Raw genomic sequence first — 55533 nt, forward strand, 5'->3', positions numbered from 1 at the left:
CGCCACCAGGAGCGCTTCTTCGACGGCGGGGTCGAGCAGCTGCGCCCGCTGACCCAGCGCGGCGTGGCCGAAAGGGTCAGGCTCCACGAATCGACGGTGAGCCGGGTCACCGCCGGCAAGTTCCTCTCCTGCAGCCGGGGCAGCTTCGAGCTGCGCTTTTTCTTCGGCGCGGCACTGCATTCGCTCTCGGGCGGCGACGCCTTCGCCGCGGCCGCGGTGCAGAACCGCATCCGCCAGATCATCGTCGCCGAGGACAGGGTCCGCACCGTGTCCGACGATCGGATCGTGGCCATCCTGAACGGCGAGGGGATTGATATTGCGCGCCGCACCGTTGCGAAATACCGTGAAGGGATGGGCATACCCTCCTCCGTGCAACGTCGGCGCCGGCAGGCATCTCTTGGCGGAATCTAAACGGTTCCGCGCTAGGAGGTCCCGCCAGCCGCGGCGTTGACATCGAAGCGGGGCGCGTCCATAGGGTCCGCCCGCGGGCGGATCTGTCCCAATGCGACAACACAGGGGCACGACATGCGCATTCAGGTCAGCGGGAAACAGATCGGCATCGGCGACGCATTGCGCAGCCATGTCGAGGATCGTCTTCACGACGCGGTCGGCAAGTATTTCGACCGTCCGGTCGAGGCGGTCGTGACCTTCTCGCGCGATCGGCACGAATTCTGCTCCGACGCTTCGGTGCACCTGCCGACCGGGCTCACGGTCCAGGCGAAATCCCGCGCCGACGACATCTACGCCGCCTTCGAGGGTGCCGTGGACCGAATGGACAAGCAGCTGCGCCGCTACAAGCGGCGGCTGAAGGACCATCACCGGAACCGCGAGAACCCGATCGATTCCATCGGGGCGCAATCCTACATCCTCGCCGGCCAGGATCACGACGAGGCGGACGAGCCGGACACGCTGCAGCCGGTCATCGTGGCCGAGATGGAGACCTCGGTGCCGCATCTCTCGGTGGGCGAGGCGGTGATGCACATGGAACTGGCCGGCGCGCAGCTGCTGGTGTTCCGCAACGAAAAACACGGCGGCGTGAACGTCGTCTACATGCGCGACGACGGGAATATCGGCTGGATCGATCCCCGGAACGGTCGCTGAGGGCTGGAAATCGCGAAAGGGAGTCTCCTTCATGGAGCTGTCGGACATCATCGGCGTGGACGCCGTTCGGGCGCCGCTGAAGGCCACGAGCAAGAAGCGTCTGCTGCAGGATCTCGCGGAAATGGCTGAAACGGTCTACGGCCTGCCCGCCGCGACGGTCTACAAGTCCCTCATGGAGCGCGAAGGGCTCGGGCCGACCGGAGTCGGGCGGGGCGTGGCGATCCCCCATGCCCGCTTCGAGGGGGTCAATCGGGTGATCGGCCTCTTCGCGCGACTCGAGAAGCCGGTGGATTTCGAATCGATCGACCGCCAGCCGGTCGATCTGGTCTTCGCGCTCTTCGCGCCGGAATCGGCCGGTGCCGAGCATCTCAAGGCGCTTGCGCGCGTGTCGCGCACCCTGCGGAACGAAGCCGTTTGCGCCAAGCTGCGCTCGACCTTCGACCCCTCGGCGATCTTCGCGATCCTCACCGACGGCAAAGCCGAGCAGGCGGCCTGACCGGAGGCCGGTGAACCGGCGGCATCCGGCCTCCGGGAGATCGCTTCCGACCGGCGCCCGTCGCCCGTGGCGGTCCCGGTCAATCGACTTGCCCGGATGTCGCGTCAGAGCGCGAGCCGATAGCCCGCCGCTTCGGCGACGTGGCGTTTCTCCACCGGCTCCGAGGCTTCGAGATCGGCGATGGTGCGGGCGACGCGCAGGACGCGATGGTAGGCGCGCGCGCTCAGGCGGAACTTCCGGGCGATGTCGGCGAGCAGGGCGGCGGCGGCGGAACTCGGCGCCGCGATGTCCTGGAGCAGGTCGCCCTCGGCATCGGCGTTGAGCGCCACGTCCCCGAACTCGGCGAAGCGGTCGCGCTGGATCGCGCGGGCCTGCGCCACGCGCGCCGCTACGGTCGCGCTTGCCTCGCCCGGCACGACCGAAGCCAGGTCGCTCAGCGCGACCGGCGGCACGTCGATGCGCAGGTCGAAGCGGTCCATCAGCGGCCCGGAGATCCGCCCGAGATAATCGGCGCCGCAATCGGGAACCCGGGCGCAGGCGCGCGCCGCATCCGCGAGATGGCCGCAGCGGCAGGGGTTCGCCGCCGCCACCAGCATGAAGCGGCAGGGATAGCGCACATGGGCATTGGCGCGGGCCACCACCACGTCGCCGGTCTCGATCGGCTGGCGGAGCGTCTCCAGCACCGCGCGCGGGAATTCGGGCAGTTCGTCGAGGAAGAGCACGCCGTGATGCGCGAGGCTGATCTCGCCCGGCTTCGCGCTGCGGCCGCCGCCGACGATCGCCGCCATCGAGGCGGTGTGATGCGGCGTCCGGAAGGGCCGTCTGCGGCTGATGCCGCCCTCGTCGAGCAGGCCCGCCAGCGAATGGATCATCGAGGTTTCGAGCGCCTCGCCGGGATCGAGCGGCGGCAGGATGCCCGGAAGCCGCGCGGCGAGCATCGACTTGCCGCTGCCCGGCGGGCCGATCATCAGCAGGTGGTGCCGGCCGGCCGCGGCGATCTCGAGCGCCCGCTTGGCGCGTTCCTGGCCGCGGACGTCCCGCAGATCCTTGTCGGCGCCGCTGTCCGCGACGATCCCCGGCCGCGCCGGCGCGAGCACGGCGCGGCCGTTGAAATGGTTGACGAGCGCGAGCAGGGTCTTGGGCGCGATGACCTGCACCGCCTCGACCCAGGCGGCCTCGGCGCCGCAGGCCGCCGGACAGATCAGCCCGCAATCGGCCTCGGCTGCCGCGAGCGCGGCCGGCAGCGCGCCGATCACCGGCACCAGCGAGCCGTCGAGCGACAGCTCGCCCAGCGCCACCTGCGCGGCCACCGCATCGGCGGGCAGGACCTCCATCGCCGCGAGCACCGCGAGCGCGATGGGCAGGTCGAAATGCGACCCTTCCTTGGGCAGGTCGGCCGGCGAGAGATTGACCGTGATGCGCTTGGCGGGCAGGGCGAGCCCCATCGCGGTCATCGCCGCGCGCACCCGCTCGCGGGCTTCCGACACCGCCTTGTCCGGCAGGCCGACGAGGTTGAAGGCGGGCAGGCCGGCGGCGATGGCGCATTGCACCTCGACGAGGCGCGCCTCCACACCCTGAAATGCCACCGTATAGGCGCGCGCGACCATGTTCCTGCCCGGTTCGACCGGCGCGAGCCTTGCGCGCGGCGCCTTGCGTTTCGGTTAACGCGCGGTTTCGCTCAGGCGGGGCCGGGCCAGGGCCGCTCGGGCAGGTCGAGGTCGTAGCCCGGCTGGATCTTCGGCTCCGCCAGCCCCGCCCGGCGCCATTCCAGGAAGGCCGGATCCGCCAGATGCGCCGCGACATAGGTGCCCGCGGCCTCGCCGACCGGGAGCCCGTAGGTGGCGATGCGGGTGGCCACCGGCGCGAAGAAGACATCGGCGAGGCTGTAGGCGCCGAAGAGCCAGGGGCCGGCGGCACCGGCGGCGCGCCGCGCGAAGGCCCAGAGCTCCTCGATGCGCGCGAGATCGGCGCGCACGGGCTCGGAGGCGGCGAAGCCCACATAGCTGCGGCGCAGGTTCATCGGGCAGGCGGTGCGCAGGGCGGTGAAGCCGGAATGCATCTCGCCGACGAGCGCGCGGGCCAGCCCCCGGTGCCGCGGCGCCGAGGGCCACAGCGCGCGATCCGGGTGGCGCTCGGCGAGGGTCTCGGCCATCGCCAGGCTGTCCCAGACCAGCACCGCATCGCCGCCCTCGCCGAATCTCAGGGCGGGAACCAGCCGCGCCACCCCGAAGCCCGCGAGCATGGCGCGGAACTCGGGCGTATACATCGCCGCCTGGACCGGCGTCACCGGGATCGAGAACCGGGCGAACATCAGCCAGCCGCGCAGGGACCAGCTCGAATAGCTGCGGTCGCCGATCGCCAGCTCATAGGTCATCGGGACTCTCCTCCAAGGCTCCGCTCGCCCAGTCGGTGACGGATGCGGGCGGCGGGCGCAAGCCCCCGGCGACGCCCAGGCCCGCCGCCCGTCCTCGGCGCCGAAATGGAAACAATCCGTTTTCTTCGGCCCGGAATGATCCAGATGCCCGGTTCGTGCGTATTGATCTTGAGGACACGGGTGCGAGGCCGGGGTCGGCGCCGCACCGGAAGGCGGGAGGGCGCGAGGATGGCATTCGACGACACCGGCATCCGGACCGTGACCCGCCGCGCGATGGGCGCGGAGATGCTCGATGCCGAGACCGAGCTCGCCCTGGCGCGGGCCTGGCGCAACGCCGGCGACGAGAAGGCGCTGCACCGGCTGGTCAATGCCTATATGCGGCTGGCGATCTCCATGGCCTCGAAATACCGCCGCTACGGCGCGCCGATGCCCGACCTGATCCAGGAGGCCGGCGTCGGGCTGATGAAGGCGGCGGAGAAGTTCGACCCCGACCGCGGCGTGCGCTTCTCGACCTATGCGGTCTGGTGGATCAAGGCCTCGATCCAGGATTACGTGATGCGCAACTGGTCGATGGTGCGCACCGGATCGACCTCGTCGCAGAAATCGCTCTTCTTCAACCTGCGCCGGGTGCGCGCGAGGCTGGAGCGCGAGGCCGTCGCCAGCGGCGAGGTGCTCGACGGCCACCGACTGCGCGAGCTGATCGCCGAGGAGGTCGGGGTGCCCCTGCGGGACGTCGAGATGATGGACGCCCGGCTCGCGGGATCGGATTTCTCGCTCAACGCGCAGCAGGCCGGCGAGGAGGGGCGCGAGTGGATGGAGACGCTCGAGGACGAAGGGCCGCAGGCCGCGGAGACCGTGCCCCGCAACGAGGACATCGCCCGCGTCCGCGGCTGGCTCGCGGATGCGCTCGCCTCGCTCAACAAGCGCGAGCGCATGATCGTCGTGGAGCGCAAGCTGCGGGACGAGCCGCGCACGCTCGAAAGCCTCGGAAACGAGCTCGGCCTGAGCAAGGAGAGGATCCGCCAGCTCGAGGCCCAGGCCCTGGTCAAGCTGCGGCGCCGTCTCGAAAGCGTGACCGGCCCGGCCGCGGAAATGCTCGCCACGGCCTGAAACCGGGTGACCCGTTCCGGCACCCGTGCCATAGTGCGGGCGTCTGACGGAACGGGAATATCGATGAGACGCGTCCTCCTCGCGGTTTCGCTGGTCGTCCCGGCGATCGGCACCGCAAGCGACGGCGCGGCGCAATCCGCGGAGATCGCGGAGGCGGCGCGATCGGCCGAGATCGTCGTGCTCGGCGAGATTCACGACAATCCCGACCATCACCGGACCCAGGCCGAGATCGTCGCGGCGCTGCAGCCGGCGGCGCTGGTCTTCGAAATGATCCCGCAGCAATTCGAGGACGAGGTCAACCGTCTGCGCGCCGCGGGCGCCTCGCGCGACCAGATCGCCGAGGCGCTGGACTGGGACGACAGCGGCTGGCCCGATTTCGACATGTATGCGCCGATCATGGAGGCCGCGCCCGAGGCGCGGATCTTCGGCGGCGGCCAGCCCACGGCCGAGGTCCGCCGCGCCATGCTCGAAGGGGCCGCGGGGGTCTTCGGCCCCGATGCCGAGAAATACGGCCTCGACCAGCCGCTGCCGCCCGAGGAGATGGCCGCGCGGGAGGCGCTGATGCGCGCGGCCCATTGCGACGGCGTGCCGGCCGAGATGCTGCCCGGCCTCGTGGAGGCACAGCGCTTTCGCGACGCCGGGCTCGCGGATGCCGCGCTCTGGGCCCGCACCATGGCCGGCGGCGGCCCGGTCGTGGTCATCGCCGGCACCGGCCATGCCGACAAGCACCGCGGCATGCCCGCCCTCGTGGCGGTGGCCGAGCCGGGCGTGCGGGTCTTCGCGCTGGCGCAGGTCGAATCCGAGCCGGACGCCGCCGAGAGCGACGCCTTCGATGCGGTCGCCGTCGCCGCACCGCCGGATCGCGACGATCCCTGCGCGGCATTCGGCGCCCCCGGCGGATAGGCTGCCTCCGCCCTCTGCAGCGACTGCCGAGCCCATCGCTCGGCCCGTTCTTCGAGCGATCGATCGCCTTCCGGGGCACGCCGGAAATAGGGGCGCCGGTGCGCCTGTCCGGTCGCCCGACAGCCCTCCGAAGCCCCTACCCCCGGCAGGCCCTTGCAACCCGCGCGCCTTGGCGATTGAATTCCGCCACGCCATGAAGGCCGCAGCCGCGGCCCGGTCCGATGCGGGCGTGGTGAAACGGTAGACACATGGCACTTAAAATGCCTGGGGCGAAAGCCCGTGCCGGTTCGAATCCGGCCGCCCGCACCATTCCTCCTCAGGAGATAGATTCTGCGCAATCTCCGGCGAGCTAAGCCTCTGGAAATGCACTGTGGTGCATCTCGACCATCGTGAGATTGCGTGAAATCTATCTCCTGCCTGCGGTGTGAATCCGCGGTGCTTTGCAGTGCAAGCGCAAGGAAGAATGCAGTGCTGACTCAGGAAGATATCGATCGGCCGAACACAACCGGGCGCCGCGAGAAGCGGGGCGCAGGCAATGGGTTGTTCCTGTTGGTGACGCCCACGGGGCGGCGGTCCTGGGGCCTCACCTACAGATTCGAGGGCAAGGTGCGAACCCTGCCGATCGGCCGCTATCCGGGCATTTCCCAAGCCGAGGCCGCCTACCGGTGCGAGCAGGCGCGGGCGCAATTGGACCGGGGCGAAGATCCGGGCATGGTGTCAAAGCGGGCGCTGCGCGAGACCGCCAAGGCTGCCAAGGCCCGACGTTTCGATTCGGTTGCCCGTGAGTGGTTCGACCGGACGGTAGCGTCTCGGCGCGAGCCTCAATATGCCGCCCGTGTGTGGTCGCGGGTCGAGGCCGACCTGTTGCCCACACTTGGCCCGAAGGACGTGGCCGAAGTAGAGCCGGGTGACGTGCTGGCGGCCCTTCAGGCGATCGAGGCTCGAGATGCTGTTTATAGCGCACACGTGGTCGCCCGCTATGCCAGCGGCATCTTCCGCTATGCTAGGCTCGCCCTTGGACTGAAGCACAACCCAGCGGAAGGGATTAGCGGCGCCCTCCTGCCAGTGCCTAAGGCGGTGGGGCAGCCCAGCTTGGCGCCGGACAAGGTCGCGTTCTTCATGGGCGCCCTTATCCGGCCGCATGAAGACGACGAGCTGACCCGCCTTGGCCTTAGGCTGGTAATGCACACGGTGCTCCGGTCAAACGAGCTCCGCGGCGGACGGTGGCCGGAGATCAAGGGCGATGAATGGCATGTGCCCGCGGAGCGGATGAAGATGAAGCGTCCGCATGTGGTGCCTCTCAGTCGGCAGGCAGCCGCGTTGGTGGCCCGGCTTCGCGAGATCAGCGGCAAAGGAGTCCTCATGTTCCCGGGCCGGCGGCCGGGGCACCCGATCAGCGAGAACACGCTTCTGTTCGCGATCTATGGCATGGGCTTCAAGGGGCGCGCATCCGTGCACGGGTGGCGCGCAACCTTCAGCACATGGGCGCATGAGTCTGCCCGCTGGCCCTCTGAATGGATCGAGGCTTGCCTCGCCCACGTCGACAAGAACACGGTGCGTAGCGCCTACAATCGGCAAACCTGGTTCGCGCAGCGCCGCGAGATCATGCAGGCGTGGTCGGATTGGCTGGACCTGCAGGCGGATCTCGGGGAGTTGTTCTGAAAGAGACTTGAGTGAGAACGATTGGCCGGAACTACCGGCCAATCGGAGGCATTCACCACTACCGCATGAGACCGCGGAGGGCATTCTGCTGGTTGCACGGGGGCATCAGCGTGTGGATAAGCTCGGACTCGATCCGCAGGCGTTCGGAGTCGTCAAACGTGAAATAGACTCCGATGTGAGTTGCGCCGCGATCTCGGGCGCGTTTCATCCTGTCGTGGCTCCCAAGTCCAGCGTAGACGCGATCGTGGAACGATTGCGTCTCGCCAACATAGAGTGCCTCCCAGCGGTTGGGCGAGGTGGCCCGAGCCGCAATGTACACCCCGGAGAGCGGCAGGAACGGCACGCCCCAAGGGTGGAGCTCGAAGCTGTAGGAGCGTCCAGACGCCCCGGTACACGTGACACTAGTCATACTCTGTCCTCCTTGCTGAGCCAGAAGGACTTGACCGCGTGAGTCACTCCATGCGAGAATCGCAGGGTGATCACACGTTCCGGCCCTTCCAGGCTGGACACTTTCCAAATGGCCGCATCCCGTGCCTGGGATGCGGCCAACTTTATTGTCGGGAATGACTCTGTTCACGTCAAGCGTTTGGGTGTCGATTCCCGTAAACCAATACATCTGGTGCCGCTAAAGCGGCCTTTTTTCTAGCCTAGGCTAGCTAGAAATCCCGGGGTTCCACTTGCAGCCAAGGCCAGAGCGACGCTGATTCGCGTGTTGCCGGGTCAGTTGGCGAGCCGCAGCGCCACCGTCGCCGAAGGATTGCCCGCCGCCTCGAAGGCGTGCCCGAGAAGCGGGTTTGCGCCGGAATCGTCGTCGCTGGTGGCGAGGCTCGCCCCCGCATCCCAATAGACCGCGCCGCCAACGGCGAGGGCATCGGCCGCGACCTTGGCGACCCGGAACACGCCCTCGAGCGCCACGTCGAGCTTTTCGCCGGTCGCGGCCGCCCCGAGGGCGCCGGCAAACACCACGTCGCCCGAGGCGACATCGCCCGCAGCGGTCATGGTGATGATATTCCCGTTCTGAATGAAGTTCTTGGCCATGGGTCAGGTCCCTTTGCTGGTAGTGCAGCGGATGACAACCGGCCTGGGGCCGCGCTGAGCCGCTGCGATTTCAGAGTCGATGAAGGCGATTGCCGCCTTCATCTCGGAGTCGGTGCGATATTCGACCTCTTCGCCGGAGGCGTCTCGGACGCGCCGCACACCGCTGGCCCGCGCCGATAGCAGCGCGGACCGATGGGCTTGAAGCTCGGCGAGCGTCGCCACTATGCGCCCGCGTTGCGGTAGGCGCCGCGCCAATCGGTCGCGGCCACCGCGAAGTCGAGCACCACCCGGAACTCCCGCCCCAGCACCTCGAAGCCGTCGCGGCTCGAGATCTGCGGGCCGGGAGCGCTCGCCAGGTGGCCGAGGAGGAGCACCGGCACCTCTCCGGGCGCCGCGAAGACGAACCAATCATCTCCCGAGATCCGAGGTTCCACCGCGAGGGTGATCTTCCCGGAGAAGGGGTTTACCGCGTCCGTCTCCGTCGGGTGGATGGCCGCAAGGAACTTCTCGGCCTCGGTTTCGATCTCCGGCCCGACCACCAGATATTTCGGGGTGACGGCGATGCGCTCGCCGGTGATTCCGGTCTGCGAGCGCATCGCCAGCCGGGCCGCCGAGATACTGGTCTCGCCGATCGCTGCCGGGGTGTCCGCGAGGTTGCCATGATCGGCATGGAACAGCGCCTTGCCGTCGCCCATGACGGGATTGCCGAGGAGCAGCGCGGCGAGGGCTGCGTTTTCCGTTTCGGCCGCTGCCCGGCCAAGTTCCGCCGTGACGCGGCCGAATGCGCCGAGATCGTCGTTGACCAGAGCTTTCCGGGTCAGGCTGAAGAGCTTGCCGAAGGTCTTCAGCTGCCAGGACTCTTTGGCCTCAGCCGTCGTGGTCGCGGTGATCTCGCCGTTTTCTGTCACTTCGGCGAGCTCGCCCATGCCGCCGATCGAAAGCACATCCTGCGGCCGGAAGTCGGAGGCCGTGACGCGCTGCGCCAGCATCTTCAGCGGCGACGCTGCCACGTCATAGGCGCCCCGCAGCGTGCGGTTGCCCGCGCCGGTCAGGAGCGCCGGAAAGTCGCTGGTGCCGTGCATCGCGCGGTGGAGCACGCCCTCGCGAGACATGACCCCGAGGCTCGTCTCACCGGCCGCCCGCAGCGCAAGGGCCGCGTGCTCGGCGAAGCCGAAACCCATGAACTGCCGCGCGCCGTCCGACGGCTCGGCACCGGACATGCGGCAGGCGAGCGCCTCATCGCGAAGCCGATAGTCGGCTGCAGGATCCTCGCTGCCGGTCGGCGCGGCGTGGGCGCGGATGATCGGCAGCGAGGATCCTGCAGCCGGGCTTTCGACCGGCGGCGGGTTCGGACTCGCCTCGGGTTCGTTGGTGTTCTGCTCGAGGGGCATGGCCTCACTCCTGATTTTCGCTCGGGGATCGGCCGGCAGCCCGACCAGACTCAATTCAACAAGCTCGCCGGCTGCGGCGGTCTTCGTGCGGCGGCCGGAGGCGTCGCGCCCCTCAACCCACCTGGTGACGCGGTATCCGATCGACACTGCGGCAATGACGCCCTCTGCTACCTTTGTCCGCGTGTCGGCAACGGAGTCTGCGGCCGATAGTTGAACCTCGCCCGTGATGGCCTCGCCTTCCCGCCGGGCCGCGATGACGGTCCCGACGGCAGAGTCCGTCGTATGGCGATGGTCGAGGAAGACTGTGCGACCCACCAGATCGGCCGGGTCGAAACCGGCAAGGTCGACCTGCTCCAGAAACGGCCCGATCGCGTCGCGCATGGCCCGCGGGCTGCCGGCGCTGAAGGTCGCGCTGAAGATCCGAGTTTCGGGATCATAGCTGCCGGCCGCGCGGATGCAGATTTCCGGTCTCACTTCACGACTCCTTCTGGCCGAGTGCAGACGGGCCGAAGGCGAGCCCTAGGGAAGCCTCGCGGGCGCGGTCGTCTGCAATCTCGCGGTCTAGCTCCGCAACCGACCATCCGCGCTCCGCCACCGCCTTGGCGCGCGACGTGAGGCCGGCGGAGATCTCAGCGACGGTCGCTTGAACGTCTTTTGCAGGATCCACCTGAACCGGCTTCGGCGGCAGCCATTGCACCGGCACATCACCGACCACGCGCCGCCAGAGCGGTGTGAGGAGTTGAGGGACGATCGCGTTGTATTGGGTTGCCTCAACGCGGCGATAAAACGGGATCAGAGCCGCTCTGGCGGAGCTGTAGTTGACGCTCGTCATATCGCCCGAAAGCATCCACTCGGGAACGCCGAGGCCGGCCGCAATCTGTTGAAGGCTGGATCTGATGAAGCTGCCGGACTCCGCCACCTGCTGCGGAGAATGCATGTGGAACTCTTCGCCGAACTTTAGGCGCAGGACGGTTCCGGGTTCCATGCTCGGAGTCCCGTCGTCAAAGGCCGACTCCGAGCCTCCGTTGGCAGTCGTATCGCTAATGGTGCCGACCATCATTGCGGCGACAGAGGCGCCCATAAGCAACGCGTCGCGATATTTGGCGTATTCGTTCGCCGCGAGCAGACATGGCGCCGTCCAAGGAATTCCGCGCACCTGCCCGCCGCCCAGCGGCTTGAAGATGTGCAAGATTTGCTCGGCGGGCACGCGAACCGGCGCGAGATAGACCGTCGTCAAGCCCGGGCGCCGCGGGTGAACGTGGTAGGCGACGCGCCGCCCCATGCGATCGAACTCGACGCCCGAAACGATGTAGCCGCCGCCGGGCAGGCCATCACGGGAGTCGCTGTCCAAATGGTCAATGGGCAGGACGCTAACCCGGAGCCCGTCGGGCGTTTCGAGCACCTGGAGCATAACCTCGCCGGCAGTGACCATTTCCCACGCCAGGACCTCGCCGATCCCATTGAAGTCTGTTCTGGCCTCCATATCCGCGACGGCGCACCATGCGTCCCAAATGGCCACGGCCTCGGGCTCGGCGGTCGGCACTATGCCCGTTCCCCAAAGCGCCGCGACGATGTTGCCAATCCCGTTGGCGATGTTCGGATCATTGTGGGCAGCGTGACGCGAGCGCGCCCGCAGCCGGGCGCCGCCGGCTGCGATCTCAGCATTCAGATCGCCAAAGCTGGGAAAGGCCGCTGGACCACCGCGGCGCCCTCCGGTAGCGGCCTCAAAGCTGCGCCGCAGCACGTCGCGGCCGGTGGCTGCAGGCCGCTGCTCGGGGCGGCGGAAAATGCGATCTATCAGGCTCACTCGGCCTCCTTCCGCGGAAGGAGCGGTTGCCAAACGCCCCCTAGCTCAACGCTGAGGCATGACTCCACATCTTCGGCGACGGGTGACACAGATTCCGCGTAACCGGCCGCGGACCGCCCGTCGCGATATGCCAGGATTCGGAACTGCATGCTCCGACCGCCGAGCACGCCCTGAAACGCCTTGGCGCTTCCGTAGCGCCCGCGCTCCGCGGTATCGAGCGCATCGCGAATCCTCGAAACTGTTTGGCCCTGCTTGACAAGGGCGAGCGCGACGCAAGCTCGCAACCATTCAAGTTCCGCAAATATCTTTGTCCCTCGACCGTCCACTACGGCAGCGGGGCGCAGAATGCCGGCCTCCGGGCTCGCGAAGTGTCGCAACAGCCGAAGGCCATCCGGGCGCAGCCCCAGAAGGTCCGCAAGTTCAGGAAGCGTGATGGCAACAGGGGTTCTTCTCATGGCGAGAAAATACACACTCCCGACCCATTCTGTCAAGCCTTGACAGAGATACAGGAGTCCGTTCAACTATTTATGGTTCCAGGATATCCTAGAACGTGTTATTCGTATGATTGCATCTTCGAAAGGACCGTGAGAGGGCCTTAGACATCAGGAGGGCGGGCAGTGAGCAAGAGACAGACTCTTAAGGGGCTTGTGCGCGACCCGCGCTACTTCGCGTTCTTGCGCGAATACCTGGAGAATCCCCCGGATTCGACCAAACTACCGTCGGACTATGCGCGGTTGCCGGTCGGGGAGCGGGCGCGTCGCTACGCGGGCTGCATGTGCAGATTTCCGAGTTGGCATCAGATTTTTCACTAGACCAGCGGTCAAAAGAAAGCCGGCGACCCCACAACAGGCCGCCGGCTTAGTTAACATCTACACCACCAAGGGAAGTGTGACATAGTGAAGGAAGCAAGTCAATTCGATCTGGACGAATATCTTGAAGATATTCTCGGCTCATCTGCGAAAGTGGTTCCGTTTCGCAAGGTCGCTACTTTCACAGAACTTGCAAAACTAAGCCGCTGCGTTGCCGTTCCGGAGCCGCGCCCATGGAACGCGATGCCTTCGGATGCCCCGTCGCCGCAAGACATGGTGCGATGGTTGAACAAGCTGGATCTCGATCGGTCACAACCGAAGGCCGGCGCCGGAAAGAAGGCCCAGGCACGCCTCCCCAGGATCAAATCCACCCTGCCGAATGTGCGCGCGATCCTGAAAAATGACGCCAGGCTAGCCGGGCGCATCGGCTTCAATGAGTTGGCGCAATGTGTCGTGTTCATGGCCGAACCGACCCCGGTCAATTGGTCGAAGTCCTTTCAGTTTGATGCGCCCCATTGGATCATGAACAATAGCGAGGACCGGCAGAACGGGCGCCGTTGGACCGACGCGCATACCAATGATCTGCGGACGCTCCTGGAAATGCCCGGCCCTTGGGGGCCGCCCTACGGATACGGGTTGAGGGTCAGCGACCGCGATATTCAAGCCGCCATTGATGCCGTGGCGCGCGAGAACACTTTCCATCCCGTTCGGGACTACCTTTCAGGACTGACATGGCAAGGCTACGGCGTTGCTCGCGGGGAAGTCGAGACGCTGTTTATCGACTACCTCGGATGCCCCGATGACGATTACCACCGGGAGGCCGCCCTTCTCTTTATGATCGGCGCCGTGGTTCGCGTTTTCGAGCCGGGCCATAAATTCGACTATGTGCCGATCCTGGAAGGTATGCAGGGCGCCGGCAAGTCGACGTTCATCAACACGTTAGGCGGCGCGTGGTTCGGCGAAATGACGCCTGATTTCCATGACAATCAGCGTGTGATGGAGTCCCTGCGCGGCAAGTGGATCCTGGAGCTCCCCGAGCTCAACGGCTTTTCCAGGGCAGACGTGACCACGTTAAAGGCCGCGGTCACGAGGACCCATGACCGGGGGCGAGCGGCCTATGCGCGCAACGTCGAAGAGATTCCGCGGTCTTGCGTGTTCATGGGGTCCACCAATGAGGATGATTACCTTCGCGATGCGACCGGCGGCCGGCGCTTCTGGCCGATCGCCTGCCAAAAGGACGATGGTGAAATCGACATTGGCGCGCTCCGCGGCGAAGTGGATCAACTGTGGGCGGAGGCCGTGCATATCTACCGCGATTTGCGCCGCAAGACTCCGAATGGCCCGTTGCCCCTCTACATGATGAACGAGCGCGCGGAGCGAATTGCCAAAGAGTTACAAGAGACGCGCCGCGCCGATCTTCCCGAAGACATTCTGGCCGGCGAAATTGCCGCGGTCCTAGACGGACTTCGGGAAGACGATCTGGACGATAGTCCCGATGCGCCGCTTCGCAATTCGGTATGCATCAAAGAGGTGTGGTGCGACCTGCTCGGGCGAGATCCGAAGGCCCTGGAGGCCCGCGGAACGCCTCACATGGTCGGGAAAGCACTCCGCCGCGCTGGATGGAGTCCGGGCGCGGCGAGCCGATGTGCGAAATATGGGGTTCAGAAACGCTTCTATCGGAGGCCCGCGTGACCGTTACCATGGCGCCCGGGGGTGTTACCGCCCCTGTTACCGCCGCGCTCAGGCCGGTAACAGCGCCCGTTACCACTCGCCGAGATCCGACCGAGGCGGTAACAGGGGCGGTAACAGGGAATCCCATTGCGAATCAATCGCTTACTGTGCCTGTTACCACTGTTACCAGTGTTACTAGGGAATCCAACATTCTCGCCAAGTCGAAGGAAGATGGACTGTGGTGCATCTCGCTCGGCGAAGATGGACTGTGCTGCATCTCACGACTCCGCGCGACGCCTCCATGGAAACGGCGATTTGGCGGTAACAGTGGTAACAGGGCATCAAGGCTAGCGCCTCCGCCCATGGCAACCCGCAGAGATGCGCTACACCCCAAACAGCCGGGCAATCATCCTCAGCGTTTCGCCTATCGACCACGCGAGCTTTCGCACATCGCATCCCCCGATTCCCGATCGGCAATCTATTGCAGCGCCGCGCATCGAGCATCGGCCACGCTTGGGCATGGTGAACGGGCGCCATGGGTCCTTCCCCCGGCGACGTGGAGCGGGGAACGCTGACCCCAGGCCTTCATCCGCTGAAAAAGAATTCGGAATCTAATACATGAGTCTTGACCCCGACCTTGATGCCTATCTTGCCGACATCCTCGGGACGGCAGCACCGCCGAAGCGCAGCCGTGGCCGCCCGAAAGCCGAGCGGCCGGAAGATCTCGAATTGAAGGCCGCTCGCACGCGGGCAGCGAACGCATCCGCTGCCCTAGCCGAGATGAAGCGCGAAATCTCGTCCGGCGCATTGGTGCGGCGCGAGGACGTTGCCGCAACATGGGCCGCGATCATGACGGACCTGCGCGCGGCCCTGCTGGGCATCCCGTCCCGGCTCGATTGCGATCCCGACACCCGCGCCGCCGTCGACCGGGAGCTTCGCGACACGCTGACTCGCGTTGCCGATCATGCTTGAGCTTCGCCGCGAAACCCTCGCCCTTCTGCGGCCGCCGCCACGTCTCGACCTGGGGGAGTGGATCGAATCCAACATCAGCTTGCCGGCAGCGATCGCGGCGGTTCCCGGCCGGGTCCGCCTGAGCCCGCAACAGCGCGGCATCGCTCGCAGCATGGGCGATCCCGACGTTCCCCGCGTCACGGTGCTAAAGAGCGCCCGCGTGGGCTACTCGACCCTTCTCGGTGGCTACATCGCCTATCGGGCCTCCTGCGCTCCGGGCGCGCTTTTGGCGGTCCTGCCGGCCGAGTCCGACGCCCGGACCTTCATCGCCAGCCTGCTTGAGCCGATCGTGGACTCGAGCCCCGCCGTCCGCGGCGTGCTCGATCGCGACCTAACCGGGCGCGACAACATGACATTCCGGGCCTTCCCCGGCGGGAACCTCCGTGTGGTGAGCGCCGGGGCGCCGCGGAACCTCCGCGCAGTCTATGCCGATACCGTCATCTTCGATGAAACCGACGCATTCCCGATTGATTCAGGTGGCGAGGGCGACCCCGTGAAGCTCGCAGAACGCCGGGCCTTCACGGCGACCCGGCCGAAGCTCATCCTTGGCAGCACGCCGGTTGACGAGGCCACGTCGCGCGTCTGGCGGGAATGGCAGGCTTCGGATCAGCGGGTCTTCGAGGCGCGGTGCCCGCATTGCTCCGAGTTCGCGGAAATCACCTGGTCCGGCATTACCTGGTTACCCGACCGCCCTGATACTGCCTTCTGGACCTGCCCGGCGAACGGCTGCGCGGTGCATGAGGGCGCCGAGAAGCGGACTGCCATTGAGGCGGGCCGCTGGCGGGCAACCCGGCCGGAGGTGGTCGGGCACCATGGCTACCGGCTCAACGCCCTCTCAAGCCTGCTCCCCGCCGCCGCGTGGCCGCTCCTGGGCACGGAGTGGCTTGAGGCGAAGAAGGCGCCCGAGACGTTGCGCGTTTTCGTCAATACGCTACTGGGCGAGGTTTGGCGCGATGCCGACACCGGCCCGGATGAACATGAGCTCGCCGCCCGCGCCGAACCGATCGGGCTTGATCGGATGCCGGCCGAAATCCTGTGGCTGACCGCTGGAGTCGATGTTCAAGACGACCGTCTCGAGGTTGCCATTGTGGGCCATCAGCGTGACGGGGAGGCCGCTGTGCTCGCTCACCGCGTCCTTTGGGGGCCGATAGACTGTGATGCCGTGTGGCGCGACCTGGACGACCTCTTGCGCGAGACATGGGCGCATCCGACTGCCGGCGCCCGTATCGGCATTGCCGCAGCGGCCGTCGACGGATCAGACGTCGATCATTTGCCGCACGTCGACGCCTTCTGCCGCGGGCGCTTCGGCCGGCGAGTGGTTCGCATCAAAGGCGCAGCGGGTTTCACTCGCGCGCCTTTCCAGCGCTCAACTCAGAAGGGGGCACCCTGGTACATTGTCGGGGTGGATGGCCTGAAGGCGGCACTACTGAACCGCCTGGGGCGCCCCGGCATGGTGCGCTTTTCGGATAGCCTCGGGCCGGAGTTTTTCGAGCAATTGTGCTCCGAGCACTTGGTTACGAAATATAGCCGGGGCCGGCCCGTTCGGAGATTCGAGCGGCTTAAGGGCGCTCGCGCCGAGGCGCTCGACGCGACGGTTTATGCGCTGGCGGTCAAGACCCTGATCGGGCAGCCTGTAGACGCCCGCGAGGCCGAACTTGCGACACAGGCTGCACCTAAGCCCGCGCCGCGGGTTGCCCGTTCGCAGTGGATGGAGCGCTGATATTGGAGGGTGAAAAATTGAACAGTAATTTCAAGCCAGGGGAATTGGTGAAGCGGAAGGGAAAGGTCGGACTCCCCATGATGCGCGTGGTTGAAACCAAGAACGGGCAGGTGATCTGTTCGGACCTTAAAGGGCGCAACAGGGAAGCATTTGACCCTGGGGATCTGGAAAAATGCGCGATGGGTCCCCCTATGACGCTTAAGTTCTAGCAGCACTCGTCACAGGCACGGGTGGATTCGACCTTGGCGCTTTCGAGGCCCGAGGCCGGGCAGCGATCGAATACAATCCAGCTCCTGCCGGAAACGTAGCCGGGAAACCGGCTGCCGTTGCGCACGTAAACAACGGGACGGGTCCAGCCCGACCCGTCCCTCATTTCTCGCAGCTCGCCGCGCCAGGCAATCGAGAATCCTTCGGAGATCAACTCCGATCGATCGAATACGGACGCACCACCAAGTTCGAAGCTGTAGTCGTGGGCCATTGTAGAATCCTCTATGTCGCTATGTATGCGAAAGAATAGCGCCATAGTGCGGCGTGTATCAAGCTATATTTCACAAAAAAAGCAAAACATCAAAGAATCACGTTTCCCGTGATCTTCAACTATAGTTGGAATCCCATCACCAAGCGCGCGAGATAGAAAATAATGCAAGTTCGAGTCTCTGCCGGGAGACTGAAAAGTTGCAGTGCCAGTCAAAATATCCTTTATGACTCTTGACACTAGGTGCCGGCCGCCCGCACCACTGATCTATGTTAAGATATTGCTTCGTCTGCAGATCGCTCTGGACGCTCACTTTGCGTCCACCCTTCAGACCAGCTGCCGATTCGCGATGGATCCAATCGACCTCGGGTCGTGTCCCGGCTGATGGTGTAGAAGGCCGCGCACTTGGCTCCCGGCGTAGCCTAGCGCGCGGCCGGCGCCTGAAGATCTTCCACGCCGATGAACTCCGGCGGACGGACGCGGGCGCGTGATCAGTCGATGACGTTGTAGCCGCCGTCGATGTAGAGCACCTGGCCGGTCATCAGGCGGGCGGCGTCGTGGGCGAGGAAGGCGCAGGCGGCGCCGACGTCGTCGATGTCTACCAGCGCGCGGGCCGGGGCCTTTCCCCTGGCCTTCTCGAGCAGCTCGTCGAACTCGGGGATTCCGGAGGCGGCGCGGGTGGCCAGCGGGCCGGGGGAAATGGCGTGCACGCGGATGCCCTTGGGGCCGAGCTCGGCGGCGATGTAGCGGACGGCGGATTCGAGCGCGGCCTTGGCGACGCCCATGACGTTGTAGTTCTCCACCACCTTCTCGGAGCCGTAGTAGGTCATGGTGAAGAGCGTGCCGCCGTCCCGCATCAGGGGCTCGGCGAGATGGGCCATGCGCATGAAGGACCAGACCGAGACGTCCATGGTCACCTGGAAGCCCTGGCGCGGGACGTCGGTGACGCGGCCGCCGAGGGCCTCCCTGGTCGAGAAGGCGATCGAATGGACGAGGAAGTCAAGCTTGCCCCATTCGGCCGATATCCGCTCGAAGACAGCCTCGAGCTGGCCCTCGGCCATAACATCCATCGGCATGAAGATCGCGGCCTCGACCTCGCGGGCGAGCGGCTCGACATGCGGCTTCGCCTTCTCATTGAGGTAGGTGATCGCCAGCTCGGCGCCGAGGGCGCGAAAGGCGCGGGCGCAGCCCCAGGCGATCGAGCGGTCGTTGGCGATGCCGACGATCAGGCCCTTCTTGCCGTCGAGCAGCTTCGCCTTCACTTGGGGCAGGGTCATCGGGCGCCTCCTGTCAGCGCGAGGGTGTGGCGGGCGATCATTAGCTCCTCGTCGGTCGGGATGACGAGCAGGGCGATGCGGCTGGCGGGCGCCGAAATGCGGGTCGCGCCGGCCTCGTTGGCCTCCGGGTCCAGCTCCGCGCCGAGCCAGGCGAGGCGTTCGGCGATGCGGGTGCGGATGGGGGCGGCATGCTCGCCGATGCCGGCGGTGAAGACGAAGCCGTCGAGGCCGCCGAGGGCGGCGGTGAGCGCGCCGGCGTGGAGCGCGCAGCGATGGACGAAATGGTCGATGGCGAAGGCCGCCGCCGGGTCGTCGCTCGCCATGAGGTCGCGCATGTCGTTCGAGACGCCCGAGAGACCCTTGAGGCCCGAACCGTTGTAGAGGAGCCGGGTGACCTCCGCGGGTGCCATGCCCCTTTCTTCGATCAGGTGCAGGACCACGCCCGGGTCGAGCTGGCCCGGACGGCTGCCCATCGGCAGACCGTCCAGCGCGGTGAAGCCCATCGTGCTCTCGACGCTGCGGCCGCCGGCGATCGCGCACATCGAGGCGCCGCTGCCGAGGTGGGCGACGATCACGCGGCCCGCGGCGAGCTCCGGCGCGACGGCGCGAAGGCGGTCGGCGATGTACTCGTAGCTGAGGCCGTGGAAGCCGTAGCGGCGGATGCCCTCGTCGTAGAGCGCGCGCGGCAGCGCGTAGCAATCGGCATAGGCCTGGTGCCCTCGGTGGAAGGCGGTGTCGAAGCAGGCGACCTGCGGCACGTCCTGGTCGATCGCCATCGCGCGGCGGATCGGCGCAAGGTTGTTCGGCTGGTGCAGGGGCGCAAGGGACTGGTAGCGGGCGAGGCGGCCGAGGATCGCCTCGTCGATCAGAACCGGGTGGGCGAATTCCGGGCCGCCGTGGACGACGCGATGGCCGATGGCGCGAAGCTTCAGCCCTTCGAGGCTGCGCAGCCAGTCACCGGTCTCGGCGATGGCCGTGGGCAGGTCGTGGACCTCCGCGGGCTCGTAGCTGCGGTCGACGAGGAGGGTGCCGGAACCGTCGGCGGCGCGCAGGCGGGGCCGCACCCCGATGCCGTCGAGCTGGCCGCGCAGCCGCCGCTCGAGCCCCCCGCCGACAATCTCGAAGACCTGGACCTTGAGGCTCGAGGATCCGGCGTTGACGACGAGGATGGCGTCCATCAGGCGGCGGAGACGGCGGTCGTGGCGCGGCGGGCGTTGGCGTAGAGCGCCGCGACGGCACAGGAGGCGAGGCGGGTACGAACGCTGTCGGCCCGCGAGGTCAGCACGATCGGGACACGCGCGCCGAGCACGATGCCGGCGGCGTCGGCATGCGCGAGGAAGGTCAGGTTCTTGGCCAGCATGTTGCCGGCCTCGAGGTCAGGCACGACGAGGATCTGGCCGTGGCCGGCGACCGGCCCGCCGATGCCCTTGATGCGCGCCGCCTCCGGGTCGATGGCGTTGTCGAAGGCGAGCGGTCCGTCGAGAAGGCCGCCGGTGATTTGCCCGCGCTCGGCCATCTTGCAGAGCGCGGCGGCCTCGATCGTCGAGGGAATCTTGGTCGTCACCGTCTCGACGGCGGAGAGGATCGCGACCCTGGGCGTGCCGAGGCCGATGCCCCTCCAGAGGTCGATGGCGTTCTGAACGATGTCGCGCTTGGTGTCGAGGTCGGGGAAGATGTTGATCGCCGCGTCGGTGATGAAGAGCGTCTCCGCATGGCCGGGCACGTCCATGATGAAGACGTGGCTGATCCTCCGCTCGGTTCGCAACCCGGTGGCCGAGGAGGTCACCTCGCGCATCAGCTCGTCGGTGTGGAGGCTCCCCTTCATCAGGAGCTCGCCCCGGCCCTCGCGGATCAGCGCAACCGCCTGTGCTGCGGCGGCATGGCTGTGCGGCGCGTCGACGATCTGCCGGCCCGCGAGGTCGATGCCGTGCTCGGCCGCGAGGCTCCGGATCCTCGGCTCCGGGCCGACCAGAACCGGGTCGATCAGCTGCTCGGCCGCCGCCTCCATGGCGCCGCGCAGCGAGGTCTCGTCGCAGGGATGCGCGACGATCGTCGCCGCCGGCGTGCCGTCGCGCCCGGCGGCGATCAGGCGTTCGTACTTGTCGCTCCGCTCGACCACGGCTCAGGACGCCTTGCGGCTCGTCACGAGCTCCGGGCCGAGGCCGAAGAGCGCCGCTACCCGGCGCAGCCGCTCGGACGGTCCTTCGCCGGGAGCACCGCTGGCCTCGACGACGCCGCGGAGCGCGGCCAGCGCCTGCCGCCGCTCGTCGAGCGATTCCGGCAGGAGCCCCGGAATTGCCGCGAGCGCCGCCTCCTCGTCCAGGACGAGCATCAGGAACTGCTCGCGGACCAGCGTCTTGAAGTCGGCCAGGGTCATCTGACGATGCGCCGGGTGGGCGTCACGTATCCGGGTGATCGCCGCGAAGCCACGCTCGTCCACGGCATTGCGGGCCATGCCGACCCAGATGAGCGCCCGTATCAGCGCCTCGCGCAGGCCGCCGCAGGTCATCCCTTCATGGAGCGCCGCGATCCGGCGCTCCACCAGGGCCTCGTGCAGCTTGCTGTGCGCCGCCTTGCGGGGGCGCTGCGACGACGTCGTGTCGGTCCCCAGCGCCGCCTGCAGCGCCGGCGTGCCGTAGACCGCGTGGAAGGTGTCCTCGGCGGCCCGTTCCATCGCCCTGCGCCAGGCGTCGAGGCTCTCGACGATCGCCTTCGAGGCGATGCTTTGCGCGGCGACGAGCGGGTTCCCTGGGTCGGCCGGCCGGCGGCGGTCGCGGACCCGCTCGGCCTCGGTCGCTACCCAGCCCATCCACGGGTTCCGCGGCCCGAAGATCTCGTAGGAAAGGCGCAGCGGGTGCATCCGGCGCATGGCTTCGGCGATCGGCGGCGAAGTCACGGCACGGACCGCGGGCTGGGCGAAGGTCCGGTAGAGGGCGAGGTTGATCTCCGAGAGACGCGCAGCGGCCTCGAACTTGCGCTCGTCGGCCAGGTCGTTGCCGCCGAGCGCGCGGATGTCGTCGAGGCTGCGGGCCTCGCAGCGCATGACCCATTCGCCCGTGACGAGCTCAGGATTGTCGACCGCCGCGCCCTTCGGGGTCAGCACCGCCTCGTAGAGGCCCGGCGGCAGCACGTCGATCAGGTCGATGTTCGATGCGAATTCCTCGTGCTCCTTCCGGGCGACGCCGCCGGAAACGAAGATGCCGAGATGGCCCACGTGCTCGTGGACCGTATAGACGATGGTCTGGCCCCAGGCGCGGATGTCGTCGACGCTGTCGTAGAGGTCGAGGATCCAGTCGAGCGCCTGGCTCGGCGGCGTGATGTTGTCGCCTTTCGAGCAGAAGACGACGATCGGCGAACGGACCCCTCGCAGGTCGATCGCGGTGCCGTCGGCGGTGCGGATCTCGCCCGAGGCGAGGCGGTTGCCGACGAAGAGCTCGTCGACGATCCACTGCTTCTCCTCCGCGTTCAGCGTGACATGACCGCCCCACCATTTCTCGAACTCGAGGTAGCGCTCGGGCTCGGTGTCGATCTTCGACCAGAGGTTGTATTGCTTGGTCCAGAGCGTGTTGGCGGGGTTCTGGTTCTCGAAATTCTGCACCAGCGCCGCGCCGTCGAAGATGCCGGCGCCGAGGTCGCCCGCGAGCGCGGTCAGCCAGGAGCCGCCGAGCAGGCCGCCGGTGTAGCGCATCGGGTTCTCGCCGCGCACGCCCGCCCAGTAGGAGAGCGGGGTTCCGGCGATGATGACCGGGCCGAAGAGCTCGGGACGGAGCGCGGCGACGATCATCACCGCCCAGCCGGCCTGGCAATTGCCGATGACGCAGGGCCTGCCCTGGGCCTCCGGGTGGCGGGCGATGACGGCCTCGAGGAAGGAGGCCTCGGCGGTGGCGATGTCGAGGATGGTCTGGCCGGGCACCGGCTCGGGCAGGAAGCCGACGAAATAGACCGGGTGGCCCGCCTGCATCGCCACGCCGATCTCGCTGTCGGCCTTGAAGCCGCCGATGCCGGGGCCGTGGCCGGCGCGGGGGTCGACGACGACGAATGGGCGTTTCCTCGGGTCGATCGTGACGCCCCCGGGCGGGACGATGCGGGCGAGAAGGTAGTTGACGGGCTTCGCCAGGCTGCGGCCGTCGAGGACGAGCTCGGCCCTGTAGTCGAGCACGTTCGGGGCGAGCTCGGCAGCGTGGGCCTCGTATTGTGCGGCGCGCTGGCGCATGACATCGAGGAAGAGGATCGAGCGTTGCCAGGCGTCGGTCAGGTATTCCGCGGCAGCTGCCGGGCTGGGAAGTCGCGGAATCTCGCGCTCGGCCATGATGCACCCCCCTCGGATTCAGGGCTGGCTAACGGGGATCGCTGTGCAGGTGCGAAGGCCGGACGTCAAGTGCGTTCTTGGGTACGCTACCGTATGTAACATTCGCCTTCTGCCCCTTGTCTGGTAGAAGGTGCGCGGGACTTCTGACGCGAGGGGAGACTGTTTTCATGAGCGACAAGATCGATCCGACGGCGGCGCCGATCTCGGCGGACGAACTGCGCATGTCCATCCTCAGGAAGGAACTGGATAAGATGGACGTCGAGCGGAAGGCACGGGAGGCGGAGCAGAAGAAGCTCACCGCATTCACGGACGACTTCCTGCACAAGCACGTCACCGAGGACGAGATCGCCATGGTGCGGCGGCTGGTCTCGAACGCGGTGAAGGACGGCAAGATGGAGGCGATGGTCTACAGCTTCCCCTCGAGCCTCTGCACCGACGGCGGGCGGGCGATCAACAGCAACGATCCGCGCTGGCCGGAGACGCTGCAGGGCAAGGCGAAGGAATTCTACGATCGCTATCAGGAGCTTGGCAAACCAGGTGGCTACAGGCTGAAGGCGATGGTCATCAACTTCCCCGGCGGCATGCCCGGCGACATCGGCTTCTTCCTGAACTGGGCGCCGCCGGCGGTTTGAGGGCGGGGCCGAGGCGTGCCCGGGCGCGGTCCGGGCACGCGTGCCTGGCGGCCTATCTCCTTGTAAGTAATGGCGTTTCCGGATCGTGTTCAGCCATTCTTAACCGTTGCCGATGCCCATCGGAAGGATGCGACGGCAGATCCCTTCACGTCTCGGAGGCAAAGGCGGGAAGCCGTTGCGCCAGCGTGACACGTACCAAGCATCGCGGCATGCGGCCACCAGTATCAGAAGACGCTCGGGACCGCGTTCCGCGCGGTCCGGTCGGGCGCGTAGCCATCGGGCTTCTTCTGACGCTTGCCGAGCTTGGGCGCGTCGAACACGATCCTCTCGTAGGGGATCTGCTGGAGGAGGTGGGTGAGGCAGTTGATGCGCGCCGCCTTCTTGTCGTTGGAATCCACGATCCACCAGGGCGCGTGCGGCGTGTCGGTCGCGCGGACCATCTCGTCGTAGGCCTTCGTATAGTCCCACCAGCGGCGGTAGCTCTCCACATCCATCGGCGAGAGCTTCCACTGCCGCAAGGGATCGTCGATGCGCTGGCGGAAGCGCCGCTCCTGCTCCTCCTCGCTCACGTCGAGGAAATACTTGAGCAGGAGGATGCCGTTCTCGACGATCACCTTCTCCGCCGCCGGGACCAGTTCCAGGAACCTCTTCACGCGGTCCTCGGGCGTGAAGCCCATCACCCGCTCCACGCCGGGGCGGTTGTACCAGGAGCGGTCGAAGATCACCACCTCGCCGGCGGCGGGAAGCTGGGCCATGTAGCGCTGGAAATACATCTGGGTCTTCTCGCGGTCGCTCGGCGCCGGCAGCGCGACGACGCGGAAGACGCGCGGGCTGACCCGCTCGACGAAGCGCTTGATCATGCCGCCCTTGCCGGCGGCGTCGCGGCCCTCGAAGACGATGACGATGCGCGCGCCCGTCGCCTTCACCCAGGCCTGCAGATGCGAGATCTCCACCTGCAGGCGGGCGAGCTCCGCCTCATAGGCCCTGTTGCGCGCCTTCTTCGCTGCCTTCGGATCCGGCCTTGAAGGCGCATCGGCGACCTTTTCCTTCTTGTGCTTCTTGCTCACGGGATTCCTCCGGGGTTGGCGCCGCCCGCCCCGAAGGCGCGCAGCGCATCGTCGAGATCGTCGAAGATCAGGTCGGGGCCGATGGCGGCCAGAAGCCCGGCGCGGTCGAGCAGGCCCGCGACGTTGGCGTGCAGCTCCGCCAGGCCGAGGCGGACGCCACGGTCCGCGAGGTCGGCGCGGACCTCCTCGAGCATGGCGGCGGCCGTCGAATCGATCTGGGTGATGGCGCTGGCGTCGATCACGAACCAGCGGTTGTCCCCCGGCATGGCATCGGCGATGGCGAGGAGCCGCGCCTGGATGTGGTCGGCGTTGAAGAAGAGCACGTCGCCCTCGATCAGCGCGATGGTGAGCCCCGGGACCGGGCGGGCGTCAGCGCGGCGGTGAAGCTTGTAGAAGCCGTCGCGGCCCGGAATGCGCCCGAGCAACGCATCGCGCGGTCGCATCATCTGGTGCAGGAGGTAGGCGAAGGTGGCGCCGATGGCGATCAGCACGCCGTTGAGCACGCCGAGGGTGATGGGCGCCACGAGCGCGATCATCGCGAAGACGAACTCGATGCGGCTGATGCGCCAGACCTCGCGCAGCGCGGGGACGTCGATCAGGCTGACCGCAGCAGCGATCAGGATGGCGCCGAGGGCAGGGATCGGCAGGATCGCCAGCGCGGGCCGCAGGTAGAGGATGGTGAGCAGCAGCGCCGCGGCGGCGACGACGCCGGCGATTTGGGAACGGCCGCCGACGCTGGCGTTGATGGCGGTGCGCGAGTCCGAGGCGGTGACCGGGAAGGCGGAGAACAGGCCCGCGGCGATGTTGGCGGCGCCGAAGCCGAGCATCTCGCGGTTGGCGTCGACCGGATAGCCGCCGCGCTGGCCGAAGCTACGCGCCGTGACGATGCCGGCGGCGAAGCTGACAAGAAAGATGGCGAGCGCGCCCAGGAGCAGCCGGTCGGGGGACGCGCCGCCACCGGTCGGCAGCGCGAGCGCGGGGACCCCGGACGGGATCTGTCCGACGGTGGCGATACCCCGGGCGGGCAGGTCGAGAAGCGCGGACAGGGCAACGGCGAGGACCACGACGATGACCGGCCCCGGGACGGGCACCCGCCGCAGGCGGGCGCCCTGGAGGACGGCGAACATCGCCGCGGCCAGCGCCAGCGAAGGCCAGTGGATGAGCTGGGCCTTGCGGACGAGGTCGATGAACGGCGCGATCAGGCCGTCGGAGCTTATCGGCGCACCGGTGATGCGCTTGAGCTGGCCGGTGATGATCGAGAGCGAGATGCCGGCGAAGAAGCCGACGAGGATCGGGCGCGAGAGGAAGGTCGAGAGCACCCCGAAGCCGAGCGCCCGCCCGCCGAGATAGAGGCCACCGACGATCAGCCCCAGCATGGCCGCCACGCCCGCTCGGTCGGCATCGGCGAGGCCCGGGATGGTGGCGAGGACCGCGGCCATCACCGTGACCGTCGCCGCGTCCGGGCCGACGATAAGCTGCCGCGACGGGCCGAAGACGGCGTAGGCGACCAGTGGCGCGATCGAGGCGTAGAGGCCGGTCTGCGGCGGCAGGCCGGCGATCGCCGGGTAGGCGATGGCGGTGGGCAGGCCCACCGCGGCGATGGCGAGGCCGGCGGCGACGTCGCCCTTGATCCAGCCCGGGCGGTAGCCGGCGAGGCTCGCCAGCACCGGCCGGGTGGACGGGGCGTCGCCCGCGCTCATCAGTGGCCGCCGGAGAGCACCAGCGTGCGCACCGGCAGGATCAGCGCCTGCAGCCGCAGGAGCGCGGCATGCACGAGGCCGGTGGCGTCGATGGCGTGGAGCACGAAGGCGTGGAGGGCGCCGATGTCGGGGTCCTGCAGCGCGTCGTGGTTCGAGGTATAGGCATTGGCGGTGCAGGAGGCGCCCTGGGGCAGCCGGTCGAGCCCGCCCTCGTAGAGCGGCTCCATGATCACGGTGATCGTGCCGGGCTGGACGAAGGCGGCGACGTCCTGGAGCTGGTCGGTCGGGCGGATCTGGCCCGCGGCGATCACGTCCTGCACCTCCGTGACGACGACGGGGATCACCGTGAAGGGCACCGCCGGGCAGGCGACCTCGCCGACCATGCCGACCTTGAGCACCTGCGCCTCGATCTGGCCGAAGCCGGCGGCGAGGCCGGTGACGCGGCGGTCGGGGACGAGGATGCCGGCCGGGCGCAGCATCGGGTTGACCACGTCCCCGGGGCGCAGCGCGAATTGCTGGACGATGCCGTCCGTGCCGGCGACGACTGTCGCCTTGGAGCGCGCCACCTCGGCCTCGGCGAGCGCCGCCTCCGCGCTGGCCCGCTGCGCCGGCAGGGCGAAGTCGAGCTGGGACTGGACGGCGGCCTTGCCGGCGACGGCGGCGTCGACCGCGCCCTGGGCGGTGTCGACCGCGACCTGCGCCCGGTCGACCTCGCGCTGGGAGATGGCGTCGGGGTTGCGCTGCATCAGCTCGGCGCGGGTCTCGTACTCGTCCTGGGCCTGCCTGAGCGAACCGCGGGCCTGCCGGATGCGGCCTTCGGCCTCGGCGAGCTGCGACTGCGCCACGGTCATCGCCGCGTCGACCTCTGCGATCCGGCGCCGCGCCGTCTCGATCTCCGCCTCCTGCTCGGCGGTGTCGAGCCGGAAGAGCGGCTGGCCCTCGGCGACATGCTGGTTGATGTCGACGAAGGTCTCCGCCACCCGGCCGTTCGATTCCGGCAGGATCGTCACGGTGCGGAACACCGAGACCGCGCTCGAGGTCGAGGGATGGAAATAGAAGATGGTGGTGATGAGCGAGACCGTCAGGATCACGCAGAAGGTGATGCCCCACCTGAGTTCGTACCAGACGGAGAAGAGCGTGATCTCGCGGCCGATGCGCTTGCTCTGGGCATAGCGGCGGTAGAGGTAGTCCGGCAGCACGGTGATCGCGGAGCAGAGCAGGAGCTCGAACATCTCAGGCCTCCGCCTCCGGCGCCGCCGCCGGCCGGATCGGCCCGTGCCGCGGGGCCCCGGCATCGTCCGAGAGCAGGTCGTTCCAGAGCGACGGCGGCTCGCGCGACCTGTCGCGGCCCGAGAGCTTTTCGAGCGAGAGCGCGATCGAATTCATCGGGGTCGAGAAATTCGGCAGCTCGACCAGCGCCAGAAGCAGCGCCGCGATCCAGAAGACCGCATTGTGGGTGAAGAGCGCGAGCAGCGCGAGCACCGCGACGAACTGGAGCTGCACCTTGTTGGTGCGATGCGCCATATGCTCGGGCAGCGCGTGAAGCTTGAGATAGACCAGCCCGACCGAGACCACCGCGGCGATCAGGAAGACCAGCATCACCGTCATCAGCCAGTCGGACTGGCCGGGGCCGGTGATGAAGGGCGGCAGGTGCGGCGGCGCCGCGGGGTTCATCGGGGGGTGGTCCATCAGGGTGCTCCGGATGCAGACGTCCGTTCGCTGGTGCCGAGCCGCGTCCAGGCGACCACGAGTTCGTAGAAGACCGAAAGCACCACCGGACCGAGGAAGAGCCCGATCAGGCCGTGCGTCAAGGTGCCACCGATCACGCCGGTCAGAATGACGAGCATCGGCGTGGTCAGGCCGCGCGCCATCAGGATCGGCTTCAGCACGTTGTCGACAAGGCCGACCGGAACGAGCAGCAGGGTCAGGATCAGGGAAAAGCCCGTCGGGTAGCTCAGCCAGATCCAGACGAGCACCGGCAGAAGAATCGGAGCGGCACCGATCTGCACGATGCAGAGCAGGAGGATGCCAAAGGCGATCAGACCGGCGCCGGGAATGCCGGCGACATAGAGGATGATGCCGGCGAGCAGCGCCTGCAGCAACGCGACGCCGATGACCCCGCGCGAAACGTTGCGGATGGTGGCGCCGGCGAGGTCGACGAAATGCGCACCGCGCGGAGCGATGAGCCGCCCGGCGAAGGCCCGGGCGCCGGCGGCCAGACGCGGGCCAGGCAGGAAGAGGAAACCGGCGATGACGACCGAGACGACGAACTTCAGGACATCGGCGCTGATCCCGGCCACCTTGGCGAGGAGCGTGCCGCCGGCGGGCAGCACGGCGGGACCGTAGCGATGCACGGCGTCGTCAAAGTTGGTGGCGGCGAGGTTCCAGACCTCGTCGATCTGTTCCCCCAGAATGGGCCACTCGGCAACCTCGGTCGGCGGCGGCGGAACCCTCAGCGTTCCGGAGTGGAGGCCGGAGGCGAGCCACTGGACAGACTCGGCGAGGCTCGCGGCAAGCACGCTGACAGGGCCGAGCACGGTCGCGAGCGCGATCAGGGTGAGGACGGTCGCCGCGAGCCCGCGCCGGTCGCCGAGCCGGCGGGCGATCCAGGCGTAGCTCGGGTAGAGCGCCACCGCGAGCAGGATCGCCCAGATGACGATCGGCAGGAACGGGCGCACCAGTTCCAGCGACCACCACGCGAAGAGGCCGAGGAAAGCGAGGCGGACGACGAAGTCCGTTGCGCCGGCCTCTAGGCGGTCCTTTTCGATCCGTAGCCTGCGCCGGGCCTGTCCGCTGCTCATCCCGACACCGAAAGCCCCGCTTTCCGGAGACCGGCCAGAAGCAGGTCAACGAGCCCGGGGGCGACGTGGCGGCCTTCCAGATCGGCCGCCGCATGGGCCCCGTAGTCGGGGTCGATCCCCCGGAGCGCGGCGACGGCATCCGCCGCCTCGTCGTCGCGACCGAGCGCCGCGGCAGCGACGGCCACGGAAAGGTGCCCATAAACCACACTGGGCGCATTTATCCGGCGGGCCTCCGCCAGGGCCTCGGCGTGGCGGCCCTGGGCGAAGTGGTAGAGGAAGAGGCCGACGCGGTAAGTGCCGGGCTGCGCCGGATTGGCGGCATAGGATTCCTCCAGAAGCGGCACCGCCTCGTTCCACCGGGCAAGCATGGCGTAGCGCTGCCCGAGGTCGGCGAGGATTGTGGTGTCGTTGGGGTTGAGCGCCCGGCCGGCCTCGAGCGCGTCGAGCGAACCGGCGACATCCCCGGCGAACCAGCGGGCGACTCCGAGCGCATAATGCGCCCAGCTCGAACTGGGTGCGAGCTCGATCGCATGGGCGGCGAGATCGAGGGCGCGGCCAAGCAGGTCCGGATCGGGGCTCCTGACCGGATGCCGGAAGCGGAAGGCATTGGAATAGAGCAGCGAGAGGCAGGCATTCGCCTCCGCATAGCCCGGCTCGGCCGCCACCGCGCGCTCGAGGGCGAGACGCACGGCCTCGATCATCTCGCGATCGAAGGTCCGCCAATAGGCATAGAAGAGCTGGACCGCGGCATAACTGCCAAGCGTCTCCGGGACCGCGCCGTCGGCATCGCGCGCTCGGTGGCGCTGGATCGCCCCGTACGGCTGCCCGAGCGCCCGGACGACGCTGTCCGCGACCTCGTTGCGCAGCGCAATGATGTCGGATGGATGGAGCCGCCGCTCGTAGGTCTCGGCCCAAATGGCACGCCCGCTCGCCGACTCGACCAGGAGAACGTCGACCTCGAACCCGTCCGACCTCAGCGACGTCTGTCCGGTGACGAGATAGTCGGCGGCGAGATCCCGTCGCGCCGCATTCGGTTCGACGTCAGCCGGGTGGCGCAGCGCCGTCTCCGCGCCGAAGACCCGCAGGCCCGTGAAGCGGGTGAGCCCAATGATCAGCGACCGGGTGAAGCCGCGGGTGAAGGTCGGGAAGGAAGAATGATCTCCCTCCTCCTCGAAGGCGGTGACCAGCACCCGGGGAGGACCGGTCGCCACTCGCGGGAGCCGCACCGGCTCGCCGCTCTCGAAGACGGGCGCGTAGCCGCCTCGCGGGATGTCGATGCGGAGGCGGCTGCTTCGGCCATCGGTCAGGTAGTAGCGCTCGAGCGAGCGCCGGAGGCGGCCGGCCTCGATGCGGACGATCGAATCGAGCTGCGGGTCGAATGTCGTGTCGCGCCCGAAGACCTCGGTTGCGATCGCATAGGCCTTGATCCGGTGGCTTCGTCCGGCGAGCGCCTCTCCGACGACGTAGGTCAGGAATGCACGGTTGCGGTCGCTGGCATCGAACTGCTGCGAGGCGAGAATGCGGCGCAACTCCGCCCGGACGGCGCCGGTCGATACCGCCTGCTCCTCCTGCGCCATGATCCGGCCGCCGTGTCCACTCCGCCATCGGACGGAAGAATGCCACAGGTGCCGCAGCTTCGAAACCGGAAGGGGCACGTTGTAGACAGTTACGTACTTGGGGCGGCTCGCTCGCGGCCCCGATCGCGAGGCGATCCTGCCTTCTCGACTGGACGGGAACGACGCAACGCGCGGCGCCGGCTTATTTCTGCGATGCTGCAACAACCCGGACTTCTCCGCAATACCCGTCTTCCGACCGGCCATTCCGCCCGGATCTGGCCGAGTCTGGTCGGTCCCGCACACTGCCCGAACCGAGCGGGGTCGGAAAGCCCGTAGCTAACGGTAACGTACTTCGCAGCATCGTGAGCGGCGCGCAGCCTTCCGGCTGTCGTCTCTGCTCGGGGTGATGCAATGGCAGACGCCGATCCCGCACAGACGGGCCTGACACAGGCAGTGACGCGCTTTCCGGCCGCGGCGGCGGCACTGCTCCGACTGGCGGGGAAGGATCCGCGGTTTCGCGAGATCTGCGAGGAATACGGGCTCGCACAGCAGAGCCTCGCCAGGTTCGAGGCGCGGCCCGACGCCGCCCAGCGGCCCGAAATCGGCGACTACCGCGTGCTGATCGCCGAGATCGAAGACGAGATCGGCAGGTTCCTGAAGGCGGCCGGGCAGAGCCGCTGACGATATCGCGCCGGGGGCACCCGACAACTATCGGGCGGCCCGGGCGGCGTTGAGGAGGGGCGCCGGGGGGGCGGCGCGTTGTGCCGGCCGGGGAATGCTGCTAGATCTCCGCCGTCGATGCGGGCGTCGGGGCGGCGCCTTGCCCGAGTGGCGGAATTGGTAGACGCAGCGGATTCAAAATCCGCCGCCGCAAGGCTTGCCGGTTCGAGTCCGGCCTCGGGTACCAGATCGACGTGCGTTCCCGAAGCGAGGGGCAGTGAAATGACTGGCGCAGCGGATCCGGAGGCGCTTCGGGTCGTCTTTCTCGACCGCGGCTCGATCGGGCCCTCGGTCGAGCTTTCCAAGCCGGGCTTCCCCCATGAATGGGTCGAGCACGACCGCACCCATCCCGACCAGGTGGTCGAACGCCTCCAGGGCGCCGCTATCGCGATCTGCAACAAGGTGCCGATCCGCCGCGCGCAGATCGAGGCGCTGCCGGATCTGAAGATGATCGCCATCCCGGCGACGGGCTACGATGCCTTCGACATCGCCGCCTGCCGCGAGCGCGGCATCGTCGTCTCGAACGTGCGCGGCTATGCCACCAACACCGTGCCCGAGCATACCTTCGCGCTGATCCTCGCGCTGCGCCGCAGCATCGTCGGCTACCGGCAGGCGGTGATCGACGGCAGATGGCAGGAGTCCGGCCAGTTCTGCTTCTTCGACTACCCCATCAGCGACCTCGCCGGCTCGACGCTCGGCATCGTCGGCGAGGGCGTGATCGGCCAGGGCGTCGCGCGCATCGCCCAGGCCTTCGGCATGCGCACGCTCTTCGCCGCGCACAAGGGCGTCGCGGGCATGGGGCCGCTCTACACGCCCTTCGACGAATTGCTCGCGACCTCGGACGTCATCACGCTGCACAGCCCGCTGTTGCCGGCGACGCGCGACCTCATCGCCGGACCCGAGTTCCGCGCGATGGCCCGCCGACCGCTCCTGATCAACTGCTCGCGCGGCGGGCTCGTGCACGAGGGCGACCTGGTGCGGGCGCTCGACGCCGGGCAGATCGCGGGCTTCGGCTTCGACTGCCTGACCTCCGAGCCGCCGGTGCCGGAGAACCCGCTGCTCGGCGTGCTCGGCCGGCCCAACGTGATCGTCACCCCGCATGTGGCCTGGGCGAGCGCCGAGGCGATGCAGACGCTCTGGGACCAGACGATCAGCCATATCGACAATTTCCACGCCGGGCGCCCGAGCAACACCCTGACCTGATCCCGCCGCCGCGGGCGGGGTTTCGCGCTCAGCGCAGGGGCATGCCCGGAGCCTTGCCGAGCTTGCGGGTCACGCATTCGGCGACCGCCTGGCAGAATTCCGCCTCTCCTGCCGCGAGTCCGGTCAGCCGCGCCGCCCGCCAGGCCTCCTGGTCGGCCGCCTCGCCATAGGCGTCGACAAGCCGGTCGGCCGCCTCGTGAACGGCGCGGCCATAGGCGCGCCGCGCACCGAAGAACGCGAACATCTCCACCCCCGGAACACTCCCACCGCCAAGTCTGCCACCGGGGCCGGCACCGGGCAATGGTTTGGTTAGGACGACGTTAACGCCGGGCAGCGACCTCGCCGTCGACTCTCCTCCCGGTGCCAGGGATCCCCAGTCCGATCGACCCGTGGCGATCGGGCCGCGCGGGCGCGGCCTGTTCCCTGTTCCGGAGCCCGGTCCGGGGCCACGGATCTCGGCCAGGCGGCGGGTCCGGCGGAAGGATCAAGTGGCCTCCGGATGCGATCGTCCCGAAAGGGCGCCGGACGACGCCACGACCCGGACACCCACGATCTTCAGGATCTCGGCCTCGCCTTCGGGCCCTGGCGGGTCGCCGGCCGGCGGGCAGACCTCGACGAGGCTTCAGTATTCCGTCGGCAGCACCGGCTCGCCGCGCATCCGCGCGACCCGGTCGGCGACGGCCTCCCAGAAGTACCGCTCCGCCGCGGCCGTTCCCGGAACCCGTGCCGCCTCGCGCGCCTCGGCCTCCGCGACGGCGCCATGCGCCTCGACCAGCATTTCCGCGCGGCTGCGGATGTCCCGCCCATAGGCGATGCGTGCCTGCAGCGAAGCTTTCATTCCCGTCCCCCGTCGCTCCCGGGGGGAGAATGCCAAATCCGCCCCTTTGAGACAAATGCTTCGTTATCGACCGGTTAATGGGCCCCGCGCGGCGGCGCCGGCCGGCAAAGGCCCGCTCACGGAAAGTTTGGGGGGCCGCGCCGGGCTTTCGGCCTATCTCGGATCTCCGGACGTCATCGAAGCCGAAAGGGAGGTCACCCATGCGACGCAAGAAGGCCAGCGATTTCGACCAGCGGCTGCTCGATCTCTACGACGGCTACGTGCACGGGCGCATGAGCAAGCGCGCCTTCCTCGACCATGCGGCGAAATACGCCGTCGGCGGGGTGACCGCGGGCGCGCTCCTCGAAAGCCTGCAACCGGACTACGCCCTCGCCCAGCAGGTCGCCCCCGACGATCCGGCGATCACCACCGAGGTCATCGAATACGCCTCGCCGGAAGGAACCGGCACGATCCGCGGCCTGATGGCGCGGCCCGCCGGCGCCGCGGGGCCACTGCCGGCGGTGCTGGTGGTGCACGAGAACCGCGGCCTCAACCCCTATATCGAGGATGTGGTGCGCCGGCTGGGCAAGGCGGGCTATCTCGCCCTCGGGCCGGACGGGCTGAGCTCGCTCGGCGGCTATCCCGGCAATGACGACGCCGGGCGCGAGATGCAGTCGAGCCTCGACCGCGCCGAACTGATGGAGGATTTCTTCGCCGGATTCGAGCATCTCCTGAACCATCCGGATTCGACCGGCCGGGTCGGCGCGGTCGGCTTCTGCTACGGCGGCGGGGTCTGCAACGCGCTGGCGGTGGCCTATCCGCAGCTCGCCGCCGCGGTGCCCTTCTACGGCCGGCAGCCGGACGCGGCCGACGTGCCGGCGATCGAGGCGCCGCTGATGCTGCATTACGCCGGGCTCGACGAGCGCACCAACGCCGGCTGGCCGGACTACCAGGCGGCGCTGGACGCCCACGGCAAGAGCTACGAGGCCTTCTTCTACGACGGCGCGAACCACGGCTTCCACAACGACACCACCCCGCGCTACGACGCGGCGGCGGCCGAACTGGCCTGGGACCGCACGCTCGGCTTCTTCGCGGACCGCCTGGGCTCGACCGCCTAGCCGCGGCATCGGCCGATCCCCGCGAGCCGCACCGCGAAAGCCCGCGCCCCGACGGCCCGAAAACCCGGATCCGGCGGCGGCGCAGCCCTCCGGGCGATCCGCGCGCCGCGGGGCGCTAACGTGCTGGTAACCTTGGCGGCCTAGACCCGAAGGCGTCGGTGCCTCGAGGAGAATCCCCGCATGACGCCCCGGTTGGCCCTCGGGCTTTGGCTGCTGCTGGCGCTTGCCTTGCCGGCACTCCCGGTGCATGCCTCCGACGCCGACCCCGAAGCGGCGCTCTGCGAGCGTGCCATCGTCGCCGGCGCCCGGCGCGGCGGCGTGCCCCCGGAGGTGCTGCACGCCATCGCGCTCACGGAGACCGGGCGCAAGTCGAACGGCCGCGTGCGGCCCTATCCCTGGGCGATCAACCGCGAGGGCAAGGGATTCTGGTTCGCCACCCGCGACGAGGCCATGGCCTTCGCGCGCGCGAGCCTCGCCGAGGGGCGCGAAAGCTTCGACGTCGGCTGCGTCCAGATCAACTTCCGCTGGCACGGCCACGCCTTCCCGTCGCTCGACGACATGTTCGACCCGGAATGGACCGCGACCTATGCCGCGCAATTCCTGCGCAACCTCTACGAGGAGCGCGGCTCCTGGTCGGAGGCCGCCGGCGCCTATCACTCGCTGACCCCCGAGCGCGCGCAGATCTACCGCGCGCGCTTCGACCGGCTGCTGGCCGGGCTCGATCCCTCGGCGCTCACCGAGGCCGAGGCGCTGGTGGCGAGCGCCGTGCCGGTTTTTGCCGGCGGCGGCAGGGCGGCGCGGCGCGCGGCCGAGCGCCAGGCGATGGTCGAGCGCATCCGGAGCGCGCGGCTCGAGCCGCCGCCGGCACCGGTGATGGGATCGGTCGGTGCGGGCCACATGATCGCGCCCGCGGCGGGAGGCCTGCTGGTGCAGGGCTCGACGCTCCTGACCGAGGGCCGGGCGCTGCTCGTCGCGCCCTCGGGCAGCCTCTTCTGAGCGGCCCCGCCATGCCGATGCGCCTGAGCCTCGCCGCGCTCTACCAGCCCACCGTCATGCTGGCGATGGCGCTGATGGCGGTGATCATCATGATGGTCCTGCCGATGCCCTCCTGGGTGCTCGACCTCGGGCTGGCCGGCTCCTTCGCGCTGGCGATCCTGATCTTCACCATCACCCTCTTCATCCAGCGGCCGCTCGACTTCTCCGCCTTCCCCACGATCCTGCTCGCCTCGCTGATGCTGCGGCTCTCGCTCAACGTCTCCTCGACCAAGCTGATCATCGGCGAGGGCCATACCGGGACCCATGCCGCCGGCAACGTGATCGAGGGCTTCGCCATGTTCATCATGGGCGGCTCGATCCTGCTCGGGCTCGTGGTCTTCGGCGTGCTCCTGATCGTCAACTTCATCGTCATCACCAAGGGCGCCGGGCGCATGGCCGAGGTCGGCGCGCGCTTCGCGCTCGACGGCATGCCCGGCAAGCAGCTCGCCATCGACAGCGACATGGCCGCCGGCGCGATCTCGCACGCCGAGGCCCGCGAGCGCCGCCGCATCGAGCAGGAGGAGACCACCTTCTTCGGCTCGCTCGACGGCGCCTCGAAATTCGTCAAGGGCGACGCGGTGGCGGGCCTGCTGATCACGCTCCTCAACCTCGTCATGGGGCTGGTGATCGGGGTGGCGGTGCATGGCATGCCGATCGGCGCCGCCTTCGAGACCTATTCGATCCTGACCGTGGGCGACGGGCTGGTGACCCAGATCCCCGCCGTGATCATCTCCATCGCCACCGCCATGCTGCTCTCCAAGGGCGGCGTGCTCGGCTCCACCGACCGGGCGCTCATCAGCCAGCTCGGCGGCTATCCGATGGCGCTGGCCACCGTCGCCCTGCTCATGGCGCTCTTCGCCTTCATCCCCGGCCTGCCCTTCACGCCCTTCCTGATCGGCGCGGCCTCGCTCGGCGGCGCGGCCTGGCTCGCGCGGAGCGCCAGGAAGGCCGAGGAGGAGCGGGCCGCCACCCCGGCGCCGGGCGCCGAGGCCCCGGCGCGCCGCTCGCTCGGCGACCTCTTGGACGTGGACGAGATCCACATGGAATTCGCCCCGAACCTCGTGCCGGTGGTCATGGACAGCGCCACCGGGCTCGACGCGCGCATCGTGAACATGCGCAACCACATCGCCAGCGAATTCGGGCTGATCCTGCCCGAGATCCGGCTCACCGACAATCCCGGCCTCGACCCCGGCTGCTATGCGATCCGCATCCAGGGCGTGGAGGCCGCGCGCAGCCAGGTCGAGATCGACCGCGTGCTCGTGCTGCTGCCCGAGGAGGGCGCCGAGGCCCCCGAGGGCCGCCCGGTCGCCGAGCCGGTCTATGGCGCCCCGGCGCGCTGGATCGAGGAAACGCTCCAGGAGGAGGCCGCGCTCATGGGCCTCTCGGTGGTCACGCCGACCGAAGTGGTCGCCACGCATCTCCTGGAGATCGTGAAGTCGAACTTCGGCCGGCTGTTCACCCGCCGCGCCCTGCGCAAGCTGCTCGACGAATTCACCTCGCTCTCGGACCCGAAGCGCGCCGAGGCCAACCGGCGCATGATCGACGAATTCGTGCCCGACAAGTTCCCCATCGACACGCTGCAGAGCGTGCTGCGGCTGCTGCTCGAGGAGCGGGTGTCGATCCGCAACCTGCCGCTGATCTTCGAGGCCATCGGCGAGGTGCATTCCGCCCAGACCGGCGCGGAGGCGATCTGCGAGCATGTGCGCCACCGGCTGGGCTTCCAGCTCGTCTCCGAGATCCAGGAGGCCGACGGCGCGCTGCCGCTGATCCAGCTCAACCCGGCCTGGGAGGAGCTCTTCCAGCGCTACCAGCTGCCCGAGGGCTCCGGCATCGTCGACGTCGCCCTGCCGCCGGCGGAGTTCAACAAGCTGGCCAATTCCGTGGCCGAGCGCATCGCCAGCGCCGGCGCCCAGGGCCGCTACCCGGCGGTGGTGACCTCGACCAAGCGGCGCCGCTTCCTGCATACCGTGCTGACCGCCAAGGGCATCCGCAACCCGGTGCTCTCCTTCGAGGAGGTCGGCTCCAACGTCCGGCCGGCGGTGCTGGGAATGGCCTGATGTTCCAGGGCCTCGCCGCGATCCTCGACCTGACCGAGGCGGGCCTCGCCGGCTTCATCCTGGTCTTCACCCGGATCGGCGCGGTGATGGCGCTGCTCCCGGGCTTCGGCGAGCGCATGATCCCGGCCCGCGTCAAGCTCGGCCTCGCCCTCGCCTTCAGCACCGTCGTCTGGTCGATGCTCCCCGACCCGCTGGTGCGACCCGACCCCGAGCGCGCCTTCTTCCTGATGATGCTGATCGAGGCGGCGCTCGGGCTCCTGCTCGGTCTCGCGATCCGGCTGATGGTGCTCGCCCTGCAGCTCGCCGGCTCGATTGCTGCGCAATCCACGGCACTGGCCCAGATCTTCGGCGCCGGTGCCACGCCCGACCCGATGCCGGCGATCGGCAATATCCTGATGCTTGCCGGCGTGACGCTCGCCGTCGCCTCCGGCCTCCATGTCAAGGCGGCGCTCCTCATGGCGCGCTCCTACGAGATCCTGCCCATGGGACTGGCCCCGCCGGCGGCCGACGTCGCCGCCTGGGGCACGGCGCGGGTGGCCCAGGCCTTCGCGCTCGGCTTCTCGCTCGCCGCGCCCTTCGTGATCGCGGCCTTCGCCTACAACCTCGCGCTCGGGGCGATCAACAAGGCGATGCCGCAGCTCATGGTCGCCTTCATCGGCGCGCCGGCGATCACCGCCGGGGGCCTCCTGATCCTCATGCTCGCCGCGCCGGTGATCCTGACCTACTGGAACGGCCGGCTCGACGCCGTGCTCACCGACCCGCTGGGGATGCCGCGATGAGCGAGGGCGAAGGCGGCAGCGGCGAAAAGGTCTTCGACCCGACCCCGCAGCGCCTCGCGGATGCCCGCAAGCGCGGCGACATCCCGAAATCGAACGACGTCACCACGGCGGCGACCTATCTCGGCCTGCTCGCGGTGGTGCTCGGCGGCGGCGGCTTCGCGATCGAGCGCGCCGGCGGCACGCTGATGGTGCTGGTCGCCCAGCCCGACCGGCTGCTCGGCCGGCTGCTCGGCCCCGGCGGCCCGAAGCTCTCCGCCGCCATCATCGGCGAGGCGCTCTGGGCGCTCGCCCCGATCTTCCTCGTGCCGATCGTGGCGGTGCTGGTCAGCCTCTTCGCCCAGCAGGCCATCACCTTCTCCGGCGACAAGCTGAAGCCCAAGCTCTCCCGCCTCTCGATCCCGAAGAACGCCAGGCAGAAGTTCGGGCCGACCGGGCTGATGGAATTCGCCAAGGCGGCGGTCAAGCTCACCGCGATCTCGATCGCGCTCTTCTATTATCTCGCCCATGACCTCGACCGGATGATCGGCGCCGCGGAGGCCGAGGCCAAGGTGGTGGGCGGGCTGATGCTGGAAAGCCTCGTGGTCCTGCTCGCCATCGCCACCGCCATCGCGGTGACGATCGGCGGGATCGACATCGTCTGGCAGCGCTTCGACCATGCCCGCAAGCTGCGCATGTCCTACCAGGACATGCGCGACGAGACCAGGCAATCGGAGGGCGACCCGCATATGAAGGCGCAGCGCCGCTCGCGCGCCGAGGCCATCGCCACCAACCGCATGCTGCTCGACGTGCCCAGCGCCGACGTGGTGATCGTGAACCCCACCCATTACGCCGTGGCGCTGAAATGGTCGCGGACCCGGGGCGCCGCCCCGGTCTGTGTCGCCAAGGGCGAGGACGAGATCGCGCTCCGGATCCGCGACATCGCCGGCACCGCCGGCGTGCCGCTCCACAGCGATCCCCCGACCGCCCGCGCGCTCCATGCCACGGTGGAGATCGGCCACGAGATCCGGCCCGAGCATTACCGCGCCGTCGCCGCCGCGATCCGCTTCTCCGACCGGATGCGCAAGGCCGCCCGCGCGCGGAGCGGCGCGTGACCCCGGAAGCGCTGCGCCAGCTCGCCGCCCTCGCCGAGGCGCGGCGCTCGCGCGACCTCGCGGTGCTCGATGCGCTCCTGATGGAGGACCGCCGCCTCGCAGCCGAGATCCTCGAGGTCGCCGCCGCCCCGGCGCGCGACCTCGCCGAGGGCGGGATCGCCATCGCCCCCATCGCCCAGCAGGCGCTGCGCTTCGCCTGGCTCGAACAGCATATCGCCGTCCTGCGGCGCCGCCGCGCCGAGCTCGCCCCGCGCATCGCGCAAGCCCGGGCCGCGGCGACCCGCAGCCTCGGCAAGCATCAGGCGCTGGAGCATCTCACCGAAAGCGCCGAAGCGGCCGCCGAGCGCCGGCGCGCGGCCCGCTCCGAGCGCGAGGCCATGCCGCCCGGACCCCGCGACCCCTGATCGCGCCCCGGCCCTCAGCGGATCGCGAGCCGCAGCCCGCGCACCGGGATGCCGTCGAGCTCGGTGGTCCAGGTCTCGCCGGGACGGACCGGCTGCGCGTCGGTCAGCGTGCCGGTGGTCACGATCTCGCCGGCCGCGAGCGGGGCCGAGCCCGGACGCCGGGCGATCTCCGTCACCAGAAACCGCAGCGAGGCCAGCGGCCCGCCGAGCACCTGCCTCGCGTGGCCCGCATCCCTGACCTCGCCGTCGCACAGCAGCAGCACGGGGAAGCTCGTGAGCATCCTGCCCCAGGCCGCGCGGTCGGCCGAGATGTCGTGGCGCGGGCCGAGGAGCAGCGCGCCGTGCAGCCCGAAGGCGGCCGCCGCCTCGGCGCAGGTCAGCTTCCAGCCGGGAAAGACCGACTGCACGATCTCGAAGCCATGGGCGATCCAGTCGATGCAGCCGAGCAACTCGACCTCGTCCATCTCGGGCCGCGGCGCGCGGCCGAGGTGCAGCACGATCTCCGGCTCGATCCGCGGCTCCGCCAGGCCGGCGATCTCGAACCCGGCGCCGAGATCGGCGAGGTCCTGCACCGTCGTGTCGAAGAGGAAGTTCCACATCGGCCCGGTGACGCCGTAGCGCGGCCAGATCGCGGTATTGGTGAAGCCGATCTTGCGCCCCACCGGGTGCTCGCCCCGCGCCTCGCGCAACTCGGCGATCCTGGCCACGATCGCATAAGCCGCATCCATGTCGAGATCTTCATAGCGCCGGGACGGCCGGCCGGTGCCGAGCAGGGCAAGCAGATCCTGCGCGATTCGTTCCGACACGCCCGCCCCTCCGATCGCTGTCGCCTGTCGCACCCGGCGACAGGATGCGCCCGCGGCCGGCGGGGCGCAAGCGGGCAATTCCCGCGGCGCGCGAGCACGCGGAAGCGAGAGGCCGAGGCGCCGCCTTCCTGCCGCGGATCCCGCAGATGACACATCCGCCGGTGAAACCCGACCCCCTCGGCTTCCACGCTTCCGCGCTCCGGCCGACGAACCGGCGCGAGGCAATGCCTCGCCGTCGCCGGTTCGGGGTGCCTCCGGCCGGTCAGACGTCCTGCCGGGCGATCTCGGTGATCAGCACCTCGCCGATCATAGCCTCGCCCATCACATTCTTTCCGGCCTGGAGCAGCGCCGACTTCAGATCGTCCATCTTCTGCCCGGAGGTGAAGCTGCCGTCGAAGCCGCCGGAATTGGCATGGCGGAAGAGCGCCTTGAGGAAGCTGTCGCGCAGCCGCGGCTGCACCGCCTCGACCACATGCGCGCCGTCCATATCGGTCTCGAGCGACAGCGAAACCACGACCATGGCGATCACCTTCTCGCCGGCGAAGACCGGCACGACGAAGGGCTTCTCCATCGGCACATAGGTCAGCTCCTCCTCGTGCTTCTTGACCGAGACCTTCGTGGTCTTGAAGGGATCGGCCTCCGCGGTCTGGCAGGGCTCCACCTCCCCGTGGCCGCAATCGGCACTCGCCTCGTGGGAGGGTTCGGCCTCGGGCGCGGGCCTGAGGTAGAGCCCCGCGCCGACGCCGGCGCCGAGCCCGACCAGCGCGATCAGGAGCGGGATCAGGAACTTCATGATCGGCCTCGTCAGTAGGGCATGACCCGGTCGGTGACCTGCTGGCCCCATCGCGGCTGCTGGGCATCGGTGATCTGGCCGCGCCCGCCGTAGAGGATGCGCGCCCCGGCGACCCGGTCGTATTCGATCTCGTTGTAGCGCGAGATGTCCTCGGGCCTCACGATGCCGGTCACCTGGAGGTCGCGCAGCTCGAAATTGACCCGCACCTCCTGGTCGCCCTGGATCACCAGATGGCCGTTCGGCAGCACGCGCACCACGGTCGCGGCGACCCTGAGCGTCAGCTTCTCGTTGCGCTTGACCGAGCCGTCGCCCTTGAAGTCCGATTGCGACTCGAGCTGCAGGTCGCCGTTCATGCCGTCCATGGCCGGCGGCAGGAACTTGCCCGCGCCGAAGAAGCCGCCGATCGAGGCGTCCTCGCTGCCCTGGCGCGTGCGCTTGGTGGAATTCTTCATCTCCGCCTCCTCGTCGATCTCGATGACGACGGTGAGCAGGTCGCCGACGGTGCGCGCCCGCCGGTCGCCCAGGAGCCCGGAGGGTCCGTTGTTCCAGAGCGAGGCCTGCTGGTAGGCGAAGCGCGCCGGCTCCGGCGGCGGCACCGAGAGTGCGGCGCGCTCGGCGGTCAGGATCGGCTGCGCATTGGCATCGACGGTGCCGATCGAGGTCATCGCCGGCGGCTTGCCGATCGGGCTGGTGCCGCAGGCGGCGAGCAGGACGGTGAGGCCGAGCCCCGCGAGATTTCCGGTTCGGATCATTGTCCCACCTCGATGCTGCCGTCGGCCAGGACCGACCCTGTGACGATCTGGCGCGAGGCCAGGTTCATGACGCGCACCAGCTCGCCCGCGCCGGCGCGATCGAGCGTGCGGCCCTCGGTGGTGATCGAGAGCGCGCCCTCGCTGAAATGCATGCGCACCAGCTGGTTGCGCTCGACCAGCGCCGGCGCGCCGATCTGGTTCGAAAGGATCGGCCGGCCGGGATAGAGCGTGGTGCGGGCCTCCTGCCCGACCACCGCGGCGATCTCGGCGACGGCACCCGCGGCGCTGGTCTCGCTCGGCACCACATCGGCCTCGCCGATCAGGCTCTGGGCCCGGATCGCGCGCACCGGCGTCACCGATTGCGCGAAGACCGCCCCGGCCGCCAGCATCAGCACCATCAGGCCGCAGAGAAGGCTCGCCCGCAGCATCGGCTCAACGGATCTGGGTCATGGCGGCGAGCATCTGGTCGGCCGCGGTGATGACCTTGGCATTGAGCTCGTAGCCGCGCTGGGCCTCGATCAGCCCGGTGATCTCGTGCACCGCATCGACGCTGGAGCTCTCCAGATAGCCCTGGCGGAAGGTGCCGCGGCCGTCCTCGCCCGGCTGGCCGACATTGGGCTGGCCGGAGGCCTCGGTCTCGCGGTAGAGGTTCGAGCCCAGCGCCTCGAGCCCCTTCTCGTTGCTGAAGGAGACGAGATTGAACTGGCCGAGCAGCTGCGCCTCGGTCTGGCCGTCGAAATAGGCATAGACCTCGCCGTCCGCGTTGATCGAGATCTGGCGCGCGTCCTCGGGGACGGTGATGTCGGGGACCACGGTATAGCCGTCCGAGGTCACGATCAGCCCATCGCCGTCGCGCTTGAGCGCCCCGTCGCGGGTATAGGCCGGCTCGCCGCTCGGCAGCGTGATCTCCAGATAGCCCTGGCCCTCGATCGCGAGATCGAGCGAGCCGCCGGTCTCGGTCACCGTGCCCTGCGCCACCTGCATCGACACCGCCGCGGCGCGCACGCCGAGGCCGAGCTGGACGCCCGCCGGCAGCACCGCGCCATCGGCGGAATTGATCGTGCCGGGACGCTGGACCTGCTGGTAATGCAGGTCCGAGAATTCCGCCCGCCGGGCGTTGTAGGCCGTGGTCGACATGTTGGCGAGGTTGTGGGAGATCACCTCGACCCGCATGTTCTGCGCCGCCATGCCGGTCGCCGCGATGTTCAGTGCACGCATACTCGCTACTCCTGGTCGTTCCCGAGGCCGGTCAGCCGCGCTGGCCCAGCACGCGCACCACCATCCGGATGCGCTCGTCTTCCTGATCCATCATCTTCTGGCTGTGCTCGTAGGCGCGCTGCACCTCGATCATGCGCGCCATCTCCGCCACCGCATTGACGTTCGACTGCTCGAGGAAGCCCTGCACCACGCGCCCGCCCTCGACGGGGACCGTGTCGGTATCGGCGCGGAAGAGCACGCCGGCCTCGCGGAAGAGCTTCGTCTGGTCCTCGACCGTCACCAGCCCGATCTTGCCCTGCGGCGCGCCGTCCACCGAGATCGTGCCGTCGGCGGCGATGCCGATCTCCTTGGCCTCGAAAGGGATGAGGATGGCGCTGCCGCCCTCGTCGAGCAGCGCGTGGCCGTCCATGTTGACCACCTGGCCGTCGGCGTCGCGGGTGAAGGCGCCGGCGCGGGTCAGCCGCTCGCCCTGGGGCGTCAGCACGACAAAATAGCCCTCGCCCTCGATGGCGAGATCGAGCCTGCCGCCGGTCTCCACCAGCGCGCCCTGCAATTCGTCGGTGAAGCGCGCCCGCGCATCGGTCATCGCCACGCTGCCGCCCTCGGCGGGCAGCGCCCGGACCACTTCCGCGAAGACCACGCCCTCGCGGCGGTATCCGGTGGTCGAGAGATTGGCGATGTTGTTCGCGACGGTCTGCAGTTCCCTGGCGAGGCCCGATTGCCGGGTCAGCGCCACATAGCCCGCAAGATCCATTGCACTCTCCCGCGATTCTCGCGTCACCGCGCGGACATCCGCGCTCGGAGGGCACCATGGCGGCGGTTGGTAAAGATTCGGTCAAGCCACGGACGAGCTTCGGAAAGCTCTCTTCCGGCCGAGACGGCCGGCTCATCCCGGCAGCCCTGCCGCCCGACTGACACTGCGGCCCGAAGCCCGATCCCGGGTCAGGAAAAGGCCGCGTGGCCCGCGCGGCCCGCACCACATGCCCCGGACCGAAAAGGCGAGGCGCCGCGGGCTCCTCGCGCCCCACGGGAGCGGTTGTGTCTCCCGCGATCGGGCGGCAGAGTGACGGCCTCGGATCTTCAGGGGAGGAACGATCCATGCTCGCCGCCGTGTCGAAACCGCTGGTCCGCCTCGTCGACCGCTACCTGCCCGACCCCTATATCTTCGTGCTGATCCTGACCCTGGTGGTCTTTCTCGCCGCGGTGCTGATCGAGGGCCAGAACCCGCTCGCGGTCGTCACCATGTGGGGCGACGGCTTCTGGAAGCTGCTGGAGTTTTCCATGCAGATGCTCCTGGTCCTCGTCGCGGGCTTCATGCTGGCCAATTCGCCCCTGGTGAAGCGCCTCCTCACCCGCATCGCGGCGCTCGCCACCACCCCCGGCGGCGCGATCCTGCTCGTGACCCTCGTCTCGCTGACGGCGAGCTGGATCAACTGGGGCTTCGGCCTCGTGGTCGGCGCGCTCTTCGCCAAGGAACTCGCCCGCCAGATCCGCGTCGACTACCGCCTGCTGATCGCCTCGGCCTATTCCGGCTTCCTGGTCTGGCACGGCGGGCTCGCGGGCTCGATCCCGCTCTCGGTCGCCACGCCGGGCCATCCCTTCGAGGCGATCACCGGCATCATCCCCTCCGACCAGACGATCTTCTCGGCCTTCAACCTCGCCATCGTCGTGGCGCTCTTCGTCGCCGTGCCGCTGGTCAACTGGATGATGCTGCCGTCCGAGGCCGACAGCGTCTATGTCGACCCCGCGAAGCTCGCGGAGCCCGAGCCCGACGACGGCTCGCTGCACCGCCCCTCGGACCGGCTGGAGACCAGCCGCACCCTCTCCTGGCTGATCGGCGCCGCGGGGCTCCTCTGGCTCTTGGTCTATTTCTCCGGCGGCGGCGGGCTGACGCTGAACGTGGTCAACTTCCTGTTCCTGACGCTCGCCATCATCCTGCACGGCACCCCGCGCCGCCTGCTCGCCTCGCTCAACGAGGGCATCAAGGGCGGCGCCGGCATCGTGATCCAGTTTCCCTTCTACGCGGGCATCATGGCGGTGATGGTCGGCTCGGGGCTCGCCACCACCATCTCCGACTGGCTGATCTCGTTTGCCAGCGCCGAGACCCTGCCGTTCTGGACCTTCCTCTCTGCGGGAATCGTCAACTTCTTCGTCCCCTCGGGCGGCGGGCAATGGGCGGTGCAGGGGCCGGTGATCCTGCCCGCGGCCCAGGCGCTCGGCACCGACATGGCCCGCGCCGCCATGGCGGTGGCCTGGGGCGACGCCTGGACCAACATGGTTCAGCCCTTCTGGGCGCTGCCGGTGCTGGCGATCGCGGGCCTCAACGCCAAGGACATCATGGGCTTCTGCCTGATCCAGCTGGTGCTCTCGGGCATCATCATCGCGATCGGGCTGACCTATGTCTGAGGGATCCACGCAGGACTTCGGCGCAGACCGAAGTCGGTCGTTGCGCCGGACGCCGGCATCCGGGTACAACCCTGCGGCAATGTCTGCAAATATCGCAGGAAAGGGGCTCCTCTCGGCCTGCGGTCGGCTATAGTCAGCGCGGGCCGGGGGAGGCCCAGGGAAGGAGAAACCATGAAGACGACAGTGATCATCCTCGCGGCCTCGACGGCACTGGCGGCCTGCGCCGCCAACGAGCAGATCTCCGAAACCGGCCAGACCGTGGGCCAGTGGCGGATCGACGTGAACGAGAACGCGGGTCCCGGCTGCTTCGCGGTCCGCAACTTCGTCGACCCGAATTCCGAGGTGCAGATGGGCATCAACGCCACCTCGACGCCGCCGTCCGGCTATCTCTCGATCTTCGTGCAGGGCTACGAGGGTATCGCGCCCGGGCAGTCGATTCCCGCGACCTTCACCGTCGGCGACCGGGAGTTCACGGGCACCTTCACCGGTCAGGACACCGCCGGCTTCGGCGGCGCCACCGTGCCGGTGGACAACGCCGAGTTCATCTACGACCTCGGCAATTACGACGAGCTCACCATCAGCTACGGCGACGACCGGCGCGTGATCGTCCCGCTCGATGACGTCGACCCCGCCATCGCCGCCCTGCGCAGCTGCCAGGAAGGCCTCTAGGCCGGTCGCGCCGGCGCCGGCGCCGCAGCCATGCGGCGCCGGACTTTGGCGCGGCGCCTGCTCCGCGATAGCCCGAGGCAAGTCCTTGCCCAGGATCCTGTCCGGCTGACCGACACCGGCGCCCCGGGACCCCGGATCCTCTATCCGCGGGTCCCGCGAAGGGCCGAAGCCCTCACGGAAGTTGCCAGCCGGTTAACGGCGCGCGCATTCTTTTCGTAGAATCAACAGGTTACTGGACTGTGCGCGCGCGCACAACCGCGCGCGGGACCGCCGGCCGTCAGCGTCCGATCACCAGCGGGATGATCTGGTCCTGGTAGAATCGCACCAGCGTCGCGCCCGAGAAGCTCATGGTGATCCAGAAGACCGCGAGGATCGCGCCGAGCTTCGGCACGAAGGTCAGCGTCATCTCCTGCACCGAGGTCAGCGCCTGCACGAGGCCGATCGCCACGCCGACGATCAGCGCCACGGCAAGGATCGGCGCCGAGACGACCATCGCCGTCCAGAGCCCCTGGCGCAGGATGTCGAGAACCTCGGCTTCGGTCATGGCTCAGACGGGCATGCGCAGGATTTCCTGATAGGCCTCGACCACCTTGTCGCGCACCGCGACGGCGGTCTGCACCGCGAATTCCGTGGCGGCCAGCGCCTCGACCACCGCCTGGGGATCGGCGCGGCCCACGAGCCCCGCCTGCACCGTCTCCTCGCCGGCGCGCAGCGTCTCCAGGAAATCCGCGCCCGCCGCCTCGAAGGCCGCCGCCGCGGTCTTCCCGGCCTCTTCCGGCGCCACCGGCTTCGCGGCGAGCTGGGCCTGGGAATAGAGCTGGGATGCGAGTGTCGCCTTGATGTCCATTCTGGAAATCCTTTCCGTTAACGGCGCAGCAGGTCGAGCAGCGAGCTCGCCATCTGCCGCGCCTGCTCGAACATGCGCAGATTGGCCTCGTAGGAACGGTTCGCCTCGCGCGAATCCGCGATCTCGACCATCAGGTCGACGTTTGACCCCTCGAAATAGCCGTCCTCCCCGGCCATGGGGTGGTTGGGGTCGTAGACCCGCGCCAGCTCGCGCTGGTCGAGCCGGACCGGACCGGTCGCCACCGCCCGCGCCTCGCCGCTGCGCTGGAAGGTCTCCTCGAAGCTCACCGTCTTGCGCCGGTAGCCCGGCGTGTCGGCATTGGCGATGTTCTCCGCGCCGATGCGGATGCGCGCCGATTGCGCCCGCATCCCGCTCGCCGAGGCCGCCATGGTCTTCATCATCTCGTTCATCTTGCGGGCTCCTAGCGGTTCCGGCCGATCGAGGCGCGCAGGATGTCGAGCGACTTGCGATAGACCCCGAGCGCCATGTCGTGGCTCTGGCGCACCTCGGCGGCGCGCATCATCTGGTCCTCGAGGCTGACGGTATTGCCGTTCGGGCTCTCCGCGCCCAGGGCCGTCACCTCGCGCACCGCGACACCGTTCGCATCCGCCCCGAAGGCGCGATGCCCCGGCCGTGTCACCTTCGCGGCGAAGGCGGGCGCACCGCCGCGCAGGCTCTCGGAGAAATCCGCCACGTCGCGCGCCCGGTAGCCGGGCGTATCGGCATGGGCGATGTTCTCGGCCACCACCTGCTGGCGCGAGCCGGCATGCGCCGCGAGCCCGCTCGCGAGCCGAAGGATGTTGAGGTTCAGATCCATGGGCCGGGTTCTCCCGCCGTTCCGCGTCGAAACCGCGGCTTAACCCTTGTTGGTTGACAAAGCGTAAGCAGCCGGATCGGCGCGGGAGGCCCCATGCATACTGACTTCACGGCCCTGACGGCGGAATTGTCCCGCATTTCCAACCACAAGCGCATCGGCCGCGTCGCCGCGGTCGGCACCGCCTCGCTCGAGATCGCCGGGCTCACGCATCAGGCGCGAATCGGCGACCAGGTCTCGATCGCCCTTGCCGGCGGCCGGGATCTGGGCGGCGAGATCGTCGGCATCTCCGAAAGCCGAGCCCGCGCGATGACCTATGCGCCGCTCGAAGGCGCCGCCGTGGGGCGGGAGGCGAGGCTCCTCGGCGAGACCGGCGTGCACCCCGACGCCAGCTGGGTCGGGCGCATCGTCGACGCCTTCGGCCAGCCCCTCGACGGCCGGCCCCTGGCCGCGGGTGCCGCCACCGCCGCCCTGCGCCACGAGCCCCCGGCGCCCGCCACGCGCAAGGCGCTCGGGCCCCGCCTCTCCACCGGCCTCGCGGTCTTCGACACCGTCCTGCCCATCGCCCGCGGCCAGCGCATCGGCGTCTTCGCGGGCTCGGGCATCGGCAAGTCCTCGCTTCTCGCCGACCTCGCCCGCGGCATCGAGGCCGATATCGTGGTCTACGCCCTGATCGGCGAGCGCGGCCGGGAGCTGCGCGACTTCGTGGAGAACGTGCTCGGCCCCGAGGGCATGGCCCGCGCCGTGGTCATCGCCGCCACCTCCGACCAGGCGCCGCTCATCAAGCGCCGCGCCGCCTGGATGGCCATGGCCACGGCCGAGGTCTTCCGCGACCAGGGCCGCCACGTGCTCCTGCTCGTCGACAGCCTCACCCGCTTCGCCGAGGCCCATCGCGAGATCGCGCTCACCGCCGGCGAGGCGCCGTCCTTGCGCGGCTTCCCGCCTTCCACCGCCAATCTGATCGCATCCCTCTGCGAACGCGCCGGGCCCGGGCCCTTCGGCAAGGGCGACATCACCGGCATCTTCTCGGTGCTGGTCGCGGCCTCGGACATGGACGAGCCCGTCGCCGACATCACCCGCGGCGTGCTCGACGGCCATGTGGTGCTCGACCGCGCCATCGCCGAACGTGGCCGCTTCCCGGCGATCGACGTCCGCCGCAGCGTCTCGCGCAGCCTGCCAGGCATCGCCAGCGAGGCCGAGAACGCCCAGCTCGCCCGCGTCCGCCGAGTGCTGACGGCCTACGAGAACGCCGCGCTGATGATCCAGACCGGCCTCTACGTGCCCGGCAGCGACGCCGCCATCGACGAGGCCATCGAGCTCTGGCCCCGCCTCGACGCCTTCTTCACCGAACGCAGCCCCGAGGGCGTCCCCGCGAGCTTCGAGCGACTGGGCACGTTGCTCGCACGATAGCCTGCGTCATGGGAACCGGCTGCGACCGGGAACCACACTCAACAGACCCGAAATCGCCACTTCCCCGCAGCACCGAGTCCTTCGCCGTGACACATGCCGCACGACAGGAGGCCGGTCCGTCAGTGCCCGCACTCGGCCCGAAGCAGCCAAATTCCTCACCTCGCTCCGCGTCACCACAGGGTGGGACTCTGCCGCGCTGGGTGGCACTCAAGCGAATATTTTGTCTAGCGAAGCAAAGTCGAAACCTCGTCCGCTGAGATCGGCGCGGGACCAATCCACGAAGCGATACCTCTCCCGGAAACGGGCTTCAGAGGCGGCATCGGAGAAGAAGTCAACGATGGCGAGCGGCGTCTTTTTCGGGTGGGGGTCGCCTTTGCCCCAATTGTGTTTTTGATAGTTTGTCACGAGCGCGTAAAGGATTTGTCGGGCATAATCATCCTGGGTGGGCAACGAGAAGCCGATGATGGCCATGCCGGAACTGTAGTAGCCGGCGTTTCCCATGCCGTACCAGAAATCGTTCATGCGAGTTGCATAGAGTAGCTTGGTGGCGGACGGTGGAAGGATGCGCGGCGTGGCCAAGAAAAGCAGTCTCTTGGCGTAGAGTGCCTTCAGGTTCTTGGCACGGTAGACATTCCTGAGCGGATCTATATGGTGGCAGGGGCCATCGACTAGGCGCTCCAAGCCCAAGGCGGCCTCATGCGAGAATATGATATCCTCGGGGGGCGGCGCATTCTCCCTTTCGTGCAATGCAATCAGACGTTCAAATTGGGAGCGGTCGAACCAGTCGATGGAGCCGTGAACCTTGAGGACTACAACTTCATCCCGGCTATTGTCGACAGTACCACGAAGTTCATGAACGCTCGCTAATCGGGTTGAGAATAGTCGATAGGGTTTGCCTATGGTATCCAGCGCTCGCTCAAGCAACGTGTCATAGTTGAAAGTGATGACAGTGTCGTTCAAATCAAGACGCTTGGCAAATTCTATATAAAGTCCAGGCAATGCGTTGAGCTCGTTCAAGTGGCGGGCCAAAATAGTGCCGATCAAGAACTTGGTGACGATTGTGCCTTCGTTGCCGTCTTCGCTCCAGGTATCGCTGCCACGCAGTCCCAGGTGGTGCTCCACATCAAGGAAGCCCATGAAGTCTTCGAAATCCACTGTGTCTGGCGTCGGTGCGTTGCCGTCGATCTCCCGGCGGAACTCGATGTAGCGATGCAGGTCTTCGTTGAATTTGTAGGCCCTGAGGTCCCGTGAAAAGGACGCGGCGGTCTCGCGGATCTCCTCCCAAAGGTCTGCCGCGAGCGGGAATCCTGCGGGTCGCGAGAAGCCGGCCCCAAGGATGATCAATCGATACCTGTTCGACATGAGTGCGTCCCCGGCAAAACCCCGTGTCGGATCAACTTGCGTCAGATCTCGCTCGAACTCAAACCGTCGCCGCCAAGGGTGACTCAAGACTCCCATAGAGGTTGCGCCGGCGACCCGCGCCTGGCGCATGGAGGCCGAAGCAGTCTATTCTGCGAGATACGGTAGGAATGGCGACCAGCCAAAGAGGCGCGGTCGCAGGTGATTGCAGATAGGACTATTCGCGGTGTCCGTTGCGTTCTCCATGCTCGCCGCCGGAGCTCCCGTGATCCGGTCGCAGGCGCCCATGGATGACCGTCCCGTCTTGGCCCGCCGGCGCCTCGCCAGACACGAAGCCGCAGCGTCGTTAACACTTTATCCTTTTGAAATCAGCGGTTTGCGATCTGTCCCCATGGGGACAGTCTCTCGGGCGGCCCTTTTCCGCCCCCAGGGCCGCGCTTCAGCCCAGCCCTTCCGCGGCGAAGAGCGCCCGCAGGTCGGCCTCGGGCCGGGCGCCGATATGGCCGATGACCTCGCCGGCGGCGAGGCAGCCCATCCGGGCGCAGGTCAGCCAGTCCCGGCCGCCGGTCAGCCCGTGCAGGAAGCCCGCGGCGAAGAGATCGCCCGCGCCGGTGGCGTCCACCACCCGCACCGCGGTCGCCGGGGCATGGACCCGCTCGCCCCCGGCCAGCACATGCGCCCCCCGCTCCCCGACGGTGCAGGCCGTCACCGGCACCTCCGCCTCCGCCCGGCTCATCGCGACTGCCAGATCTTGCGTGAGATAGAGCGAGCACAATTCATGCTCGTTGGCCACCAAGAGGTCCACGTCCGCCCGGATCATCGCCAGGAACGCGTCCCGGTGCCGCTCCACGCAGAAGGGGTCGGAGAGCGTGATCGCCACCCTGCCGCCGTTCGACTTGGTGGCGCGGATCGCCTTGGCGAAGGCCGCCTGGCTGTCGGGGCCGTCGAAGCGGTAGCCCTCGAGGAAGATCCATTCCGCCCCCGCCATCGCCGCCGCGTCGATATCCTCCGGCGCGAGGAATTCCGAGACCCCGAGATAGGTGTTCATCGACCGCTCGCCGTCCGGGGTCACCAGCACCATGCAGCGCCCGGTCTCGGCCGCGTGGTCGCGCGGCGCGAGCGGCGTGGCATAGCCCGCCCCCTGCGCCCGCAGGTCATGGGCGAAGATCGCGCCGAGCTGGTCGTCCTTGACCTTGCCCACATAGGCCGTGCGCGCCCCGAGCGCCGCGAGCCCGGCGATGGTATTGGCCGCCGAGCCGCCCGAGACCTCGCGCGCCGGTCCCATGCGGGAATAGAGCTCGACCGCGCGCGCGGTGTCGATCAGCTGCATGATGCCCTTCTCGACGCCGTTCTCGGCGAGGAAACGCTCCTCGATCGAGGCGATGACATCCACGATGGCATTGCCGATGCCGATGACCTGGACGGGCTTGTTCAAATCGTCTTCTCCTCGAAGTCACAGAGGTCGCGGATCAGGCAGGCCGCGCAGGCGGGCTTGCGCGCCTTGCAGACATAGCGGCCGTGCAGGATCAGCCAGTGATGCGCATGCAGCTGGTAGGGCGCCGGCACCTGGTCCTCGAGCGCGCGCTCCACCGCCGCCACGTCCCGCCCCCTGGCGATGCCGGTGCGGTTGGCCACGCGGAAGATATGCGTGTCGACCGCCTGGGCGGGAATGCGCCACCAGGTGTTCAGGACCACGTTCGCGGTCTTGCGCCCGACGCCCGGCAGGCTCTGGAGCGCCGCGCGCGAGGAGGGAACCTCGCCGCCGAAATCCTCGACGAGGATCTGCGACAGGCGCATCACGTAGCGCGCCTTGTTGCGATAGAGCCCGATCGTGCGGATATGCCCGATCAGCCCCTCCTCGCCGAGCGCGAGCATCTTCTCGGGCGTGTCGGCAAGCTTGAAGAGCGCCTCGGTCGCCCGGTTCACCCCCTTGTCGGTCGCCTGCGCCGAGAGCGCCACCGCCACCAGCAGGGTATAGGCGTTCACATGCTCGAGCTCGCCCCGCGGCTCGGGTTCGCTCATCTGGAACCGCCGGAAGACCTCGCAAATCGTCGGGTAGTCGAGCTGTGCCGGCATGGCTCCCCTTGGCACGGGTTCCGGGGATGCGCAAGGCACCGCTCCGGCAGCCATTGCGCAGGATCCGGGTGGCCCGGCCGGGGCATTCGTCTATCTTCACGCCAAAGGAGTACCGACCGATGTCCCAGATAGAGGATGCCCGCTCCGATCCCTACCACTACGGCGTGATCGGCCGGGCCATCGAGACCATCGCCGCGCGCCGCGAGGAGACCCTCTCCCTCGAGGAGGTGGCCGCCGGCGTGGGCCTCAGCCCGGCGCATTTCCAGCGCGTCTTCTCGCAATGGGTCGGGGTCAGCCCCAAGCGCTACCAGCAGTATCTCGCGCTCGACCATGCCCGGCGGCTGCTCGCCGACCGCCACAGCGTGCTCGAGGCGGCACATTCCACCGGCCTCTCGGGCGCGAGCCGGCTGCACGACCTCTTCCTGCGCTGGGAAGCGATGAGCCCCGGCGAATACGCCCGCGCCGGCGCCGGGCTGGCGATCGCCTGGGGCTGGTTCGACACGCCCTTCGGCGAGGCGCTGGCGATGGGCACGGGCCGGGGCCTCTGCGGCCTCGCCTTCGCTGCGGAAACCGGCCGCGAGGCGGCCATGGCCGACATGCGCTCGCGCTGGCCCGAAGCCGCCTTCGCGGAGGATCCCGAGGCGATCCGTCCCTGGGTCGAGGCCGCCTTCGGCACGGGCGGCGAGGCGCGGCTGCAGCTCATCGGCGCGCCTTTCCAAATCAAGGTCTGGGAGGCGCTGCTGACGGTTCCCACCGGCCATGTCACCACCTATTCCGACATCGCCGCGGCCATCGGCCGGCCGCGCGCGGTCCGGGCGGTGGGCACGGCGGTCGGCCGCAACCCGATCAGCTGGCTCATCCCCTGCCACCGCGCGCTGCAGAAGGCCGGTGGGCTCGGCGGCTATCACTGGGGCCTGGGCGTGAAGCGCGCCATGCTCGCCTGGGAGGCGGCCCGGCTGGACAGCGCGGCCTGAAACGGGCCTGCGGCGGGCCAATCGATCGGCCAAAGGACACTCGAAGCGGCAAGAGCGAGGCACTACCTCGCGCCGGTTCGTCGGCCGGAGCGCGTGAGCGCGGAGGTCGAGGGATGCGGTGTTTCACCATCGCTGGGTAATCCGCGCGCGCCTGACTGGGCGGGCGCACTTGTCGCGCCTGCCGAGGAGCCGGCAGGCGCGCGCGGATTTGTCCCTGCCAAATCCGCGGGGAAAGCGACGCCGGTCCAAAACAATCACAGGGAGACCGTATGGAACGGTCTCCGCGAGCCCGCAGCCTAGACGGCGCGCAGCTTGCTCGCCGGCTCCTGGACCTCGGTGACGCTCCGCAGATAGGCGAGGAACTCGTCGCGGAGATCGTCGCGCGCCAGGCCGAAGGCCACCGTCGCCTGGAGGAAGCCCGACTTGGAGCCGCAATCGAAGCGGCGGCCGCGGAAGCGGAATGCATTGACATTGCCGCGCGCGGCGATCTCGGCCGAGATGGCGTCGGTCAGCTGGATCTCGCCGCCCGCGCCCACCCGCATGTCCTCGAGATTGTCGAGCACGTTCGGCGACAGGATGTATCGCCCGATCACCGCCATGTTGGACGGAGCCTCCTCCGGCCGCGGCTTCTCCACCATCGCGCGAACCGGCATGGTCGCGCCGATCGAGGTCGAGCCCACGTCGAGGATCCCGTAGGAGGCGACGCTCTGCGCCGGCACCTCCATGGTCGCGACCATGTTGCCCCCGACCTCGGCATAGGCCTCCACCATCTGCTGGAGGCAGGGCTTCTCGGCATCGATCACGTCGTCGGGCAGGATCACCGCGAAGGGCTCGTCGCCGATCAGCCGGCGCGCGCACCAGACCGCATGGCCGAGCCCGCGGCGTTCCTGCTGCCGGACATAGGCGACGGCGCCGCTATCCATGTCGGTCTGCCTGAGCAGATCGAGAAGATGGCCCTTGTTGCCCTCGTGAAGGCTGGTCTCGAGCTCGGGCGCGCTGTCGAAATAATCCTCCAGTGCGCTCTTGCCGCGCGAGGTCACGAAGATGAACTCCCGGATTCCCGCCGCCCGCGCCTCGTCGATCGCATATTGGATCAGCGGACGGTCGACGAGCGGGAGTATTTCCTTGGGAACGGATTTCGTCGCCGGCAGGAATCGCGTGCCGAAACCTGCGACAGGAAATACCGCTTTTGTCACCCGGTACGTCATGAAACCCCCATCAACGCCGAAAACACCTGCGACTCCGCCCGGATTGCGCGCAGCACGCCTCCGGTAT

Annotated in this window: 54 protein-coding genes, 2 tRNA genes and 1 pseudogene; 24 read left to right on the forward strand and 33 right to left on the reverse strand. The window is 68.5% G+C overall.

Annotated features, from left to right (window positions below):
- The 3 genes and pseudogenes from V7050_RS00005 to V7050_RS00015 form a co-directional block, all read left to right on the forward strand.
- Positions 1–411 (forward strand): annotated as a pseudogene (locus V7050_RS00005) (RNA polymerase factor sigma-54); the annotation flags it as partial.
- Between the two features lie 114 nt (positions 412–525).
- Entirely contained in the window at positions 526–1101 is a 576-nt protein-coding gene (gene hpf / locus V7050_RS00010; RefSeq protein WP_324364630.1) for a ribosome hibernation-promoting factor, HPF/YfiA family, read from the forward strand.
- Between the two features lie 31 nt (positions 1102–1132).
- Positions 1133–1597, forward strand: coding sequence for a PTS sugar transporter subunit IIA (locus tag V7050_RS00015; RefSeq protein WP_324364628.1), 465 nt, complete (start codon positions 1133–1135; stop codon positions 1595–1597).
- 104 nt (positions 1598–1701) lie between these two features.
- On the opposite strand, the gene V7050_RS00020 is transcribed toward V7050_RS00015, so the two are convergent.
- Both V7050_RS00020 and V7050_RS00025 read right to left on the reverse strand, forming a co-directional pair.
- Positions 1702–3204 (reverse strand): YifB family Mg chelatase-like AAA ATPase, encoded by a 1503-nt coding sequence (locus V7050_RS00020; protein ID WP_324364626.1) that lies wholly within the window; start codon positions 3202–3204, stop codon positions 1702–1704.
- Positions 3205–3275: 71 nt separating this feature from the next.
- Positions 3276–3971, reverse strand: a complete 696-nt coding sequence (locus tag V7050_RS00025) for a glutathione S-transferase (protein ID WP_324364624.1) — start codon at positions 3969–3971, stop codon at positions 3276–3278.
- Between the two features lie 228 nt (positions 3972–4199).
- On the opposite strand from V7050_RS00025, the gene V7050_RS00030 reads away from it, so the two are divergent.
- The 4 genes from V7050_RS00030 (at position 4200) to V7050_RS00045 (ending at position 7646) form a co-directional block, all read left to right on the forward strand.
- Complete coding sequence (locus V7050_RS00030) at positions 4200–5081, forward strand: RNA polymerase factor sigma-32 (RefSeq protein ID WP_324364622.1); 882 nt, start codon at positions 4200–4202, stop codon at positions 5079–5081.
- A gap of 63 nt (positions 5082–5144) precedes the next feature.
- Positions 5145–5984 carry a ChaN family lipoprotein gene (locus V7050_RS00035; protein WP_324373656.1) on the forward strand — a complete coding sequence of 280 codons (840 nt, stop codon included), beginning with the start codon at positions 5145–5147 and terminating at the stop codon, positions 5982–5984.
- Positions 5985–6207: 223 nt separating this feature from the next.
- A tRNA-Leu gene (locus V7050_RS00040) sits at positions 6208–6293 on the forward strand.
- 159 nt (positions 6294–6452) lie between these two features.
- Positions 6453–7646: a tyrosine-type recombinase/integrase gene (locus V7050_RS00045; RefSeq protein WP_324364618.1), complete on the forward strand. Its 1194-nt coding sequence runs from the start codon at positions 6453–6455 to the stop codon at positions 7644–7646.
- A 720-nt stretch (positions 7647–8366) separates the two neighbouring features.
- Here V7050_RS00045 and V7050_RS00050 read toward each other — a convergent pair.
- From V7050_RS00050 to V7050_RS00065, 4 genes are read right to left on the reverse strand one after another with little or no spacing between them, the layout of a single operon-like run.
- On the reverse strand, positions 8367–8684 hold the full coding sequence (locus V7050_RS00050) for a DUF2190 family protein (protein ID WP_324364616.1): 318 nt from the start codon (positions 8682–8684) through the stop codon (positions 8367–8369).
- Positions 8685–8687: 3 nt separating this feature from the next.
- Positions 8688–8906 (reverse strand): phage head-tail joining protein, encoded by a 219-nt coding sequence (locus V7050_RS00055; RefSeq protein ID WP_324364614.1) that lies wholly within the window; start codon positions 8904–8906, stop codon positions 8688–8690.
- Positions 8906–10549: a phage major capsid protein gene (locus V7050_RS00060; RefSeq protein WP_324364612.1), complete on the reverse strand. Its 1644-nt coding sequence runs from the start codon at positions 10547–10549 to the stop codon at positions 8906–8908. The genes V7050_RS00055 and V7050_RS00060 overlap by 1 nt, the downstream gene beginning before the upstream one ends.
- A gap of 1 nt (position 10550) precedes the next feature.
- Complete coding sequence (locus V7050_RS00065) at positions 10551–11882, reverse strand: phage portal protein (protein WP_324364610.1); 1332 nt, start codon at positions 11880–11882, stop codon at positions 10551–10553.
- An 896-nt stretch (positions 11883–12778) separates the two neighbouring features.
- Here V7050_RS00065 and V7050_RS00070 point away from each other — a divergent pair.
- The 3 genes from V7050_RS00070 (at position 12779) to V7050_RS00080 (ending at position 17093) form a co-directional block, all read left to right on the forward strand.
- A complete protein-coding gene (locus tag V7050_RS00070) occupies positions 12779–14383 on the forward strand; it encodes a virulence-associated E family protein (protein WP_324364608.1) in 1605 nt (534 codons plus the stop codon).
- 597 nt (positions 14384–14980) lie between these two features.
- A complete protein-coding gene (locus tag V7050_RS00075) occupies positions 14981–15334 on the forward strand; it encodes a hypothetical protein (protein ID WP_324364606.1) in 354 nt (117 codons plus the stop codon).
- A complete protein-coding gene (locus V7050_RS00080) occupies positions 15327–17093 on the forward strand; it encodes a phage terminase large subunit family protein (protein ID WP_324364604.1) in 1767 nt (588 codons plus the stop codon). Before V7050_RS00075 ends, V7050_RS00080 begins: the two co-directional genes overlap by 8 nt.
- 205 nt (positions 17094–17298) lie before the next feature.
- Here V7050_RS00080 and V7050_RS00085 read toward each other — a convergent pair whose 3' ends face one another.
- The 5 genes from V7050_RS00085 to V7050_RS00105 form a co-directional block, all read right to left on the reverse strand.
- A complete protein-coding gene (locus V7050_RS00085; RefSeq protein WP_324364602.1) occupies positions 17299–17571 on the reverse strand; it encodes a hypothetical protein in 273 nt (90 codons plus the stop codon).
- A 488-nt stretch (positions 17572–18059) separates the two neighbouring features.
- Positions 18060–18818 carry an enoyl-ACP reductase FabI gene (gene fabI, locus V7050_RS00090; RefSeq protein ID WP_442885306.1) on the reverse strand — a complete coding sequence of 253 codons (759 nt, stop codon included), beginning with the start codon at positions 18816–18818 and terminating at the stop codon, positions 18060–18062.
- A gap of 23 nt (positions 18819–18841) precedes the next feature.
- Positions 18842–20023 (reverse strand): acetate/propionate family kinase, encoded by a 1182-nt coding sequence (locus tag V7050_RS00095; protein ID WP_324364598.1) that lies wholly within the window; start codon positions 20021–20023, stop codon positions 18842–18844.
- A complete protein-coding gene (locus V7050_RS00100) occupies positions 20023–20964 on the reverse strand; it encodes a phosphate acetyltransferase (RefSeq protein ID WP_442885301.1) in 942 nt (313 codons plus the stop codon). The genes V7050_RS00095 and V7050_RS00100 overlap by 1 nt, the downstream gene beginning before the upstream one ends.
- A gap of 3 nt (positions 20965–20967) precedes the next feature.
- The gene (locus tag V7050_RS00105; protein WP_324410157.1) at positions 20968–23154 is read right to left on the reverse strand and encodes a DUF3141 domain-containing protein; all 2187 of its coding nucleotides are present in this window, start codon (positions 23152–23154) and stop codon (positions 20968–20970) included.
- Positions 23155–23321: 167 nt separating this feature from the next.
- Here V7050_RS00105 and V7050_RS00110 point away from each other — a divergent pair, with 167 nt between their 5' ends.
- Positions 23322–23786: a hypothetical protein gene (locus tag V7050_RS00110; RefSeq protein WP_324364594.1), complete on the forward strand. Its 465-nt coding sequence runs from the start codon at positions 23322–23324 to the stop codon at positions 23784–23786.
- Positions 23787–24010: 224 nt separating this feature from the next.
- Here V7050_RS00110 and ppk2 read toward each other — a convergent pair whose 3' ends face one another.
- From ppk2 to V7050_RS00140, 6 genes are read right to left on the reverse strand one after another with little or no spacing between them, the layout of a single operon-like run.
- Entirely contained in the window at positions 24011–24853 is an 843-nt protein-coding gene (ppk2, locus tag V7050_RS00115; protein WP_324364592.1) for a polyphosphate kinase 2, read from the reverse strand.
- Positions 24850–26553 carry a SulP family inorganic anion transporter gene (locus V7050_RS00120; protein ID WP_324364590.1) on the reverse strand — a complete coding sequence of 568 codons (1704 nt, stop codon included), beginning with the start codon at positions 26551–26553 and terminating at the stop codon, positions 24850–24852. Before V7050_RS00120 ends, ppk2 begins: the two co-directional genes overlap by 4 nt.
- Positions 26553–27785 carry an HlyD family secretion protein gene (locus V7050_RS00125; RefSeq protein WP_324364588.1) on the reverse strand — a complete coding sequence of 411 codons (1233 nt, stop codon included), beginning with the start codon at positions 27783–27785 and terminating at the stop codon, positions 26553–26555. The genes V7050_RS00120 and V7050_RS00125 overlap by 1 nt, the downstream gene beginning before the upstream one ends.
- A 1-nt stretch (position 27786) precedes the next feature.
- A complete protein-coding gene (locus tag V7050_RS00130) occupies positions 27787–28242 on the reverse strand; it encodes a hypothetical protein (protein ID WP_324364586.1) in 456 nt (151 codons plus the stop codon).
- Positions 28242–29354 (reverse strand): AI-2E family transporter, encoded by a 1113-nt coding sequence (locus tag V7050_RS00135; RefSeq protein ID WP_324364584.1) that lies wholly within the window; start codon positions 29352–29354, stop codon positions 28242–28244. The genes V7050_RS00130 and V7050_RS00135 overlap by 1 nt, the downstream gene beginning before the upstream one ends.
- Entirely contained in the window at positions 29351–30931 is a 1581-nt protein-coding gene (locus V7050_RS00140; RefSeq protein WP_324364582.1) for a tetratricopeptide repeat protein, read from the reverse strand. The genes V7050_RS00135 and V7050_RS00140 overlap by 4 nt, the downstream gene beginning before the upstream one ends.
- Positions 30932–31363: 432 nt before the next feature.
- On the opposite strand from V7050_RS00140, the gene V7050_RS00145 reads away from it, so the two are divergent.
- From V7050_RS00145 to V7050_RS00155, 3 genes are all read left to right on the forward strand, one after another.
- Positions 31364–31591, forward strand: coding sequence for a hypothetical protein (locus tag V7050_RS00145; protein ID WP_324410159.1), 228 nt, complete (start codon positions 31364–31366; stop codon positions 31589–31591).
- 141 nt (positions 31592–31732) lie between these two features.
- Positions 31733–31817: transfer RNA gene (locus V7050_RS00150), tRNA-Leu, on the forward strand.
- Between the two features lie 35 nt (positions 31818–31852).
- A complete protein-coding gene (locus tag V7050_RS00155; RefSeq protein ID WP_324367191.1) occupies positions 31853–32833 on the forward strand; it encodes a D-2-hydroxyacid dehydrogenase in 981 nt (326 codons plus the stop codon).
- Between the two features lie 28 nt (positions 32834–32861).
- Here V7050_RS00155 and V7050_RS00160 read toward each other — a convergent pair whose 3' ends face one another.
- On the reverse strand, positions 32862–33083 hold the full coding sequence (locus V7050_RS00160) for a hypothetical protein (protein ID WP_324367194.1): 222 nt from the start codon (positions 33081–33083) through the stop codon (positions 32862–32864).
- Positions 33084–33455: 372 nt separating this feature from the next.
- Positions 33456–33671, reverse strand: coding sequence for a hypothetical protein (locus V7050_RS00165; RefSeq protein ID WP_324367196.1), 216 nt, complete (start codon positions 33669–33671; stop codon positions 33456–33458).
- A gap of 200 nt (positions 33672–33871) precedes the next feature.
- On the opposite strand from V7050_RS00165, the gene yghX reads away from it, so the two are divergent.
- The 6 genes from yghX to V7050_RS00195 all read left to right on the forward strand — a co-directional run bounded on the left by yghX (position 33872) and on the right by V7050_RS00195 (position 40134).
- The gene (gene yghX, locus V7050_RS00170) at positions 33872–34768 is read left to right on the forward strand and encodes a YghX family hydrolase (protein WP_324367198.1); all 897 of its coding nucleotides are present in this window, start codon (positions 33872–33874) and stop codon (positions 34766–34768) included.
- Positions 34769–34948: 180 nt separating this feature from the next.
- The gene (locus V7050_RS00175) at positions 34949–35764 is read left to right on the forward strand and encodes a lytic transglycosylase domain-containing protein (protein ID WP_324367200.1); all 816 of its coding nucleotides are present in this window, start codon (positions 34949–34951) and stop codon (positions 35762–35764) included.
- A 17-nt stretch (positions 35765–35781) separates the two neighbouring features.
- Positions 35782–37860: a flagellar biosynthesis protein FlhA gene (gene flhA / locus V7050_RS00180; protein WP_442885305.1), complete on the forward strand. Its 2079-nt coding sequence runs from the start codon at positions 35782–35784 to the stop codon at positions 37858–37860.
- Positions 37860–38639, forward strand: coding sequence for a flagellar biosynthetic protein FliR (locus V7050_RS00185; protein ID WP_324367204.1), 780 nt, complete (start codon positions 37860–37862; stop codon positions 38637–38639). Before flhA ends, V7050_RS00185 begins: the two co-directional genes overlap by 1 nt.
- On the forward strand, positions 38636–39730 hold the full coding sequence (locus V7050_RS00190; RefSeq protein WP_324367206.1) for an EscU/YscU/HrcU family type III secretion system export apparatus switch protein: 1095 nt from the start codon (positions 38636–38638) through the stop codon (positions 39728–39730). The genes V7050_RS00185 and V7050_RS00190 overlap by 4 nt, the downstream gene beginning before the upstream one ends.
- Positions 39727–40134 (forward strand): hypothetical protein, encoded by a 408-nt coding sequence (locus tag V7050_RS00195; RefSeq protein ID WP_324367208.1) that lies wholly within the window; start codon positions 39727–39729, stop codon positions 40132–40134. The genes V7050_RS00190 and V7050_RS00195 overlap by 4 nt, the downstream gene beginning before the upstream one ends.
- 14 nt (positions 40135–40148) lie before the next feature.
- Here V7050_RS00195 and V7050_RS00200 read toward each other — a convergent pair whose 3' ends face one another.
- From V7050_RS00200 to V7050_RS00225, 6 genes are all read right to left on the reverse strand, one after another.
- A complete protein-coding gene (locus V7050_RS00200) occupies positions 40149–40940 on the reverse strand; it encodes a 2-keto-4-pentenoate hydratase (protein ID WP_324367210.1) in 792 nt (263 codons plus the stop codon).
- Positions 40941–41202: 262 nt separating this feature from the next.
- Entirely contained in the window at positions 41203–41733 is a 531-nt protein-coding gene (locus V7050_RS00205; protein WP_324367212.1) for a flagellar basal body-associated FliL family protein, read from the reverse strand.
- Between the two features lie 11 nt (positions 41734–41744).
- Complete coding sequence (gene flgH / locus V7050_RS00210; RefSeq protein ID WP_324367214.1) at positions 41745–42485, reverse strand: flagellar basal body L-ring protein FlgH; 741 nt, start codon at positions 42483–42485, stop codon at positions 41745–41747.
- Positions 42482–42913, reverse strand: coding sequence for a flagellar basal body P-ring formation chaperone FlgA (gene flgA, locus V7050_RS00215; RefSeq protein WP_324367216.1), 432 nt, complete (start codon positions 42911–42913; stop codon positions 42482–42484). Before flgA ends, flgH begins: the two co-directional genes overlap by 4 nt.
- Positions 42914–42917: 4 nt before the next feature.
- Positions 42918–43703 carry a flagellar basal-body rod protein FlgG gene (gene flgG / locus V7050_RS00220; protein WP_324367218.1) on the reverse strand — a complete coding sequence of 262 codons (786 nt, stop codon included), beginning with the start codon at positions 43701–43703 and terminating at the stop codon, positions 42918–42920.
- Positions 43704–43734: 31 nt separating this feature from the next.
- Positions 43735–44457 (reverse strand): flagellar hook-basal body complex protein, encoded by a 723-nt coding sequence (locus V7050_RS00225; RefSeq protein WP_324367220.1) that lies wholly within the window; start codon positions 44455–44457, stop codon positions 43735–43737.
- Positions 44458–44801: 344 nt separating this feature from the next.
- Between V7050_RS00225 and V7050_RS00230 the strand changes: the two genes are divergently transcribed.
- Together V7050_RS00230 and V7050_RS00235 are read left to right on the forward strand one after the other, a co-directional pair.
- Positions 44802–46109 (forward strand): short-chain fatty acid transporter, encoded by a 1308-nt coding sequence (locus tag V7050_RS00230; protein ID WP_324367221.1) that lies wholly within the window; start codon positions 44802–44804, stop codon positions 46107–46109.
- A 171-nt stretch (positions 46110–46280) separates the two neighbouring features.
- Complete coding sequence (locus tag V7050_RS00235) at positions 46281–46778, forward strand: hypothetical protein (RefSeq protein ID WP_324367223.1); 498 nt, start codon at positions 46281–46283, stop codon at positions 46776–46778.
- 277 nt (positions 46779–47055) lie between these two features.
- Here V7050_RS00235 and V7050_RS00240 read toward each other — a convergent pair whose 3' ends face one another.
- From V7050_RS00240 to V7050_RS00255, 4 genes are read right to left on the reverse strand one after another with little or no spacing between them, the layout of a single operon-like run.
- Complete coding sequence (locus tag V7050_RS00240) at positions 47056–47322, reverse strand: flagellar biosynthetic protein FliQ (RefSeq protein ID WP_324367225.1); 267 nt, start codon at positions 47320–47322, stop codon at positions 47056–47058.
- A gap of 3 nt (positions 47323–47325) precedes the next feature.
- Complete coding sequence (fliE, locus tag V7050_RS00245) at positions 47326–47625, reverse strand: flagellar hook-basal body complex protein FliE (RefSeq protein ID WP_324367227.1); 300 nt, start codon at positions 47623–47625, stop codon at positions 47326–47328.
- Positions 47626–47642: 17 nt separating this feature from the next.
- A complete protein-coding gene (gene flgC, locus V7050_RS00250; protein ID WP_324367229.1) occupies positions 47643–48035 on the reverse strand; it encodes a flagellar basal body rod protein FlgC in 393 nt (130 codons plus the stop codon).
- Between the two features lie 11 nt (positions 48036–48046).
- Positions 48047–48442, reverse strand: a complete 396-nt coding sequence (locus V7050_RS00255; RefSeq protein WP_324367231.1) for a FlgB family protein — start codon at positions 48440–48442, stop codon at positions 48047–48049.
- 93 nt (positions 48443–48535) lie between these two features.
- Between V7050_RS00255 and V7050_RS00260 the strand changes: the two genes are divergently transcribed.
- On the forward strand, positions 48536–49849 hold the full coding sequence (locus tag V7050_RS00260) for a FliI/YscN family ATPase (protein WP_324373659.1): 1314 nt from the start codon (positions 48536–48538) through the stop codon (positions 49847–49849).
- 207 nt (positions 49850–50056) lie between these two features.
- On the opposite strand, the gene V7050_RS00265 is transcribed toward V7050_RS00260, so the two are convergent.
- The 3 genes from V7050_RS00265 to nth form a co-directional block, all read right to left on the reverse strand.
- Positions 50057–51211 carry an SIR2 family protein gene (locus V7050_RS00265; protein WP_324366003.1) on the reverse strand — a complete coding sequence of 385 codons (1155 nt, stop codon included), beginning with the start codon at positions 51209–51211 and terminating at the stop codon, positions 50057–50059.
- A 436-nt stretch (positions 51212–51647) separates the two neighbouring features.
- Positions 51648–52643 carry an adenosine kinase gene (locus tag V7050_RS00270; protein WP_324366002.1) on the reverse strand — a complete coding sequence of 332 codons (996 nt, stop codon included), beginning with the start codon at positions 52641–52643 and terminating at the stop codon, positions 51648–51650.
- Complete coding sequence (gene nth, locus V7050_RS00275) at positions 52640–53284, reverse strand: endonuclease III (RefSeq protein WP_324366000.1); 645 nt, start codon at positions 53282–53284, stop codon at positions 52640–52642. Before nth ends, V7050_RS00270 begins: the two co-directional genes overlap by 4 nt.
- A gap of 119 nt (positions 53285–53403) precedes the next feature.
- On the opposite strand from nth, the gene V7050_RS00280 reads away from it, so the two are divergent.
- On the forward strand, positions 53404–54258 hold the full coding sequence (locus V7050_RS00280) for a bifunctional helix-turn-helix domain-containing protein/methylated-DNA--[protein]-cysteine S-methyltransferase (RefSeq protein ID WP_324365998.1): 855 nt from the start codon (positions 53404–53406) through the stop codon (positions 54256–54258).
- A 296-nt stretch (positions 54259–54554) separates the two neighbouring features.
- On the opposite strand, the gene galU is transcribed toward V7050_RS00280, so the two are convergent.
- Entirely contained in the window at positions 54555–55466 is a 912-nt protein-coding gene (galU, locus tag V7050_RS00285; protein WP_324365995.1) for a UTP--glucose-1-phosphate uridylyltransferase GalU, read from the reverse strand.
- Between the last annotated feature and the right edge of the window lie 67 nt (positions 55467–55533).

The organism is Amaricoccus sp., from assembly GCF_036846665.1.
In the GTDB taxonomy this organism is placed as follows: domain Bacteria; phylum Pseudomonadota; class Alphaproteobacteria; order Rhodobacterales; family Rhodobacteraceae; genus Amaricoccus.

Bases quoted from the DNA above. Each gene is read 5' to 3' on its own strand.
- hpf (WP_324364630.1), top strand. From the start codon at position 526: ATGCGCATTCAGGTCAGCGGGAAACAGATCGGCATCGGCGACGCATTG.
- V7050_RS00015 (WP_324364628.1), top strand. From the start codon at position 1,133: ATGGAGCTGTCGGACATCATCGGCGTGGACGCCGTTCGGGCGCCGCTG.
- V7050_RS00020 (WP_324364626.1), bottom strand. From the start codon at position 3,204: ATGGTCGCGCGCGCCTATACGGTGGCATTTCAGGGTGTGGAGGCGCGC.
- V7050_RS00025 (WP_324364624.1), bottom strand. From the start codon at position 3,971: ATGACCTATGAGCTGGCGATCGGCGACCGCAGCTATTCGAGCTGGTCC.
- V7050_RS00030 (WP_324364622.1), top strand. From the start codon at position 4,200: ATGGCATTCGACGACACCGGCATCCGGACCGTGACCCGCCGCGCGATG.
- V7050_RS00035 (WP_324373656.1), top strand. From the start codon at position 5,145: ATGAGACGCGTCCTCCTCGCGGTTTCGCTGGTCGTCCCGGCGATCGGC.
- V7050_RS00050 (WP_324364616.1), bottom strand. From the start codon at position 8,684: ATGGCCAAGAACTTCATTCAGAACGGGAATATCATCACCATGACCGCT.
- V7050_RS00075 (WP_324364606.1), top strand. From the start codon at position 14,981: ATGAGTCTTGACCCCGACCTTGATGCCTATCTTGCCGACATCCTCGGG.
- V7050_RS00080 (WP_324364604.1), top strand. From the start codon at position 15,327: ATGCTTGAGCTTCGCCGCGAAACCCTCGCCCTTCTGCGGCCGCCGCCA.
- V7050_RS00085 (WP_324364602.1), bottom strand. From the start codon at position 17,571: ATGGCCCACGACTACAGCTTCGAACTTGGTGGTGCGTCCGTATTCGAT.
- V7050_RS00095 (WP_324364598.1), bottom strand. From the start codon at position 20,023: ATGGACGCCATCCTCGTCGTCAACGCCGGATCCTCGAGCCTCAAGGTC.
- V7050_RS00105 (WP_324410157.1), bottom strand. From the start codon at position 23,154: ATGGCCGAGCGCGAGATTCCGCGACTTCCCAGCCCGGCAGCTGCCGCG.
- V7050_RS00110 (WP_324364594.1), top strand. From the start codon at position 23,322: ATGAGCGACAAGATCGATCCGACGGCGGCGCCGATCTCGGCGGACGAA.
- V7050_RS00120 (WP_324364590.1), bottom strand. From the start codon at position 26,553: ATGAGCGCGGGCGACGCCCCGTCCACCCGGCCGGTGCTGGCGAGCCTC.
- V7050_RS00125 (WP_324364588.1), bottom strand. From the start codon at position 27,785: ATGTTCGAGCTCCTGCTCTGCTCCGCGATCACCGTGCTGCCGGACTAC.
- V7050_RS00130 (WP_324364586.1), bottom strand. From the start codon at position 28,242: ATGGACCACCCCCCGATGAACCCCGCGGCGCCGCCGCACCTGCCGCCC.
- V7050_RS00135 (WP_324364584.1), bottom strand. From the start codon at position 29,354: ATGAGCAGCGGACAGGCCCGGCGCAGGCTACGGATCGAAAAGGACCGC.
- V7050_RS00140 (WP_324364582.1), bottom strand. From the start codon at position 30,931: ATGGCGCAGGAGGAGCAGGCGGTATCGACCGGCGCCGTCCGGGCGGAG.
- V7050_RS00155 (WP_324367191.1), top strand. From the start codon at position 31,853: ATGACTGGCGCAGCGGATCCGGAGGCGCTTCGGGTCGTCTTTCTCGAC.
- V7050_RS00165 (WP_324367196.1), bottom strand. From the start codon at position 33,671: ATGAAAGCTTCGCTGCAGGCACGCATCGCCTATGGGCGGGACATCCGC.
- yghX (WP_324367198.1), top strand. From the start codon at position 33,872: ATGCGACGCAAGAAGGCCAGCGATTTCGACCAGCGGCTGCTCGATCTC.
- V7050_RS00175 (WP_324367200.1), top strand. From the start codon at position 34,949: ATGACGCCCCGGTTGGCCCTCGGGCTTTGGCTGCTGCTGGCGCTTGCC.
- flhA (WP_442885305.1), top strand. From the start codon at position 35,782: ATGCGCCTGAGCCTCGCCGCGCTCTACCAGCCCACCGTCATGCTGGCG.
- V7050_RS00185 (WP_324367204.1), top strand. From the start codon at position 37,860: ATGTTCCAGGGCCTCGCCGCGATCCTCGACCTGACCGAGGCGGGCCTC.
- V7050_RS00190 (WP_324367206.1), top strand. From the start codon at position 38,636: ATGAGCGAGGGCGAAGGCGGCAGCGGCGAAAAGGTCTTCGACCCGACC.
- V7050_RS00205 (WP_324367212.1), bottom strand. From the start codon at position 41,733: ATGAAGTTCCTGATCCCGCTCCTGATCGCGCTGGTCGGGCTCGGCGCC.
- flgH (WP_324367214.1), bottom strand. From the start codon at position 42,485: ATGATCCGAACCGGAAATCTCGCGGGGCTCGGCCTCACCGTCCTGCTC.
- flgA (WP_324367216.1), bottom strand. From the start codon at position 42,913: ATGCTGCGGGCGAGCCTTCTCTGCGGCCTGATGGTGCTGATGCTGGCG.
- flgG (WP_324367218.1), bottom strand. From the start codon at position 43,703: ATGCGTGCACTGAACATCGCGGCGACCGGCATGGCGGCGCAGAACATG.
- V7050_RS00225 (WP_324367220.1), bottom strand. From the start codon at position 44,457: ATGGATCTTGCGGGCTATGTGGCGCTGACCCGGCAATCGGGCCTCGCC.
- V7050_RS00230 (WP_324367221.1), top strand. From the start codon at position 44,802: ATGCTCGCCGCCGTGTCGAAACCGCTGGTCCGCCTCGTCGACCGCTAC.
- V7050_RS00235 (WP_324367223.1), top strand. From the start codon at position 46,281: ATGAAGACGACAGTGATCATCCTCGCGGCCTCGACGGCACTGGCGGCC.
- V7050_RS00240 (WP_324367225.1), bottom strand. From the start codon at position 47,322: ATGACCGAAGCCGAGGTTCTCGACATCCTGCGCCAGGGGCTCTGGACG.
- fliE (WP_324367227.1), bottom strand. From the start codon at position 47,625: ATGGACATCAAGGCGACACTCGCATCCCAGCTCTATTCCCAGGCCCAG.
- flgC (WP_324367229.1), bottom strand. From the start codon at position 48,035: ATGAACGAGATGATGAAGACCATGGCGGCCTCGGCGAGCGGGATGCGG.
- V7050_RS00255 (WP_324367231.1), bottom strand. From the start codon at position 48,442: ATGGATCTGAACCTCAACATCCTTCGGCTCGCGAGCGGGCTCGCGGCG.
- V7050_RS00260 (WP_324373659.1), top strand. From the start codon at position 48,536: ATGCATACTGACTTCACGGCCCTGACGGCGGAATTGTCCCGCATTTCC.
- V7050_RS00265 (WP_324366003.1), bottom strand. From the start codon at position 51,211: ATGTCGAACAGGTATCGATTGATCATCCTTGGGGCCGGCTTCTCGCGA.
- nth (WP_324366000.1), bottom strand. From the start codon at position 53,284: ATGCCGGCACAGCTCGACTACCCGACGATTTGCGAGGTCTTCCGGCGG.
- V7050_RS00280 (WP_324365998.1), top strand. From the start codon at position 53,404: ATGTCCCAGATAGAGGATGCCCGCTCCGATCCCTACCACTACGGCGTG.
- galU (WP_324365995.1), bottom strand. From the start codon at position 55,466: ATGACGTACCGGGTGACAAAAGCGGTATTTCCTGTCGCAGGTTTCGGC.